General features: G+C 45.7%; 52 protein-coding genes (2 of these 52 cut by a window edge). 20 read left to right on the top strand and 32 right to left on the bottom strand.

What is annotated here, in order from left to right; genetic code table 11:
• The 8 genes from AC6R16_RS20475 to hrpB form a co-directional block, all read right to left on the bottom strand.
• Positions 1 to 964, bottom strand: the 5' portion of a protein-coding gene (locus AC6R16_RS20475) for a Fe(3+) ABC transporter substrate-binding protein (protein ID WP_500639248.1). 53 nt of this gene lie to the left of the window's left edge; the window shows 964 of its 1,017 coding nt (coding positions 1-964); its start codon is at positions 962 to 964; its stop codon lies off the left edge, out of view.
• A gap of 160 nt (positions 965 to 1,124) precedes the next feature.
• Positions 1,125 to 2,354 (bottom strand): ammonium transporter, encoded by a 1,230-nt coding sequence (locus tag AC6R16_RS20470; protein ID WP_004742634.1) that lies wholly within the window; start codon positions 2,352 to 2,354, stop codon positions 1,125 to 1,127.
• 26 nt (positions 2,355 to 2,380) lie between these two features.
• The gene (gene glnK, locus AC6R16_RS20465; RefSeq protein WP_004742633.1) at positions 2,381 to 2,719 is read right to left on the bottom strand and encodes a P-II family nitrogen regulator; all 339 of its coding nucleotides are present in this window, start codon (positions 2,717 to 2,719) and stop codon (positions 2,381 to 2,383) included.
• A gap of 188 nt (positions 2,720 to 2,907) precedes the next feature.
• Positions 2,908 to 3,279: a YacL family protein gene (locus tag AC6R16_RS20460; RefSeq protein WP_500639246.1), complete on the bottom strand. Its 372-nt coding sequence runs from the start codon at positions 3,277 to 3,279 to the stop codon at positions 2,908 to 2,910.
• A gap of 342 nt (positions 3,280 to 3,621) precedes the next feature.
• A complete protein-coding gene (gene acnB, locus AC6R16_RS20455) occupies positions 3,622 to 6,210 on the bottom strand; it encodes a bifunctional aconitate hydratase 2/2-methylisocitrate dehydratase (RefSeq protein WP_500675563.1) in 2,589 nt (862 codons plus the stop codon).
• A gap of 298 nt (positions 6,211 to 6,508) precedes the next feature.
• The gene (locus AC6R16_RS20450) at positions 6,509 to 8,797 is read right to left on the bottom strand and encodes a patatin-like phospholipase family protein (RefSeq protein WP_500675562.1); all 2,289 of its coding nucleotides are present in this window, start codon (positions 8,795 to 8,797) and stop codon (positions 6,509 to 6,511) included.
• Positions 8,798 to 8,884: 87 nt separating this feature from the next.
• Positions 8,885 to 11,248, bottom strand: a complete 2,364-nt coding sequence (gene mrcB / locus AC6R16_RS20445) for a penicillin-binding protein 1B (protein ID WP_500675561.1) — start codon at positions 11,246 to 11,248, stop codon at positions 8,885 to 8,887.
• The gene (gene hrpB / locus AC6R16_RS20440; RefSeq protein ID WP_500675560.1) at positions 11,245 to 13,698 is read right to left on the bottom strand and encodes an ATP-dependent helicase HrpB; all 2,454 of its coding nucleotides are present in this window, start codon (positions 13,696 to 13,698) and stop codon (positions 11,245 to 11,247) included. The genes mrcB and hrpB overlap by 4 nt, the downstream gene beginning before the upstream one ends.
• 55 nt (positions 13,699 to 13,753) lie before the next feature.
• Between hrpB and sfsA the strand changes: the two genes are divergently transcribed.
• From sfsA to panC, 7 genes are all read left to right on the top strand, one after another.
• A complete protein-coding gene (gene sfsA, locus AC6R16_RS20435; RefSeq protein WP_500675559.1) occupies positions 13,754 to 14,467 on the top strand; it encodes a DNA/RNA nuclease SfsA in 714 nt (237 codons plus the stop codon).
• Between the two features lie 139 nt (positions 14,468 to 14,606).
• A complete protein-coding gene (dksA, locus tag AC6R16_RS20430) occupies positions 14,607 to 15,053 on the top strand; it encodes an RNA polymerase-binding protein DksA (protein ID WP_171324669.1) in 447 nt (148 codons plus the stop codon).
• Positions 15,054 to 15,123: 70 nt separating this feature from the next.
• Complete coding sequence (gene gluQRS, locus AC6R16_RS20425) at positions 15,124 to 16,014, top strand: tRNA glutamyl-Q(34) synthetase GluQRS (protein WP_500675558.1); 891 nt, start codon at positions 15,124 to 15,126, stop codon at positions 16,012 to 16,014.
• Between the two features lie 81 nt (positions 16,015 to 16,095).
• Positions 16,096 to 17,463 carry a polynucleotide adenylyltransferase PcnB gene (gene pcnB / locus AC6R16_RS20420; protein ID WP_500675557.1) on the top strand — a complete coding sequence of 456 codons (1,368 nt, stop codon included), beginning with the start codon at positions 16,096 to 16,098 and terminating at the stop codon, positions 17,461 to 17,463.
• Positions 17,460 to 17,945 (top strand): 2-amino-4-hydroxy-6-hydroxymethyldihydropteridine diphosphokinase, encoded by a 486-nt coding sequence (gene folK, locus AC6R16_RS20415; RefSeq protein WP_500675556.1) that lies wholly within the window; start codon positions 17,460 to 17,462, stop codon positions 17,943 to 17,945. The genes pcnB and folK overlap by 4 nt, the downstream gene beginning before the upstream one ends.
• Before the next feature lie 22 nt (positions 17,946 to 17,967).
• On the top strand, positions 17,968 to 18,762 hold the full coding sequence (gene panB, locus AC6R16_RS20410; protein ID WP_500675555.1) for a 3-methyl-2-oxobutanoate hydroxymethyltransferase: 795 nt from the start codon (positions 17,968 to 17,970) through the stop codon (positions 18,760 to 18,762).
• An 11-nt stretch (positions 18,763 to 18,773) separates the two neighbouring features.
• The gene (panC, locus tag AC6R16_RS20405) at positions 18,774 to 19,676 is read left to right on the top strand and encodes a pantoate--beta-alanine ligase (protein WP_500675554.1); all 903 of its coding nucleotides are present in this window, start codon (positions 18,774 to 18,776) and stop codon (positions 19,674 to 19,676) included.
• Positions 19,677 to 19,989: 313 nt separating this feature from the next.
• Here panC and AC6R16_RS20400 read toward each other — a convergent pair whose 3' ends face one another.
• From AC6R16_RS20400 to AC6R16_RS20390, 3 genes are all read right to left on the bottom strand, one after another.
• Positions 19,990 to 20,760 (bottom strand): ABC transporter permease, encoded by a 771-nt coding sequence (locus AC6R16_RS20400; protein WP_004742619.1) that lies wholly within the window; start codon positions 20,758 to 20,760, stop codon positions 19,990 to 19,992.
• 1 nt (position 20,761) lies between these two features.
• Positions 20,762 to 21,679 carry an ABC transporter ATP-binding protein gene (locus tag AC6R16_RS20395; protein ID WP_500675606.1) on the bottom strand — a complete coding sequence of 306 codons (918 nt, stop codon included), beginning with the start codon at positions 21,677 to 21,679 and terminating at the stop codon, positions 20,762 to 20,764.
• A gap of 167 nt (positions 21,680 to 21,846) precedes the next feature.
• Positions 21,847 to 23,517, bottom strand: coding sequence for a SulP family inorganic anion transporter (locus AC6R16_RS20390; protein WP_500675553.1), 1,671 nt, complete (start codon positions 23,515 to 23,517; stop codon positions 21,847 to 21,849).
• 414 nt (positions 23,518 to 23,931) lie between these two features.
• Between AC6R16_RS20390 and can the strand changes: the two genes are divergently transcribed.
• Positions 23,932 to 24,600, top strand: coding sequence for a carbonate dehydratase (gene can, locus AC6R16_RS20385; protein ID WP_004742616.1), 669 nt, complete (start codon positions 23,932 to 23,934; stop codon positions 24,598 to 24,600).
• A gap of 79 nt (positions 24,601 to 24,679) precedes the next feature.
• On the opposite strand, the gene hpt is transcribed toward can, so the two are convergent.
• Positions 24,680 to 25,210 (bottom strand): hypoxanthine phosphoribosyltransferase, encoded by a 531-nt coding sequence (gene hpt / locus AC6R16_RS20380; protein ID WP_004742615.1) that lies wholly within the window; start codon positions 25,208 to 25,210, stop codon positions 24,680 to 24,682.
• 303 nt (positions 25,211 to 25,513) lie between these two features.
• Between hpt and AC6R16_RS20375 the strand changes: the two genes are divergently transcribed.
• Entirely contained in the window at positions 25,514 to 26,134 is a 621-nt protein-coding gene (locus AC6R16_RS20375) for a LuxR/HapR/OpaR family quorum-sensing transcriptional regulator (RefSeq protein WP_004742614.1), read from the top strand.
• Positions 26,135 to 26,254: 120 nt separating this feature from the next.
• Here AC6R16_RS20375 and lpdA read toward each other — a convergent pair whose 3' ends face one another.
• From lpdA to xerD, 7 genes are all read right to left on the bottom strand, one after another.
• Positions 26,255 to 27,682, bottom strand: a complete 1,428-nt coding sequence (lpdA, locus tag AC6R16_RS20370; RefSeq protein ID WP_004742613.1) for a dihydrolipoyl dehydrogenase — start codon at positions 27,680 to 27,682, stop codon at positions 26,255 to 26,257.
• 268 nt (positions 27,683 to 27,950) lie between these two features.
• The gene (gene aceF / locus AC6R16_RS20365; RefSeq protein WP_500675552.1) at positions 27,951 to 29,849 is read right to left on the bottom strand and encodes a pyruvate dehydrogenase complex dihydrolipoyllysine-residue acetyltransferase; all 1,899 of its coding nucleotides are present in this window, start codon (positions 29,847 to 29,849) and stop codon (positions 27,951 to 27,953) included.
• A gap of 19 nt (positions 29,850 to 29,868) precedes the next feature.
• Positions 29,869 to 32,532, bottom strand: a complete 2,664-nt coding sequence (gene aceE, locus AC6R16_RS20360; protein ID WP_171324685.1) for a pyruvate dehydrogenase (acetyl-transferring), homodimeric type — start codon at positions 32,530 to 32,532, stop codon at positions 29,869 to 29,871.
• A 56-nt stretch (positions 32,533 to 32,588) separates the two neighbouring features.
• Positions 32,589 to 33,356, bottom strand: a complete 768-nt coding sequence (gene pdhR, locus AC6R16_RS20355) for a pyruvate dehydrogenase complex transcriptional repressor PdhR (protein ID WP_004742610.1) — start codon at positions 33,354 to 33,356, stop codon at positions 32,589 to 32,591.
• Positions 33,357 to 34,071: 715 nt separating this feature from the next.
• Positions 34,072 to 35,808, bottom strand: coding sequence for a single-stranded-DNA-specific exonuclease RecJ (gene recJ, locus AC6R16_RS20350; protein ID WP_500675551.1), 1,737 nt, complete (start codon positions 35,806 to 35,808; stop codon positions 34,072 to 34,074).
• A 96-nt stretch (positions 35,809 to 35,904) separates the two neighbouring features.
• Entirely contained in the window at positions 35,905 to 36,657 is a 753-nt protein-coding gene (locus AC6R16_RS20345; protein ID WP_500675550.1) for a thioredoxin fold domain-containing protein, read from the bottom strand.
• Positions 36,658 to 36,697: 40 nt separating this feature from the next.
• Complete coding sequence (gene xerD / locus AC6R16_RS20340) at positions 36,698 to 37,594, bottom strand: site-specific tyrosine recombinase XerD (RefSeq protein WP_239850833.1); 897 nt, start codon at positions 37,592 to 37,594, stop codon at positions 36,698 to 36,700.
• Positions 37,595 to 37,757: 163 nt separating this feature from the next.
• Between xerD and fldB the strand changes: the two genes are divergently transcribed.
• Entirely contained in the window at positions 37,758 to 38,279 is a 522-nt protein-coding gene (fldB, locus tag AC6R16_RS20335) for a flavodoxin FldB (RefSeq protein ID WP_004742606.1), read from the top strand.
• A gap of 233 nt (positions 38,280 to 38,512) precedes the next feature.
• Here fldB and ampD read toward each other — a convergent pair whose 3' ends face one another.
• Positions 38,513 to 39,058 carry a 1,6-anhydro-N-acetylmuramyl-L-alanine amidase AmpD gene (gene ampD / locus AC6R16_RS20330; protein WP_500639233.1) on the bottom strand — a complete coding sequence of 182 codons (546 nt, stop codon included), beginning with the start codon at positions 39,056 to 39,058 and terminating at the stop codon, positions 38,513 to 38,515.
• Between the two features lie 131 nt (positions 39,059 to 39,189).
• Here ampD and nadC point away from each other — a divergent pair, with 131 nt between their 5' ends.
• The 8 genes from nadC (at position 39,190) to yacG (ending at position 46,253) form a co-directional block, all read left to right on the top strand.
• The gene (nadC, locus tag AC6R16_RS20325; protein ID WP_500639232.1) at positions 39,190 to 40,077 is read left to right on the top strand and encodes a carboxylating nicotinate-nucleotide diphosphorylase; all 888 of its coding nucleotides are present in this window, start codon (positions 39,190 to 39,192) and stop codon (positions 40,075 to 40,077) included.
• 232 nt (positions 40,078 to 40,309) lie between these two features.
• Positions 40,310 to 40,744 (top strand): type IV pilin protein, encoded by a 435-nt coding sequence (locus AC6R16_RS20320; protein ID WP_500675549.1) that lies wholly within the window; start codon positions 40,310 to 40,312, stop codon positions 40,742 to 40,744.
• A gap of 5 nt (positions 40,745 to 40,749) precedes the next feature.
• Positions 40,750 to 42,441: a type IV-A pilus assembly ATPase PilB gene (gene pilB, locus AC6R16_RS20315; protein WP_500675548.1), complete on the top strand. Its 1,692-nt coding sequence runs from the start codon at positions 40,750 to 40,752 to the stop codon at positions 42,439 to 42,441.
• A gap of 10 nt (positions 42,442 to 42,451) precedes the next feature.
• Positions 42,452 to 43,675 (top strand): type II secretion system F family protein, encoded by a 1,224-nt coding sequence (locus AC6R16_RS20310; RefSeq protein WP_500675547.1) that lies wholly within the window; start codon positions 42,452 to 42,454, stop codon positions 43,673 to 43,675.
• Between the two features lie 58 nt (positions 43,676 to 43,733).
• Complete coding sequence (locus AC6R16_RS20305; protein WP_500675546.1) at positions 43,734 to 44,603, top strand: prepilin peptidase; 870 nt, start codon at positions 43,734 to 43,736, stop codon at positions 44,601 to 44,603.
• Position 44,604: 1 nt separating this feature from the next.
• Positions 44,605 to 45,213: a dephospho-CoA kinase gene (coaE, locus tag AC6R16_RS20300; RefSeq protein WP_239850742.1), complete on the top strand. Its 609-nt coding sequence runs from the start codon at positions 44,605 to 44,607 to the stop codon at positions 45,211 to 45,213.
• A 34-nt stretch (positions 45,214 to 45,247) separates the two neighbouring features.
• Positions 45,248 to 45,988 (top strand): cell division protein ZapD, encoded by a 741-nt coding sequence (gene zapD, locus AC6R16_RS20295; protein WP_004742598.1) that lies wholly within the window; start codon positions 45,248 to 45,250, stop codon positions 45,986 to 45,988.
• A 70-nt stretch (positions 45,989 to 46,058) separates the two neighbouring features.
• Positions 46,059 to 46,253, top strand: coding sequence for a DNA gyrase inhibitor YacG (yacG, locus tag AC6R16_RS20290; protein WP_500675545.1), 195 nt, complete (start codon positions 46,059 to 46,061; stop codon positions 46,251 to 46,253).
• A gap of 364 nt (positions 46,254 to 46,617) precedes the next feature.
• Here yacG and rplS read toward each other — a convergent pair whose 3' ends face one another.
• The 5 genes from rplS to ffh all read right to left on the bottom strand — a co-directional run bounded on the left by rplS (position 46,618) and on the right by ffh (position 50,206).
• Positions 46,618 to 46,971 carry a 50S ribosomal protein L19 gene (gene rplS / locus AC6R16_RS20285; RefSeq protein WP_004742596.1) on the bottom strand — a complete coding sequence of 118 codons (354 nt, stop codon included), beginning with the start codon at positions 46,969 to 46,971 and terminating at the stop codon, positions 46,618 to 46,620.
• A gap of 41 nt (positions 46,972 to 47,012) precedes the next feature.
• Positions 47,013 to 47,756: a tRNA (guanosine(37)-N1)-methyltransferase TrmD gene (trmD, locus tag AC6R16_RS20280; RefSeq protein WP_500675544.1), complete on the bottom strand. Its 744-nt coding sequence runs from the start codon at positions 47,754 to 47,756 to the stop codon at positions 47,013 to 47,015.
• 27 nt (positions 47,757 to 47,783) lie between these two features.
• The gene (rimM, locus tag AC6R16_RS20275; protein WP_004742594.1) at positions 47,784 to 48,332 is read right to left on the bottom strand and encodes a ribosome maturation factor RimM; all 549 of its coding nucleotides are present in this window, start codon (positions 48,330 to 48,332) and stop codon (positions 47,784 to 47,786) included.
• Between the two features lie 29 nt (positions 48,333 to 48,361).
• Positions 48,362 to 48,610, bottom strand: a complete 249-nt coding sequence (gene rpsP, locus AC6R16_RS20270; protein ID WP_004742593.1) for a 30S ribosomal protein S16 — start codon at positions 48,608 to 48,610, stop codon at positions 48,362 to 48,364.
• A 207-nt stretch (positions 48,611 to 48,817) separates the two neighbouring features.
• Positions 48,818 to 50,206 (bottom strand): signal recognition particle protein, encoded by a 1,389-nt coding sequence (gene ffh, locus AC6R16_RS20265; RefSeq protein WP_004742592.1) that lies wholly within the window; start codon positions 50,204 to 50,206, stop codon positions 48,818 to 48,820.
• A gap of 208 nt (positions 50,207 to 50,414) precedes the next feature.
• On the opposite strand from ffh, the gene AC6R16_RS20260 reads away from it, so the two are divergent.
• Both AC6R16_RS20260 and AC6R16_RS20255 read left to right on the top strand, forming a co-directional pair.
• Entirely contained in the window at positions 50,415 to 51,209 is a 795-nt protein-coding gene (locus AC6R16_RS20260) for a cytochrome C assembly family protein (protein WP_004742591.1), read from the top strand.
• Between the two features lie 128 nt (positions 51,210 to 51,337).
• Complete coding sequence (locus AC6R16_RS20255; RefSeq protein WP_239850746.1) at positions 51,338 to 52,609, top strand: HlyC/CorC family transporter; 1,272 nt, start codon at positions 51,338 to 51,340, stop codon at positions 52,607 to 52,609.
• 67 nt (positions 52,610 to 52,676) lie between these two features.
• On the opposite strand, the gene rpoS is transcribed toward AC6R16_RS20255, so the two are convergent.
• The 7 genes from rpoS to ispD all read right to left on the bottom strand — a co-directional run.
• Positions 52,677 to 53,651 carry an RNA polymerase sigma factor RpoS gene (gene rpoS / locus AC6R16_RS20250; RefSeq protein ID WP_004742589.1) on the bottom strand — a complete coding sequence of 325 codons (975 nt, stop codon included), beginning with the start codon at positions 53,649 to 53,651 and terminating at the stop codon, positions 52,677 to 52,679.
• A 69-nt stretch (positions 53,652 to 53,720) separates the two neighbouring features.
• Positions 53,721 to 54,632: a murein hydrolase activator NlpD gene (gene nlpD, locus AC6R16_RS20245; protein ID WP_367938014.1), complete on the bottom strand. Its 912-nt coding sequence runs from the start codon at positions 54,630 to 54,632 to the stop codon at positions 53,721 to 53,723.
• 2 nt (positions 54,633 to 54,634) lie between these two features.
• Positions 54,635 to 55,261, bottom strand: coding sequence for a protein-L-isoaspartate(D-aspartate) O-methyltransferase (locus tag AC6R16_RS20240; protein WP_500675543.1), 627 nt, complete (start codon positions 55,259 to 55,261; stop codon positions 54,635 to 54,637).
• A 2-nt stretch (positions 55,262 to 55,263) separates the two neighbouring features.
• Positions 55,264 to 56,022 carry a 5'/3'-nucleotidase SurE gene (surE, locus tag AC6R16_RS20235; protein WP_500675542.1) on the bottom strand — a complete coding sequence of 253 codons (759 nt, stop codon included), beginning with the start codon at positions 56,020 to 56,022 and terminating at the stop codon, positions 55,264 to 55,266.
• Positions 56,019 to 57,065 carry a tRNA pseudouridine(13) synthase TruD gene (gene truD, locus AC6R16_RS20230; protein ID WP_500675541.1) on the bottom strand — a complete coding sequence of 349 codons (1,047 nt, stop codon included), beginning with the start codon at positions 57,063 to 57,065 and terminating at the stop codon, positions 56,019 to 56,021. The genes surE and truD overlap by 4 nt, the downstream gene beginning before the upstream one ends.
• Before the next feature lie 53 nt (positions 57,066 to 57,118).
• A complete protein-coding gene (ispF, locus tag AC6R16_RS20225; protein WP_004742584.1) occupies positions 57,119 to 57,595 on the bottom strand; it encodes a 2-C-methyl-D-erythritol 2,4-cyclodiphosphate synthase in 477 nt (158 codons plus the stop codon).
• Positions 57,596 to 57,598: 3 nt separating this feature from the next.
• Positions 57,599 to 57,671, bottom strand: the 3' end of a protein-coding gene (ispD, locus tag AC6R16_RS20220) for a 2-C-methyl-D-erythritol 4-phosphate cytidylyltransferase (protein WP_500675540.1). It continues 635 nt past the right edge of the window; only the last 73 of its 708 coding nucleotides appear in the window; its start codon lies beyond the right edge, outside the window; the stop codon is at positions 57,599 to 57,601.

Genomic DNA, 57,671 nt, shown 5'->3' with positions numbered 1-57,671 from the left:
TAGCAACATCATCTAGAGAAATAGTATCTGGCTTGAAATCACCCCAAGACGCAACCAGTTCTGAACGCTTAACGCCATCTTTAACTGGGTATTCGAAGTTAACTTCAGCGTACATGCTTTGTGCTTTATCACCGGCAAGGAATTCCATAAGCTTTACTGCATTCTCTTTGTTTGGAGAGTGCTTAGCCATTGCCATACCAGAGATGTTTACGTGAGTACCTGTCGTCTTCTGGTTAGGGAAGTTGATGTAAACGGCGTCAGCCCAAGCTTTTTGCTCAGCATCGTTAACCATCTTGCCTAGGTAGTAGCTGTTACCAAGAGAAACGTCACATAGACCTTCTTTGATTGCTTTAACTTGAGCACGGTCGTTACCTTGTGGCTTACGTGCTAGGTTAGCTTTAACGCCTTCTAACCACTCTTTAGTTGCTGCTTCGCCTTCGTGAGCGATCATTGCAGATACTAGAGATACGTTGTAAGGGTGCTTACCGCTACGAGTACAGATTTTGCCTTTAAACTCTGGCTTAGCTAGATCAGCGTAAGTGAAGTCTTCACCTAGGCGACCTACACGATCACGTGAAGAGTAAACGCTACGAGTACGCGTGGTTAGAGCAAACCACTCGTTGTTCGAGTCTTGGTACTGCGCAGGAATGTTTTTCTCTAAAACTTCGCTCTCAACAGCTTGAACAAGGTTTTTCTTAGTCAGCTCAGATAGACGGCTAATGTCTACAGTTAGAATCACGTCTGCTGGGCTGTATTCACCTTCTTGTGCTAGCTTCTCTGCTAGACCTTTCTTAGCAAACTTAACGTTTACTTTAATACCTGTCTCTTTAGTGAACTCGTTGAACATTGGCTCAACTAGGAAAGGTTGACGGTAAGAGTATACGTTCACTTCTTCTGCAGCGATTGCCGCTGTAGGTGCGATTGTCGCGCAAGCTAATGCAGAAAGAGTCAGCAGTTTTTTCATTGGTTCAGTCCTTTAACTTCGTAATGATAACGTTTATCAGTTGCGTTATTATATTCATCATAGTTTAGAAAACAATGACACGAAACAAAAAAACCTGCTCTAGAGAGCAGGTTTTTGATACTTTTATTTGTAACTATATGTAACGTCACATCTAGTGTAATTACTTCACTGTTACGAATTCTGGATAAGCGCCGACACCACAATCGTGCATGTCCATACCTTCCATCTCTTCGTCTTCTGAAACTCGGATACCAATTGTCGCTTTAAGCACAGCCCATACCACTAGACTTGCACCAAATACCCAAGCAAAGATTACCGCGGCGCCTAGAAGCTGTGCACCAAATGTTGCATCACCATTGCTTAGCGGCACAACCATCAGACCGAAGAAACCACATACACCGTGCACTGAGATAGCACCTACAGGATCATCAATCTTAAGCTTATCAAGGCCGATGATGCTAAACACCACTAGCGCACCAGATACTGCACCAATTGCTACTGCGTAAAGTGGTGAAGGTGATAGAGGGTCCGCTGTGATAGCAACAAGACCTGCTAATGCACCGTTAAGAATCATAGTAAGGTCAGCCTTACCCCAAGTTGTTTTACAAACAAGTAGCGCTGCAATAGCACCCGCAGCAGCTGCTGCATTAGTGTTAAGGAAGATTTGACCTACTGCGGTTGCATTCTCAAAGTCAGAAACCATTAGCTGAGAACCACCGTTGAAGCCGAACCAACCGAACCATAGAATAAAGGTACCAAGCGTTGCTAGAGGCATGTTTGAACCTGGAATTGGGTAGATTTCACCGTTCTTACCGTACTTGCCTTTACGCGCACCTAGAAGTAGAACACCAGCTAGAGCGGCGGCTGCACCTGCCATATGAACGATGCCTGAGCCTGCGAAGTCACTAAAGCCCGCCTCTGATAGGAAACCACCACCCCAAGTCCAGTAACCTTCCATTGGGTAGATAAACGCTGTTAACACTGCCGAGAAGATAAGGAAAGACCATAACTTCATACGTTCAGCAACGGCACCTGACACAACTGACATGGCTGTTGCGACAAACACTACCTGGAAGAAGAAGTCTGACTCTAGCGAGTGATCTGCACCTTCGCCTTGAGTACCGATGAGTGCACCAAATGAAGGTAACCAACCGCCTTCACCATTATCAACATACATAATGTTGTAACCAACGATGAGGTACATAGTACAAGCTATCGCGTATAAACAGATGTTTTTAGTTAGAATTTCAGTTGTGTTCTTTGAGCGAACCAAACCAGCTTCCAACATGGCAAAACCTGCTGCCATCCACATTACCAACGCACCCGAAATGAGGAAGAAAAAGGTGTCTAGTGCGTAACGTAACTCTGTTACTGTAGTTGTTAATTCCATCTTATTGTCTCCAGTCCTTTGAATTCTTAAAGCGCTTCAGCGTCCATTTCACCGGTACGAATACGCACCGCTTGGCTGAGGTCATAAACGAAAATTTTTCCGTCTCCGATTTTTCCCGTGTGCGCTGCTTTTGACACCGCCTCAATCACTCGGTCGACGTTTTCTGCCTGAGTCGCTATTTCAAGTTTCACCTTAGGTAGAAAATCGACTTGGTATTCTGCACCGCGGTATAGCTCAGTGTGACCTTTCTGACGGCCAAAACCCTTAACCTCTGATACTGTCATCCCTTCAATACCAACATCGGCTAGGGCCTCACGAACATCGTCTAATTTGAACGGTTTAATAATCGCATTTATAAGTTTCATCGCATCCTCTCTGAAGCTGTCATCCTTTTGTTTATTAGTAATCCAAGGTGCGTGCCAACTTGTTAAGTTATTGATTTAAATAAAAACAAGCATTAAACATTACTCCATAAACAAAAAGGGCGCACCAATTCGGTGCGCCCTATTCACAAATTTAAAGCAAGCCTAAGATGACTCACCACAAAAGTGCATTACTTGGTCGTAAGGAAGGTCTTCCATTGTTCAATAAGATCTTCAAAGTCTTCCAGTCCGCAGCTTGCTGTACTTTCACTGTCATAAAAATCAAACTCACTCTCTGCGTCCATCTCTTGACCATGAGCAAGCACATTCTCTTGAACCGTGACTTCATCACCTTGAATCATCAGGAAAATTTCAGTGCCTTCTAAGCTATGCTCTTGTTGAGGATTAGATCGTGCCTTGCGAATTAGATCATCAACGCGCTCAATTTTCTGCCAATCCTTGCCAATTTCTTCCTGCAGCCAGCGTGCAACAATTTCGTGCCCCATACTGGACTTCACATAGTATTCGCCCATTAAAGTGTTTCTAATAAACTCGAATTCCATAGGGCGCCTCTTGTGGTTCTATCTAATTTAATGGGCGGGAGTATACAGGGTCAGTAATCGAGGGTCGAGAATTGGGATGCTGGAGAGCTGGAGAGCTGGAGAGCTGGAGAGCTGGAGAGCTGGAGAGCTGGAGAGCTGGAGAGCTGGAGAGCTGGAGAGCTGGAGAGCTGATTTATTATCTCTATTTAGGAGCAACTCCTGTCAACACCCACCTCCAGTAGGACGAAGTTCGTTCCAGTTTTCCAGCAGCGAAGCGTTCTAGATATCCTAGGGGCACTCCCACAAAAAAAGCGCCCACCTTTCGGTGGGCGCTTAGTCAGCTATTCAGTGTTCCAAAGCTAATTATGCAGGCTCTTGGAAAATAACCTCATCCGCCTTCTTGGTGTAATCTTCCATCTTATGGAAGTTCAAGTAGCGGTAGGTATCTGCTGCTGTTGCATCGATCTGCTTAGCGTACTCTAAGTACTCTTCCTTAGTTGGAATCTTACCTAGAATTGCACCTACAGCCGCTAGCTCTGCAGAAGATAGGTATACGTTCGCACCTGTACCTAAACGGTTAGGGAAGTTACGTGTAGAAGTAGACATTACTGTCGCTTTATCTGCCACACGCGCTTGGTTACCCATACATAGCGAACAGCCCGGAGTTTCGATACGAACACCCGCACGGCCGTAAATGCCGTAGTAGCCTTCTTCAGTTAGCTGATCACGGTCCATCTTGGTTGGTGGCGCAACCCATAGTCGAGTATCTAACTGACCACCAAATTGCTCTAGCAGTTTACCTGCTGCACGGAAGTGACCAATGTTAGTCATACATGAACCGATAAACACTTCGTCGATGTTTGTGCCCTGAACTTCAGATAGAAGACGAGCATCATCTGGGTCATTTGGTGCACATAGAATCGGTTGATCGATGTCAGCCAAGTCAATTTCAATCACGTGTGCGTACTCTGCGTCCGCGTCCGCTTCCATCAGCTCAGGGTTCGCTAGCCACTCTTCCATCGCTGTGATACGACGCTCAATAGTACGGCGGTCGCCGTAACCTTCCGAGATCATCCACTTAAGCATGGTGATGTTCGAGTTTAGGTACTCTTCGATAGACTCTTGAGACAGTTTCACGGTACAGCCCGCTGCTGAACGCTCTGCTGATGCATCTGAAAGCTCAAACGCCTGCTCAACAGTTAGATGCTCAACACCTTCAATTTCAAGTACGCGACCCGAGAATTCATTGATCTTACCCGCTTTCTCAACCGTCAATAGACCTTGCTGAATTGCGTAGTAAGGAATCGCATGAACTAAATCACGTAGCGTGATACCCGGCTGCATTTCACCTTTAAAGCGAACTAGGATTGATTCCGGCATATCAAGTGGCATAACACCAGTTGCTGCTGCAAATGCAACGAGACCAGAACCTGCTGGGAATGAAATACCTAATGGGAAACGAGTATGCGAGTCACCACCTGTACCTACTGTATCAGGAAGAAGCATACGGTTTAGCCATGAGTGGATAACGCCATCACCAGGACGAAGAGAGACACCACCACGATTCATGATGAAATCAGGTAGCGTGTGGTGGGTGTTTACATCTACTGGTTTTGGATACGCAGATGTATGACAGAAAGACTGCATCACTAGATCAGCTGAGAAGCCAAGACACGCTAGGTCTTTTAGCTCATCACGCGTCATAGGGCCAGTTGTATCCTGAGAGCCTACAGTGGTCATCTTAGGTTCGCAGTATTGACCAGCGCGAACACCTTCAACGCCACATGCTTTACCAACCATCTTCTGAGCCAGTGTGTAACCCTTGTCTGATGCAGAAGGATCAATTGGCTTAGCAAACAGATCGGTTTCTTCTAGGCCAAGAGAAGTACGAGCACGACTTGTTAAGCCACGACCAATGATCAATGGAATACGGCCACCAGCGCGCACTTCATCAAGTAGTACCTTGCTCAATTCAAAGTTCGAGATCTCTGCGCCGCCTTTACGTACTACACCTTCATATGGGTAGATATCAATCACGTCACCCATGTTCATGTCTTGAACGTTTAGCTCGATTGGTAGTGCACCTGAGTCTTCCATCGTGTTGTAGAAGATTGGCGCAATCTTGCCACCTAAACAGATACCACCAGTACGTTTGTTTGGTACAAATGGGATATCTTCACCCATGAACCAAAGCACTGAGTTAGTCGCTGACTTACGTGAAGAACCGGTACCAACAACATCACCCACATAAGCTAGTGGGATACCATCTTTTTGTAGCTCTTCGATTTGTTTGATAGGACCAACGCTTCCTGGCTCGTCAGGGTTGATACCATCACGTTCCATTTTCAGCATCGCTTTGGCGTGAACTGGAATATCAGGGCGAGACCAAGCATCTGGTGCTGGAGATAAGTCATCGGTGTTCGTCTCACCAGTAACTTTAAATACTTTAACTGTGATTTTCTCAGCAACTTTCTCTTTCGAGGTAAACCACTCAGCATCAGCCCATGACTGAAGAACTTGCTGTGCGTATGTGTTACCTGCTTTTGCTTTCTCTTCTACATCGTAGAAAGCATCAAACATCAGTAGCGTGTGTGAAAGTGCTTTAACGGCAATTGACGCGAGTGCGTCATCGTCTAGCAAATCAACCAATGGAGCGATGTTGTAACCGCCCTGCATGGTACCAAGCAGTTCTGCTGCTTTTTCACGGCTGACTAGCGGCGAGTCCACTTCACCTTTCGTCACAGCCGTTAGGAAACCTGCTTTAACGTAAGCAGCTTCATCAACACCTGGTGGAATACGATTCTCTAGTAGGTCAAGAATAAATGCTTCTTCACCTTGAGGTGGGGTTTTAAGAAGTTCAACTAGGCCGGCAACTTGCTCAGCATCTAGTGGTTTAGGAACAACTCCTTCAGCAGCACGCTCTTCGACGTGTTTACGGTAGGCTTCAAGCACGACTTTTTCCTCTCATTGCGGTTCCTCCCTCTTATGCTATTTATTCAAAGAATAAGGGAGTGAACATCCTTGGAAACTTGGCTCTCCTTGCCATATTTATCATTCAATGCTGACTGAGAAACAGTGCCAGAGAGGCCAAACTGTGGGCGTTAGAATAGCAAATTTAACGTTAAATTAAAATCTCATCATTTTGACCAACATAGCAACTTAAGACTAAAGTTCTATGATTTTTCATGTCAATTCAGCCCATATCCTACTCTTTGAGAATAGGATATGGTGATATTGAATGAGAAAGTGGTTACTTAAATGTAGTGCCAATAATTAGGTAAACAGAATCAAAATTCTGTTCAGTGCGACCGTAACCAAACATTATTGGCCCAATCGGAGAGTCAACGCCAGCAAACACAGAGCCTGCAGCGTATAAAGGCGCATCATCAATATCTAGTTCGGGATCATTCCAGACACCGCCATACTCCATTGAAGCACCGATATAGAATGGTGAAGTGAACAAGCCAAAGTCATTATCAAACCAACGATAGCGATAGACAAGGCTGCCAAATAGTTTGTTCTGTCCAATCAAGCTGTTACGTGGAATTCCCGACAAATTTAGGAAACCACCAATTTCTTTAGGATCAATTGGGATAGATGAGTTTTTGTTGTTTACGAACCCTACATCAATATTTGCGACCAAAGTATGGCGAGAAAAAGTCTGCGCCGCGATCATCTTAGCGCCAAACTCGTAAGCCGTATCTTCATCTTCCGTTGCTTCAGTGAGTGGGCTTCCACCTGTACTTTCGTCATGGGAGATCAAATAATCTAGGTTTAGATAAAAGCCTTTACGCGGCAGGCTGTAATTATCGAGAGTGTCGATTCGGTAGTTAGTAAACACTCCTAAACGTTTGTAAGACAAGTCTAGATAAGAAGGGAGTGTAGACAGTTCACCTTCGCCATCTACATACCTCGCACCAATTTTAAAGCGTCGCCATAAGGTATCTTGATAGCCTAAAGCCCATTCAGCGACCCATTCACTGAAAGAGAGTGGGAAGTAGTTTTTCGTCGCAGATAAGGTGGTATCCTCAAATCCAGTGGCCGGCAGATTACGCTTCTCATCGCTATAAGTCACACCAAAGGTAGTAAAGGACTTTTGGCTCGAGAAAAAAGGCGTATAAAACAGAGCTTCAAAGCGTTTATCCGTACCTATCTCAAAATCTGTTCTTAGCTCTGCACCATAATCATTGAGATCGGTAAAGTTGCTCGATACACCTAGTGAGTACTGGCTGTCAGTCGAAAAATCATCTTCGAGGAAAAAGCGGAAATTAACGTAATTTGGCCCCCAGGACTTTTCATTCACATCGACAATCAGCGTGTCTTGTCCATCCACTTCATCATAGCGGTATTTGATCAATTCAAATCGATCTAACGCATATAAATCCTGAACACTCTTCTCAACTTGAGACAAACTATACTTGTTACCTTCTTCAAGATTCAGTCGCTTTGCAAGTAACTCATCTGCATAGTGCGAGTTGTTATTTATCACCACGTTTTGAATCGTGATTTCATCGCCGTAACGTAGGCCACGACGAACATCTTCTTTATGATCCACATAATCTTGATAGTCTGCTGATGAAAGGCTGAATTGCTTTAGCAAATCTTTGCTTTGCATTGTCACTTGGTAGCCTTTGTCAAAAGCATCTGGCATTTTGTGAAATTCAGTCGTTTCCATCCCCCCTACTTCTGGGCGTAAGTAGAGATCTTGCTCAGTGAGAAGTTCAGCCTGTTGGTTGGTCGTATTTCGCACAAGATAGTTAGATAACTGATCGGCGACGGTGAACAGGGTGGTGAAGTCCTCTTCACTTTTGTACTCAGTACTTATATCGACAGCTATCACGATATCAGCACCGAGGTCTCGGGCAATATCCACTGGCATGTTGTTGGTTACCCCACCATCAACCAGGAGACGACCGTTGAGATTGTATGGTGGCAAAGCCCCAGGTACCGACATGCTCGCCATCATTGCATCGACTAAGTAGCCATGGTCGATAACCACAGGTTCTAGCTCTAGAATATCCGTAGCGACAGAGCGGTAAGGAATGGCGAGATCATCGAAAGACTCAAAAGGGGGCAGGTTACCTGCGGTTTCACGCAAAAGCTTAAGCATTCCCTGACCTTGAACTAGGCCGCGTTTTCCGCGAATTTCTCCCCAGCGAAGTCCCAAGTCGGTGGTAAGTTGATATCTGTCTTCGTATTCTTTGTCTTGAACTTTACGCTGGCTGCGATCAACTCGATCGCGGTAACCGCTATTCCAATCAACGGTGTAGATAAAAGACTCTATTTCATCGGCACTCATACCCGTGGCGTATAAGCCCCCCACATAAGAGCCCATACTTGTACCAGTAATGATGTCGACCGGAACTCTTAGCTCTTCTAGTGCTTTTAACACGCCAATATGCGCGGCACCTTTTGCACCACCACCTGCGAGTACAAGTGCGACTTTAGGTCTTGTTTCTTGCTGCGCTTCAGGCTGAGCCACGGCACTAAAGGCCACACTTCCAATAACACATGCTAGGAAGCCAATGAGTGTTCTCACGATTCGAGTTCCTTTCTAGAGCTTTATGTTGTGTTTATACTGGCAGACTCGATCGTCGTAAAGTATTAATATTCCACACAATGATTGCTACCAACTAAATAGTTCTTTGATCCACTGTTTCGGTTGACTCTCGCACTGTTCTTTCAGGCTTCCGCCAACATCCCAAACAGGCAGTTTAAACTGATTGGAACAATCAAGATCTAAACTACCCTGCGCAGTTTTTGCAAAACCTAATGTACTGAGACCTTGTGGCCAAGGCAGGGTTAATTTCTCTGGGATTCGGTGTTTTAGGTACTCAGCATAGACCCTCAGTGCACCACTAGAGCCTGTCAGCTTAGTCGGTTTGTTGTCATCTCGACCTAACCATATGGTTGTCACCTCACGCCCATCAACACCGACAAACCAGCTATCACGAGTATCGTTACTGGTGCCCGTTTTACCTGCCAATGCCGCCCAGCCAAATTGGCTATTAAGGTAGCGACCAGTCCCTTCAAGTACCCCACGCTTCATCGCATAAGTGGTTAGCCATGCCGCCTGTTGGTCAACGGTCTGTGACACTCTTGGTAGTGACTGATACAAGACATTGCCGTCTAAGTCGATCACTGAGCGTAGCGCGGACAACCTTGCTTGCTTACCCGAATTGGTCAGAGTTTGGTACATCTGTGCCACTTGGAAGGGGGTCAATGTGAATGAGCCAAGGAACATCGACGGTACAGGGCGAATCTCATTTTTATCGACGCCAAGTTTTTCTAGGGTTTTCACCACACTTGGAATGCCTAGTCGCATGCCCAGTTCAACGGTCGGTACGTTCAGTGATTTCGCTAAAGCAATATACAAAGGCACATCACCTCGAAATTTACGATCATAGTTACGTGGCGACCAAACGTTGCCTTTGCTGCCCTTTAGACTTATTGGTTTATCGTGCAAGGTGGTGGCGAGGTTGTATTTATTCGGCTGCTCAAGCGCTGTTAAATAAACCGCTGGCTTAGCCAGTGAACCGATTTGGCGGCTCGCATTCAGCGCGCGGTTAAAACCGTCATAGCCAGTGCGTTTACCGCCAACCATAGCGCGAATTTCTCCGCTATGACGATCAACGGCAACAGCGGCACCCTCTAAAGACTTACCCGCGACGCTAGCAAGTTGCGGGATTTTCTTGGCAATCGCCTGCTCTAGTTCATGCTGAGAGACAGGGTCTAGTGAGGTAAATACTTTCAAACCGACGTCGGACTGGAAAGCTTCACCTACTTTATCCCTCAGCTCAATTTTCAACTGTTGGAAATACGCAGGCTGACGACTGGCTATCTGTGGATTATCTTGAATGTCCAACGGTCGACTGGCAGCCATATCATATTCACGCGCAGTGAGAATATCGTGTTGCATCATCAAACGAAGCACTAAATCGCGACGTTTTTTCGCCCGCTCAGGGAAGCGAACAGGGTTGTAATAGGAAGGTCCTTTCACCATGCCAACTAGCAAAGCCAACTGATCGATGCGTAGCTCTTGAATAGGTTGACCGAAATAAAGCCGAGCCGCTAAGCCAAAACCATGAATCGCTTGTCCGCGGCTTTGTCCTAGATACACTTCATTAAGATACGCCTCTAAGATTCGATCTTTGCTGTACCGATGGTCGAGAATTAACGCAATATACGCTTCGCGGATTTTTCGCCATAAGGTGCGATCACTCGATAGGAAGATATTCTTCGCCAATTGCTGTGTAAGGGTACTTCCCCCTTGAACTGTTCTCCCAGCCTTAACATTCGCGACCAGAGCCCGAGCTATCGCTAATGGTGACACGCCATCATGCTGATAGAAATCACGGTCCTCAGTAGTCAGCAAGGCATCGATCATCACCTCGGGAAATTGCTCACGCTTAACAAACAGCCTTTGCTCATCGTGGTTTTTCTCTAACATTCCTAACATCTTAGGCTCAATGCGCAAGTAACCTAGATCGCCTTTCTTCTCTAACGATTGAATTCGCTCAAGATTGTTTTTCGAAAAGTGGAGCATCACGTGGCGATCTGGCTCAGGGCCGTCGCTAAACTCAAATGGACGGCGTATAAGCTCAATCTTAGTTGACGACGAGGAATACTCACCGGGATAACGAGGTTGGCGCACCTTACGATAGTTAAGCACATCCAGCTCATTGCGTACTTCTTGGATGGTAATTGAGTCGCCTGGAGCTAAGTTAAGAATACGTGCGTAGACCACTGTCGGTAGGTCGAAAAGCTGTCCTTCAAAGCGCTGTTTCACCAAAGTATCAAGATAGATGCCGACCACTAGCAACACAGCGATACCGGCTAAAGCAAGCTTCCAACTCAAGCTCCAAATAGCCTTTAACCAAGAACGTTTCTGTTTCTTGTTTGGGCTCCGTTTAGGGGATTTGGTCGCGCGTTTGCGCACAGGCTTATTGGTTGTCTTTTTAGTGCCTGCCGACGTTGATTTCTTGGTCATGAGTTTAGCTGTCTTTTGGTTTTCGTTGTCGCCACATGGTTAGCTGGATCATCCGGCCAAACGTGCTTAGGGTAGCGCCCTTTCATCTCTTTCTGCACTTCTTTGTATGCGCCACTCCAAAAACTCGCCAGATCTCGAGTCACTTGGAGTGGTCTTTGCGCAGGAGAAAGTAGCTCTAACACCAAACGCTTCCTACCTTGAGCAATTTCAGGTGAAGCCTGTTCACCAAACACTTCCTGCATCCGGACCGACAAGACTGGCTCCTGGCCTTGCTGATAGCGAATTTTCTTCTTGCTTCCCGTTGGCACTTGGTAATGTGTTGGCAGCCACTTGTCTATCTCTTGATTTAACGGCCAGCCTAAATAAGCCAATAACGCCGCGCTCAAATCCACCTTTGCCAACGCTTTTACCGAACCGATACCGTTTAGGTATGGCTCTAACCAATCAGACAAATGGTGCAATAGCCCCGTCTCATCTAACTGGGGCCACTCTTGTTCCGGTAACCACTCCTGCCCACAGCGCATACGTTCTAGAAGCTCGATACTTTGCGGTGTCCAATTTAATACTGAAAGCCCTTTACGTTGAACGAAATTAAGTAAAGCTTGCGTCATTTTTTCACGTGGAGGTTCCGGAAGCACTTTTCTCTCAATGATTAAGCGGCCAAGTTTTGTCTGACATTCAGCAATCAGACGACCTTTTTGTTCATCCCAATCAACCAACTCTATCGATGTAAACAGCTCTGGAGAACGCTGCTGCAACGCCGCGAGATCAAGTTCCAAGGCAGAAAATATTTGTGAGGATTCCGATTGACCGCGCATCAAGTCAATCACGACAATATAATCGCAAGCAGCGAGTCTTTGGCTGTCTTCTATCTGCGCCCCATGTCCATTGGCGAGTAAGAAACGTCCTAACTGATTGCTACGAGCCTGAGCAATTCGATCAGGGAAAGCCAGCGCCAGCAAACAGGCAACTGATGACTCGTCGATGCTAGTTAGTAAGAAATCGCTACCGATGCGCTTGGCAATGGTTCGCGCGCGTTCAATCACCAGTTTTTGCTTGCTGTGTTTACCCAGCTTTAAACGGTGCACGCTGTGCATAAAGTCCAATGTGTTGCGTTCAGGCTCCTCCAAAAGGGCGATAATTGCCGCAGCGGTCTCGCTTGAGTCTTTCGCTTTGGCAAGCATAGCGCAAGCTCTTGGCTCTAAGCCCAGCTTCGCGGCCAGTTTACCGGCCTCTGTTAGCTGCCCTTTGCTGTCCAGTAGCCCAAGCTGCACAAGCAAGGCTCTGGCTTGGTGTATCGCACTTTCAGGCGGTATATCTAGCCAACTTAAATCAGCAGGCGTTTGTGCTCCCCACTGAGCAAGCTCCAATACCAGATTCGACAAATCTGAATGCAGTATTTCCGGTGAAGGCACATAAGGCTGTTGATTGAGCTGCCCTTCAGAATACAACCGTACACAAATACCAGGCTCTAAACGCCCTGCACGGCCCGATCTTTGCTCAGCAGATGATTGAGCAATCCGAGTTTGCTCTAAACGAGTGACACCACTTTTCAGATCAAACTTCGCAACGCGCTCATAACCAGAGTCAACAACTAGCCTAATACCTTCAATGGTTAGCGAGGTTTCCGCAATATTGGTGGCCAATACAACTTTTCTCTCGCCATTTTTAGCCGGTTGGATTGCGGCTTGCTGCTGAGCAAAGTCTAGCTGCCCATAGAGAGGACAAATCTGAACACCACTCGCTAGGTGCTGCAATCGCTCTTCAACACGTTTGATTGCCGCCACTCCCGGTAGAAAAGCCAATAAAGAACCGGATTCGTTTTCTATCAGCGAGGTAATCTGCTTCGCCATCTGCTCTTCTAAGCGTTCATTTGGCTTAGCTGGGACATATCTGTGCTCAACTGGAAAGCTTCTACCTTGAGATTCAACGTATTCAGCGTCAGGTAACAAACGAGATAGAGCGAGTTGATCTAATGTCGCTGACATCACCACTAATTTAAGATCATCGCGCAATGCTTCTTGGATCTCCAAACAAAACGCGAGCGCGGTATCAGCATGAATACTGCGTTCGTGAAACTCATCAAAGATCACCAGATCGATGCCTGCCAATTCCGGATCGGATTGAATCATTCGAGTCAGAATACCTTCGGTCACCACTTCCAACTGGGTATGTTGACTGGTTTTGTTTTCTCCACGAACGCGATAACCCACTCGCTGTCCAACCTTTTCTCCAAGCTGCTCGGCAAGGTAACGGGCAATGTTACGCGCGGCGAGTCGCCTCGGCTCCAGCATAATAATCTTGCCTTTAACCACATTGTGCTTAATCAATTGCAGTGGAAAATGGGTTGATTTACCCGCACCAGGGGCTGCTTTTAGAATGAGCTGTGAGCTGTTGCGCACACCAGAGATGAGCTCTGGCATCACGCCCTGAATAGGCAATTGTGACAAAGGAGAAACCTTGTGGTGTAATGTTGGCAACTATTGTACATAAAAACAGTGCTAAATGAAGTTTGAACCATCATTAGAATCGGCCACACTAATCAAACGCTATAAGCGCTTTCTCGCCGACATTACTTTACCGGATGGCAGTGAGCGCACCATCCACTGCGCCAATACAGGTGCAATGACCGGCTGCGCAACGCCAGGAAATAAAGTTTGGTACTCAACGTCGGGTAACCCTAAGCGTAAGTACCCGAATAGCTGGGAATTATCGGAGACCAGTCAAGGTCATCGCATCTGTATTAATACCGCGCGAGCGAACCAATTAGCTGTGGAAGCGATAGAAGCTGGCGTGATTAGTGAACTGCTAGGTTATGACCAACTTCAAACTGAAGTGAAATATGGCAATGAAAATAGCCGGATTGATATCTTGCTCAAATCAGAAAATCAACCAAAATGCTATATAGAGGTTAAAAGCGTCACCTTATTGGATGAGGATTTACAAGGCCAAGGGTATTTCCCAGATGCAGTCACTACTCGTGGACAAAAGCACCTGAGAGAGCTCACAGAAATGGTGCATTCTGGAAGCAGAGCAGTACTTTTATTCACTGTTTTACATTCAGGGATTGAAAAAGTCGCTCCAGCACTCCATATAGACGCCAAATATTCACAATTACTGAAATACGCTCAAGAACAAGGGGTGGAAGTACTGTGCTACAAGGCAGAGCTTTCAAGCGATGAGATTAAACTGGTCAAGTCACTCGAATTTAGCCATTAACGGCCAAAAATGATGTGACCTTCACATTGACAGTAAGTTTAACCTCAAGTATTTGCCTCCAAAGATTCTTTTTGCTATAGATACCCGCCTTAAAAATAACTGCGAGCGCAGTTGACTAGGTGTTAGTAGGAGATGCTGCATGCCAGACTCAAAGAAAAAAGCGCTAGGCATCCTAGCCATTGCAGGGGTTGAGCCATACCAAGAAAAAGCAGGTGAAGAATACATGTCACCTGAGCAGTTGGCTCATTTTACAAAAATTCTATCAGCTTGGCGCAACCAGCTCAGGGAAGAAGTTGACCGCACTGTACACCATATGCAGGACGAGGCAGCAAATTTCCCAGATCCAGTTGACCGTGCTTCTCAAGAAGAAGAGTTCAGCTTAGAGCTACGCAACCGTGACCGTGAACGCCGTCTGATTAAAAAGATCGAAAAGACGCTCAACAAGATCGAAGAAGACGACTTTGGCTTCTGTGAATCTTGTGGTATCGAGATCGGTATTCGTCGCCTAGAAGCTCGTCCAACCGCAGACCTTTGTATCGACTGTAAGACTCTTGCAGAAATCAAAGAGAAGCAAATGCAGGGTTAACCACTCTTGCAATGACTATTGAAGGGAGCTTTGGCTCCCTTTTTGGTTTGTATCACGGCATAAAAATAGTATGAGTTATATTGGTCGCTTCGCTCCATCCCCATCCGGTCCACTGCATTTTGGCTCCTTGATCGCCGCTTTAGGCAGTTATTTCCAAGCGAAAGCAAATCACGGTCAATGGTTGGTTAGAATTGAAGACTTAGATCCACCACGCGAAATGCCCGGTGCTGCTTCTTTGATCTTAGAAACCTTAGAAGCATACCGTCTGTTTTGGGATGGTGAAGTGGTATACCAGAGTCAACGACACGACTTATATCAAGCACAAATTGAACGTTGGTTAGCAACAGGACAAGCGTATTACTGCCAGTGCACACGTAAGCAAATCAAAGCGCTTGGTGGCTTCTACTCCGGCACATGCCGCGACCTTGGCTTAACCAATCAAGAGCAGTGTGCAATTCGATTACGTATGACCAAACCGGTTTACGAGTTTAATGATAAACGTCATGGTATTTTGCGCATCCCAAACGCACTGGCAGATGAAGATTTTATTATAAAGCGCCGCGACGGGTTATTTGCCTATAACCTTGCAGTAGTATTGGATGACATTGAACAGGGAATTACTGAAGTGGTCCGCGGGGCAGATTTGATTGAACCCACAGGCAGACAAATCAGTCTTTATCAAATGCTAAACAAAGCCCCGGTAGACTATTTACACCTTCCGTTAGCACTTGATAAAAATGGTCAGAAGTTATCCAAACAAAACCACGCGAAAGCGATTGATAACGAAAACCCAAAACCTGCATTGCTTGATGCCATGATGTTCTTAGGGTTTGATATTATGGAAGAAATTAGCCATTCGAGCATAGATGAAATCATTGAGTGGGGTGTACAGAATTGGCACCTAACTCAATTGCCTTCATCAACTGAGGTCACACCATTATTCTCAAACCGCTCGCTGTAAGCTATTATTAGCCGCAAATTCGCCCCTAGCGGGCCTAAGAAACTAAACTCAAGCAAGATTGGATTAACCAATTATTGCCAAATGCACATGAATAAAAACGACTATACACCAAGCGAATCTCGAGCAATTACTGAACTCGATTTAAATATTATTACTCGTCAAGAGCATAACATCTCGCGCAAAAAAATCAGTGATAATGCATTGAAGGTGCTATACCGTCTTCATGGTGCAGGCTTCGACGCATATCTTGTAGGTGGTGGGGTTCGAGACTTATTGCTCGGTCAAGCACCGAAAGACTTTGATATTGCAACCAACGCCACTCCAGAGCAGATCAGGCAGCTATTTAAGAACTGCCGTTTGATTGGTCGTCGATTCCGCCTAGCCCACATTATGTTTGGCCGCGACATCATTGAAGTGGCAACATTCCGTGGTCACCATCAAGAACCAAGCAAGAATGTCTCTCAGCAATCAAAAGAAGGCATGCTGTTACGTGATAATGTTTACGGCACCATTGATGAAGACGCTGAACGTCGTGATTTTACCGTCAACGCTATGTACTACAGCATCGGTGACTACTCCATTCACGACTACGCCGGTGGCATTGAAGATTTAGAAGACAAGCTAATTCGCTTACTCGGTGACCCTGAAACGCGCTATCGCGAAGACCCAGTGCGTATGCTGCGTGCAATTCGCTTTGCAGTAAAACTCGACTTCGATATTGAAGAAGACACCGCTGAGCCTATTGAAGAGCTTTCAACCTTACTTCAAGACATTCCACCAGCACGTCTTTATGAGGAATCATTAAAGATGCTGCAATCAGGTCATGGTCTAGAAACTTACCACCTGATGCGTGAGTACAACTTGTTCCAACAGTTGTTCCCAACAATTGCAGAGTTCTTTACTGAAGATTACTCATCACAAACCGAGCAGATGCTTGATCTGGTATTAGATTCTACCGATCAGCGCATCGAAGAAGGTAAACGCATTAACCCTGCATTTATGTTCGCTGCTATGCTGTGGTACCCACTGCAAGAGAAAGCTAACCAGTTAATGGAGAAGCGTAAGCTCTCTTTCTATGACGCGATCATGGAAGCGAGCAACTACGTACTTGATGATCAGGTACGCACCATCGCCATTCCACGCCGCCACACGGCGACGATTCGCGAAATCTGGCAATTACAGCTTCGTATGCCCCGTCGCAACGGTAAACGCGCTTTCCGCCTAATGGAACTCAACAAATTCCGCGCAGGCTTTGACTTCCTTGAGATGCGTGGTGAGATTGAACAAGGCGATACAGAGCTATTAGCCAAATGGTGGGAAACCTTCCAAAATGCAGGTCGCAATATGCGTCAGGCAATGGTTGCCGACTTAGATTCTTCAGCTGAAGGCCTACCAAAGCAGCGTCGCCGCAAGAACTACCGTAAGAAAAAGCCTAAGGCATCGTCATGATCACGGTCTTTATCGCAGTAGGCAGCAATCTTAGCGATCCTGTCTCTCAAGCCAATGCGGCTATTGATGCATTAAAACAACTTCCTAAGTCAGACTTCGTGCGTAGCTCATCATTGTACAGCAGTACACCGATGGGCCCTCAAGACCAACCTGACTACATCAATGCCGTGGTTGAAGTAAAAACAGAATTAACGCCACTTGAACTGCTTGATAGCACTCAAGCTATTGAACAAGAGCAAGGGCGTGTCCGTAAAGAAGAGCGTTGGGGTCCAAGAACCTTAGATCTCGATATTCTGCTTTATGGCAATGAGGTGATGGATTCCGAGCGCCTAGTCGTTCCTCACTACGGAATGAAAGAGCGAGAGTTCGTACTCTACCCGCTCGCAGAAATCGCACCAAATTTAACCCTCCCATGTGGGACCAGACTGGAAGACTTACTGAAAGTCGTTGAGCAAAACGGTCTGCGTATTTGGCAATCATAGCCAACTCCTGTAAGGAAAAATCATGAAAAAAATTTCTATCAACGACCTAATGAAATGGAAGCAAGAAGGTCGTAAATTTGCAACTTCTACCGCTTACGATGCGAGCTTCGCTCAGCTATTCGAAAGCCAAGAGATGCCAGTACTGCTAGTAGGCGACTCACTAGGTATGGTTCTTCAAGGCGAAACTTCAACGTTACCTGTGACGGTTGAAGAACTTGCTTACCATACTCGCTGTGTTCGTGCCGGCAGCCCTAACTGTTTATTGATGGCTGATATGCCATTTATGAGCTATGCCACACCAGAGCAAGCATGTGAAAATGCCGCGACTCTGATGCGTGCTGGTGCAAACATGGTAAAAATTGAAGGTGGCGACTGGCTAGTCGACACTGTGAAAATGCTTACGGAGCGCGCTGTACCTGTGTGTGCCCATCTAGGACTGACTCCACAATCAGTGAATATCTTTGGTGGTTTCAAAGTACAAGGCCGCGAGCAAGATAAAGCCGAACGCATGGTTCGTGATGCACTTGCTCTGCAAGAAGCAGGCGCACAAATCATTTTGCTTGAATGTGTTCCAAAAGAACTCGCCGCACGCATCACCGAAGTATGTGATGTGCCAGTGATTGGTATTGGTGCCGGAAATGTCACTGACGGCCAGATCCTAGTTATGCACGATATGTTCGGTATTGCAGCGAACTACATGCCAAAATTCTCGAAAAACTTCCTTGCTGAAACTGGCGACATGCGTAAAGCTGTAGCTAAATACAAGGAAGACGTCGAAAGCGGAGCTTTCCCTGGCGACGCACATACCATCGCGTAAGGATTATAGTCATGCAAACTTTTGCTGAAATTGCCGCTCTTAGAGAGCAGATTAAGCAGTACAAGCGAGATGGACGCAAGGTGGCTTTTGTTCCAACCATGGGCAACCTGCACGAAGGTCACTTAACCTTAGTTCGTAAAGCACGTGAGCACGCCGACATTGTTGTGGTGAGCATCTTTGTTAACCCAATGCAGTTTGACCGTGCGGACGATCTCAATAACTACCCTCGCACCTTGGAAGATGATCTTGCCAAACTAGGCGGTGAAGGTGTTGAAGTTGTCTTTACTCCGACGCCTGAAATCATCTATCCAAACGGGGTAGAGAATCAAACCTCTGTGGAGGTTCCGGGTCTATCTAACATCCTTGAAGGTGCCTCTCGCCCAGGTCACTTCCGTGGCGTTGCCACCGTAGTGAGCAAGCTTTTCAATATTGTTCAGCCTGATGTCGCTTGCTTTGGTGAGAAAGACTTCCAACAGCTAGCCGTAATTCGCAAAATGACCGAAGACTTGGCTATGGATATCGAAATCATCGGCGTGCCGACAGTGCGTGAAATGGATGGCTTAGCAATGAGCTCACGTAACGGCCTTCTGACCATTGATGAGCGTCAACGAGCTCCAGTCTTGGCTCGTACTATGCGTTGGATTAGCAGCGCTATGCGAGGCGGACGCGATGACTACGCATCTGTGATTGAAGATGCGAATGATCAGCTACGCGCAGCAGGCCTGCAGCCTGATGAGATCTTTATTCGCGATGCCCGCACCCTGCAAGCGATCACTGCCGATACCACTCAAGCGGTCATTTTAATGTCTGCTTTCTTAGGTAAAGCTCGCCTGATCGATAACCAAGTTGTCGAAATGGCGGTTGAATCAAAAGAAGAAGAAACTGCTGAAGCGCCATCAGAAAGCGCAGAATAGCGAGAAGCGAGAAGCGAGAAGCGAGAAGCGAGAAGCGAGAAGCGAGAAGCGAGAAGCGAGAAGCGAGAAGCGAGAAGCGAGAAGCGAGAAAAGTTTGAAGGGTTGATATGAAAGTATCAACCCTTTTTGTTTTTATGGTCATCCTCAAGAGTAAGGAACGAACGAGTTGGGGATCTCATCAAGCTACCGACTCGCTGTAAGAGATTCCCTACTCCTTCCTTCGTCAGTCTAGGGAATGACAATTAATCCCGAAGGGCGAAGCCCGTTCTCGATTCTCGCGGGCGCAGCCCGATCTCTAGGACGCAGTCCGCTACTAACTACGCAACCCTATTCCGCGAGTCACTAGGTAATGGGCTACCGCATACAAAGCAACGACAAACACACCCAGTACACTAAACGAAGTCACAATACCGACATCAGACACCCCTAAGAAACCGTAGCGGAAGGCGTTAACCATGTAGACGATCGGGTTGATCTTAGATACACCTTGCCAGAACTCAGGCAACAAGCTAATTGAGTAAAACACGCCACCCAAGTATGTCAGAGGTGTCAAAACAAAGGTCGGGATGATCGAAATATCATCGAAGGTCTTAGCATACACAGCATTGATCAAGCCACCGAGTGAGAACACAACCGAGGTCATAAATACCGTCGCAATAATAATGCCCCAGTGATCGACCTGAAGATCAACAAAGAAAAGTGAAACAAAGGTGACGATGGTACCAACAAGCAAACCGCGCACTACACCACCCATAACAAAGCCAAGAATGATCACATAGTTTGGTACAGGTGCAACAAGCAACTCTTCAATGTTCTTCTGGAACTTGGCACTGAAGAATGACGACGCGACGTTAGAATATGAGTTGGTGATCACCGACATCATAATCAAGCCCGGAACGATATACTCCATATAGCTAAAGCCGTTCATCTCACCGATACGTGAGCCGATCAGGCTACCGAAGATAATGAAGTAGAGTGTCATCGTAATCGCAGGTGGAACTAAGGTCTGAACCCAAATACGAGTAAAACGATTGACCTCTTTTGTCAGCAGGCTACAGAAGGCTGTCCAATATAGCTGATACATCTTACTGCCCTCCTTCTCTAACAATACTGACAAACAGTTCTTCTAAACGGTTTGCTTTGTTACGCATAGACAATACTTGAACACCTTGCTCAGTCAGTTGGGTAAAGATCGCATTCAAACCTTGTGTCTTTTCAATCTCAATCTCCAAAGACCCGTTGATAAATGTCTGGCTGTTGACCCCAGACAACTGTGGTTCTGAGCTACCTTCAGCTAAGTCGAGAATAAAGGTCTCAACATGGAGTTTGCCGAGTAGATCCTTCATCGTGGTATTTTCAATCAGCTCACCCTTGTTGATGATACCGATGTTACGACACAGCATTTCCGCTTCTTCTAGGTAATGGGTGGTTAAGATGATAGTGATACCTTGCTGTGAGTTGATCTCTTTCAAGAACTCCCACATTGAGCGACGTAATTCGATATCAACCCCAGCAGTCGGCTCATCGAGAATAAGCAGCTGTGGTTCATGCATGAGCGCGCGAGCAATCATCAAACGGCGCTTCATACCACCAGAAAGGTTTCTTGCACGTTCGCTACGTTTCTCCCAAAGATCAAGCTTAGTGAGATACTTTTGAGCTCTTTCTTTAGCGAGTTGTTTAGGAACGCCGTAGTAACCCGCTTGTTGCAGAACAATCTGTTCGACGGTTTCAAATTGGTTAAAGTTAAATTCTTGCGGCACTAAGCCAAGATTTTGCTTAGCTAGCTCTAAATCTTTGTCGATGTCATAGCCAAACACCTTAACCTGGCCTGAAGTCTTGTTCACTAGCGAAGAGATCACACCTATAGTGGTGGACTTACCGGCTCCGTTTGGCCCAAGCAAGGCGTAAAAATCCCCTTTGGCGACATTTAAACTAATGCCTTTAAGCGCTTCAAACCCACCAGCATAAGTTTTACGCAGCTGCTCAATTTCTAATGCATACATATTATTTACGGTTGCCATTGCTACATCTTATTTGTAAATCAGTTTATCGTTGAATAACGATGATTACAATTAAACCTTTCGAATATTTTAGAAATGAACTTTATCGAAATAAAAAACGCCACTAGAGTTTCCTCTAGTGGCGTCAAAGTTTTAATATAAATCGTTGCTTATACAGCTTCTAACTGATGCTCATCGGTATCAACGTGCTTGACTGCAGCTCTAAGCGCTTCGTAACGGAACTTGAAGGTATTGTCCTGAGGAACTAAGTCTATTACGTGGAATTTCTCTAACTGCTGGCGAGTTTTTTCATTCGGGCACAGCAGATAAACCTGGCAATTGGCATCCAGTGCATCTTTAATCGCATTCTCAAGTGCCAAGCCAACCGTCACGTCAATCATAGGCACATCAGTCAGGTCTAAGATCATCACTTCATAATCTGAAATGCTGGAATGTTGACGAGATATCGCTTTTGAAACACTGAAGATCATTGGCCCAGAAAGATAGAAGAACAACACCTTGCCATTCGCCATATCCAATAATCCACGTTCGCTATCAGTCAACGGCACATCATCTTCATCCGCGTCACTGATGGCTTTAACCTGACGAGCTTGTTCGCGACTTAAGCGTTCAATGATGATGATATTTGAGATAAATACACCAAGGCCAACCGCTACAATCAAATCAACGAATACCGTCAGCAGCATTACGCCGTACATCACCGCCATGCCCGCAAAGCTTACCTTGTGAGCACGTTGGATAAAACTCCAGTCTAGGATATTAAAGCCTACATACACCGCAATACCGGCTAGTACAGCCATTGGGATAGGTTCTGTTAGCCCACCGGCAACCAGTACCACCAAAGCGAGCATTAAGGCGCGAACCACGCCAGATAGAGGAGAGCGAGCACCGACTTGAATATTGGTGACTGTTCCCATGGTCGCACCTGCGCCCGGTAAAGCGCCAAATAGACCAGAGATGATATTTGCTAGCCCCTGCCCGCGCAGCTCTTTGTCGGAGTCGTGCTCTTTACGTGTCAAAGAGTCACCAATTACCGCAGTCAACAAGGTATCAATACAGCCTAGTGTGCCAAGCACCAAGGCATCAATGACCATCTCGGTAAACATCGCGGCATCGATATGCGGGATCACCAGTGATGGCAGACCTGCTGGAATTTCACCTATGCGACGAATAGACTCTGTATCGAAGATGATGACCGACAGTAAGGTAACCGCGACCAAAGCGACCAACTGTGCAGGTACATAGCGGCGATACTTTTTGGGGAAGAAAAATAGAATACCAAGCGTTAACAAGCCTAAAAACAGCTCGCTAAACTTCATGTTAGCGACAATCTCGGGGATCGCTGACAGGGTTCCCATAACGCCACCAGCAGGGGCCGCTTGCCCAAGTAGTGGTGATATTTGCAGTATAATTAAAATAACGCCAATTCCTGACATAAAGCCAGATATCACGCTATATGGCATCAAAGTTACGTACTTTCCTAACTTTAGTGTCCCTAATAAAACCTGAAATGCGCCGGCCATCATGACGACAGTAAAGGTCATCGCCATCCCTGTTTCAGGGTATTTAGCCATCATGCTAGTCAACACCGCGGTCATGATAACCGTCATTGGACCGGTAGGCTCAGAGATTAATGTGTTTGACCCACCAAACAGAGCAGCGAACAGACCGACCATGATCGCGCCCCACAAACCCGCTTCAGCTCCTGCACCGGAAGCCACGCCAAAGGCTAGCGCCAAAGGCAACGAGATAATAGCCGTGGTGACACCACCAAATAAATCTCCTTTGAGATTCATATCTTCAAAACGACTAACAAACAAAACGTTACTCCATGTCTAACACGTCATAGCCCAAAAGGTTTCGGCTGCTCGACAGAGAGCAACAGACATTTGATTTGGACCTAGTCACAACATACTGGTTTTAGGTTATTCTGGTTATTAAGAGAAGTTAAAAAAATAACCTTAGTTTTTGTAGCCAAATATCACGCGAAATGTAATAAACTTGCTGCGAAATGTAGCTAACTCCATCACCTTAACAAATGTTACTTGAAAGAGATAAGTGTTAATTACATCTCATCACTCATAGGTTATAACCATTAGTTAGGATAGTGACTAAGTTTATGATTTTTCGCGCTCAAACACGTCAGATGAGTACCGTTTTACCCAATTTTGACGGGAAGGAAATTGTAACATTGTGTATAGTGATGCAAGATTTTATTAAGGGTCGTGAGTAAGATGCCGGAAATTAAACAGTTATTTGAGAACAATTCGAAATGGTCCGAGTCAATCAAGGCGGAACGCCCTGAATACTTTGCCAAATTGGAAGAAGGACAAAGCCCTGGCTTTTTATGGATTGGTTGTTCAGACAGTCGAGTACCTGCAGAACGCTTGACTGGGCTCTACTCAGGCGAACTGTTTGTTCACCGTAACGTCGCAAACCAAGTTATCCATACCGACCTTAACTGCCTATCGGTCGTGCAGTACGCAGTAGACGTTCTTAAAGTAAAACATGTCATTGTCTGTGGCCACTATGGCTGCGGGGGCGTAAAAGCGGCAATTGATAACCCTCAGCTAGGCTTGATCAACAACTGGTTACTGCATATTCGCGATTTGTATTTCAAGCATCGTGATTACCTAGAAACCATGCCTGAACAAGATCGCGCGGACAAACTCGGCGAAATCAATGTCGTTGAGCAGGTTTATAATCTTGCTAACTCAACCATTATGCAAAACGCTTGGGAACGTGGACAAGATATTGAGATTCATGGCGTGGTCTATGGCATCGGTGATGGTAAGCTAGAGTACTTAGGCGCTCGTTCTAATTCTCGTGAAAGCGTTGAAAGCTCTTACCAAAAAGCGATGGAAAGCGTCCTCAATCCGCAACACAAGCTTCTGTGTCGTTAAGCGGCTACCTATTCTTTATTCAATAAAAACGCCCGCTAACTTAGCGGGCGTTTTTCTGTATCTAGCTTTAAGAGTTGAGTTACTCTTGAGGAACTACTTTACCAATGTAAGGCAAGTGACGGTATTTTTGTGCGTAGTCGATACCGACACCAACAACGAACTCATCTGGAATTTCAAAACCAATCCACTTCACATCTACTGCAACTTCACGACGAGAAGGCTTGTCTAGTAGCGTACAGATTTCTATCGACTTAGGCTCACGAAGGCTCAGAATCTCTTTTACTTTGTTTAAAGTGTTACCTGTATCGATAATGTCTTCGACGAGCAGGACATCTTTGCCTTTAATATCGTCATCGAGATCTTTCAAGATGCGAACATCTCGCGAACTTTCCATTGTATTGCCGTAGCTAGAAGCGGTCATGAAATCCACTTGGTGAGTCAGGTCGATGGCACGCGCTAAGTCAGCCATGAATACAAATGATCCACGCAGAAGCCCCACTAGAACCACATCTTCGCTGCCCTTGTAGTGCTCGCTAATTTGCTTGCCTAGCTCTTTAACTCGTTCACTGACTTCCTGCTCAGAAATCATTACTTCTACTGTATGTTTCATACCAATCTCGTTTTTCACGTTAGCTGTATAGAGCGTAATTATAGTCACTCAAGATTTAGGCGCGTAGTTTACCACCAGCATGCGCCAAGGAAAAACGTTTGCCTAAATAATTCATGAAACACAGGATTATTTCTTATTGATCTTTAGCACGATATTAACAAAAGTGATTATAAAATAGACTGAAACCGTTGACCTTAACTATATGCACCATTACACTCATAGGGCGTCAGCAAATTATAAATTAATAAATAGGGCAAAAAGCCCAAACAAATATAAACAACTCATTTGGCAAGGAAATTAATTATGGACTCAATTGCTAAAAGACCGCGTACGCGTCTTTCACCGCAAAAACGAAAACAGCAACTAATGGAAATCGCACTGGAAGTGTTCGCTCGTCGTGGCATCGGCCGCGGTGGTCATGCTGACATTGCAGAAATTGCGCAAGTTTCTGTTGCAACTGTCTTCAACTACTTCCCAACTCGTGAAGATTTGGTTGATGACGTACTAAACTACGTTGTTCGTCAATTCTCGAACTTCCTATCAGACAATATCGACTTAGATATTCATGCGAAAGAAAACCTAAATAACCTAACTTCAGCAATGGTTGAACTGGTACTTAACGATTGCCACTGGCTTAAAGTGTGGTTCGAATGGAGTGCCTCAACTCGTGATGAAGTATGGCCACTGTTTGTTTCAACAAACCGTACTAACCAACTCTTGGTTCAGAATATGTTTGTTAAGGCAATTGAACGTGGTGAGGTATGTGAAGAACATGAGCCTGCTGAACTAGCGACTCTGTTCCACGGTATCTTCTACTCACTGTTTGTGCAAGCAAACCGTACTCAAGATGAAGACGGCATGAAGAAGCTAACTGAAAGCTACTTAGACATGCTGTGCATCTACAAGCACGCGAAAAACGCGTAACCTAAAAGCCTGACGCACACTAAGACAAAGCCTGCTCAACGAGCAGGCTTTGTTGTATGCAGAGCATAAAAAAACCGCTGAGAAAGCTCAGCGGTTTTTAGATTCAGCTAGAAGAGTGGATTACTTCTTCTTTTTCGCTTTAGGGTTTGGAAGGTCAGTGATTGTACCTTCAAACACTTCCGCCGCTAGACCTACTGACTCGTGTAGAGTTGGGTGAGCATGGATTGTTAGTGCGATATCTTCAGCATCACAGCCCATCTCGATCGCTAGACCGATTTCACCAAGTAGTTCACCACCGTTAGTACCAACGATAGCACCACCAATTACACGATGAGTGTCTTTGTCGAAGATTAGCTTAGTCATACCGTCTGCACAGTCAGACGCGATTGCACGACCTGAAGCTGCCCATGGGAATGTAGCCGTTTCGTAGTTGATGCCTTCCGCTTTTGCTTCTTTCTCAGTCTTACCAACCCATGCCACTTCTGGCTCAGTGTAAGCAATTGAAGGAATAACTTTAGGGTCGAAGTAGTGCTTCTTACCAGCAATAACTTCAGCAGCAACGTGACCTTCATGCACACCTTTGTGAGCAAGCATTGGTTGACCAACGATATCACCGATAGCAAAGATGTGAGGAACGTTAGTACGCATTTGCTTGTCAACGTTGATGAAACCGCGCTCGTCTACTTCTAGACCCGCTTTTTCTGCATCAAGAAGTTGACCATTTGGCACACGACCGATAGCAACTAGAACAGCATCGTAGCGCTCAGCTTCTGCTGGTGCTTTCTTGCCTTCCATTGAAACGTAGATACCGTCTTCTTTCGCTTCAACTGCTGTTACTTTCGTTTCAAGCATTAGGTTGAACTTGTTCTTGATACGCTTAGTGTAAACCTTCACGATATCTTTATCCGCAGCAGGGATAACTTGGTCGAACATTTCAACAACATCGATTTGAGAACCTAGAGAGTGGTAAACCGTACCCATTTCTAGACCGATGATACCACCACCCATGATTAGAAGTTTTCCTGGAACTTCCTTCAGCTCTAGAGCGTCAGTTGAGTCCCAAATACGTGGGTCTTCATGTGGGATAAATGGTAGCTTGATTGGGCGAGAACCCGCTGCAACGATAGCGTTGTCAAAGTTAACAACAGTTTTGCCTTCTTCGCCTTCCACTTCGATAGTGTTAGGACCAGTGAATTTACCAAAGCCGTTAACCACGTTAACTTTACGCATCTTAGCCATACCGCCAAGACCGCCAGTTAGTTGGTTAATTACTTTCTCTTTCCACTTACGGATCTTGTCGATATCCGTTTGAGGTTCACCAAATACGATACCGTGGTCAGCAAGTGCTTTTGCTTCTTCGATAACTTTAGATACGTGAAGTAGTGCTTTAGATGGGATACAACCCACGTTTAGACACACACCACCAAGAGTGCTGTAACGCTCGATAAGAACCGTTTCTAGACCTAAGTCTGCACAACGGAAAGCGGCAGAGTAACCAGCAGGACCTGCACCAAGTACTACAACTTGGGCTTTAATTTCTTTGCTCATTTTGACCTCTTGTAGTCATTATCCCTAACAGGCTGAGTGGGTATTGATTCTATATGTTCAAGTCAGTTTATTTTAAACAGTTGTTTTCAGACCGCCATCAGTTTACAGAGATGTTAATGGTGTGAAAAGTAAATCAATTTAGCCTGTGAGCTAGACAACAATTCGTTTGAGAAAACCTTATTCACTCTAAGGTCTGCAATCAAATTGTCTGATAATTATTAGTAGTAGAGGCGGCTCTAATGCCGCCTCTAAATCATCTAATCTTTAATTAAAGAACTAGACGACGAATGTCTGATAGCGCTGCGTTCAAGAACGTGATGAAGCGAGCACCTTCAGCACCATCAATCACACGGTGGTCGTATGATAGAGATAGTGGAAGCTGTAGACGTGGTTCGAACTCTTTACCGTTCCACACTGGCTTCATTTCAGACTTAGACACACCTAGGATACCAACTTCTGGAGCATTTACGATTGGTGTAAACGCAGTACCGCCGATACCACCAAGACTAGAGATTGTGAAACAACCACCTTGCATATCACCAGCAGTTAGCTTACCAGCACGTGCTTTCTTAGAAATAGCCATTAGCTCTTCAGATAGCTCGTAGATGCCTTTCTTGTTCACATCTTTAAATACAGGAACAACTAGACCGTTAGGCGTATCGACTGCGATACCGATGTTCACGTATTTCTTCAGAATGATGCTTTCGCCATCTTCAGATAGAGAAGAGTTGAACGCTGGGAAAGCTTCTAGCGCTTTCGCTGCAGCTTTCATGATGAACACTAGTGGCGTGATCTTCATACCCGTGTCTTTCTTCGCTTCGATAGCGTTCTGCTCTTTACGGAATGCTTCTAGCTCAGTGATGTCAGCGTTATCCCACTGTGTAACGTGAGGGATCATTACCCAGTTACGGTGCAGGTTAGCACCAGAGATCTTCTTGATCTTAGAAAGCTTCTGAACTTCAGTTTCGCCAAACTTGCTGAAGTCCACTTTTGGCCAAGGTAGTAAGCCAAGAGCCGCGCCGTCGCCTTTACCAGATGCCGCAGCACCTGCGCCAGACTCAAGACGCTTAAGCGCATCTTTAACGTAAGACTGTACGTCTTCTTTTAGGATACGGCTCTTACGACCAGTACCTTTAACCTTAGAAAGGTTAACGCCAAACTCACGAGCTAGACGACGAACAACTGGAGACGCGTGTGCGTACTCATTGTTCTCTTGGAAATCACCTGTTGCTGCTGGTGCCGCTGGAGCTTCTGCTTTAGGAGCTGGAGCTGCTGCAGGTGCCGCCGCTTGAGCAGGGGCTGCTGCTGGAGCAGGTGCTGCACCCGCCACTTCGAAGACCATGATTAGCGAGCCAGTCGACACTTTGTCGCCTGCTGCAATTTTGATCTCTTTAACTGTACCAGCAAATGGAGCAGGAACTTCCATTGACGCTTTGTCACCTTCAACAGTGATTAGAGATTGCTCTTCTTCCACTGTATCGCCAACTGCAACCATGATCTCAGTTACTTCAACTTCGTCACCGCCGATATCAGGAACGTTAACTTCTTTCGCTGCTGATGCTGCTGATGCTGCTGGAGCCGCTGCAACTGGAGCTTCTACTGCTGCAGGTGCCGCTGGAGCGCCAGAGCCTGCTACTTCGAATACCATGATTAACGAACCAGTCGTAACTTTATCGCCTGCTGCTACTTTGATCTCTTTTAGCGTACCTGCGAATGGTGCAGGTACTTCCATAGAAGCTTTGTCGCCTTCAACCGTTAGAAGAGATTGCTCTTCTTCAATGCTGTCGCCAACTGCAACCATGATTTCAGTCACTTCAACTTCATCGCCACCGATATCTGGTACGTGAACTTCTTTAAGCTCTGCCGCTGCTGCTGGAGCTGGAGCCGCTGCTGGAGCTGCTTCTGCCGCAGGAGCAGGTGCAGCGTCAGCTGCACCCTCGGCTTCGAAAATCATGATTAGAGAACCAGTAGAAACAGAGTCACCTTCCGTAACTTTGATTTCTTTAACGATACCCGCTTGAGAAGCAGGAACTTCCATAGAAGCTTTATCGCCTTCAACTGTAATAAGAGACTGCTCTTCTTCAACCTTGTCGCCAACGCTTACAAGAATTTCAGTAACTTCAACCTCATCCGCACCGATGTCTGGTACATTAATTTCGATTGCCATTTCTTATTTACCTTCTTAATTAAGCGTATAGCGGGTTAGTTTTTTCAGTGTCGATGTCGAACTTAGCAATAGCTTCAGTTACTACTGACTTCTCAACATCACCACGCTTAGCTAGTTCAGTTAGCGCTGCAACTACCACGTAGCCTGCGTTAACTTCGAAGTGACGACGTAGGTTCTCACGGCTATCAGAACGGCCGTAACCATCTGTACCCAGCACTTTGTATGACTCAGAAGGCATGAACGCGCGAACTTGCTCAGAGTAGTTCTTCATGTAGTCAGTCGCTGCGATAGCTGGCTCAGTACCCATTACTTGTGCAATGTAAGGTACTTTTGCTTCGCCTTCTGGGTGAAGCATGTTGTAACGCTCTGCGTCTTGACCGTCACGAGTTAGCTCGTTGAACGACGTTACAGAGAACACGTCAGAAGCGATGCCGTACTCTTCGCTTAGGATAGTCGCTGCTTTACGTACTTCGTTCATGATAGTACCTGAGCCCATTAGCTGAACTTTAGACTTGTCACCTGCGTAAGACTCAAGCTTGTAGATACCCTTACGGATGCCTTCTTCAGCGCCTTCTGGCATTGCTGGCATTGCGTAGTTTTCGTTCATCACAGTTAGGTAGTAGAACACGTTCTCTTGGTTCTCACCGTACATGCGACGGATACCGTCTTGCATGATAACTGCAACTTCGTATGCGAATGTTGGATCGTAAGAGATACAGTTAGGTACTGTGTTCGCCATGATGTGCGAGTGACCATCTTCGTGCTGTAGACCTTCACCGTTTAGCGTTGTACGACCAGCAGTAGCACCTAGTAGGAAACCACGAGCTTGTTGGTCACCAGCCATCCACGCCATGTCGCCAACACGTTGGAAACCGAACATAGAGTAGTAGATGTAGAACGGGATCATTGGCAGATCGTTTGTGCTGTAAGAAGTAGCAGCAGCAACCCAAGATGCCATAGAGCCTAGCTCGTTGATACCTTCTTGTAGTACCTGACCAGATGTCGCTTCTTTGTAGTAAGAAACAATGCCTTTATCTTCTGGTGTGTATTCCTGACCGTGCGGGTTGTAGATACCGATCTGACGGAATAGACCTTCCATACCGAACGTACGTGCTTCGTCACAGATGATAGGAACGATGTTCTTACCAATGTTCTTGTTCTTAAGCAGGATGTTAAGAGTACGAACGTAAGCCATAGTTGTAGAGATATCACGCTTTTGCTCACTTAGTAGCGGTGCGAACTCTTCTAGCTCAGGTACTTTGAATTCTTGAGTGAACTTAGGTAGACGCTGTGGCGTGTAACCTTTTAGTTCTTTACGACGAGCGTGTAGGTATTCGTATTCCGCAGAACCTTCTTCAAGTTTCAGGTACGGAAGCTCTTTAACCGCTTCGTCAGTTAGGATGTCTTGAAGACCTAGACGATCACGTAGGTGTAGTACGTGAGTCATGTCCATCTTCTTAACTTGGTGCGCGATGTTCTTACCTTCAGCCGCTTCACCCATGCCGTAACCTTTAACAGTCTTAGCTAGGATTACTGTTGGACGACCTTTAGTTTCTGCCGCGTTTTTGTATGCTGCGTACAGCTTAGAAGACTCGTGACCACCACGCTTAAGTGCGAAGATTTCGTCATCAGTCATGTCTGCAACTAGTGCAGCTGTCTCTGGGTACTTACCAAAGAAGTGTTCACGTACGTAAGCACCGTCTTTAGATTTGAATGTTTGGTAGTCACCATCTACAGTTTCGTTCATTAGCTGTAGAAGCTTGCCAGACGTATCTTTAGCAAGTAGTGCATCCCAGTTGCTACCCCAGATAACTTTAACAACATTCCAGCCAGCACCTTTGAATAGGCCTTCTAGCTCTTGGATGATGCTACCGTTACCCATTACAGGGCCATCTAGACGCTGTAGGTTACAGTTAACTAGGAAACACAGGTTGTCTAGCTTCTCACGCGCCGCGAAAGATAGTGAACCACGTGATTCTGGCTCATCCATCTCACCGTCACCTAGGAATGCGTATACACGCTGAGCCGACGTATCTTTCATACCACGACCGTCTAGGTACTTAAGGAAACGCGCTTGGTAGATCGCAGAAATAGGACCTAGACCCATAGAAACTGTTGGGAACTGCCAGAACTCAGGCATCAGTTTAGGGTGTGGGTATGATGGAATACCTTTACCGTCTACTTCTTGACGGAAGTTATCTAGCTGCTCTTCAGTTAGACGACCTTCAACGAATGCACGAGAGTAGATACCTGGTGAGATGTGACCTTGGTAGTATACTAGATCGCCACCGTCCGTCTCGTTTGGAGCGCGGAAGAAGTGGTTGAAACATACTTCGTAGAATGCAGCAGAAGACTGGAAAGACGCCATGTGGCCGCCTAGCTCTAAGTCTTTCTTAGATGCACGTAGAACGATCATGATTGCGTTCCAACGGATGATGGAACGAATACGGCGCTCAAGAGTTGTGTCACCTGGGTAAGCTGGTTCTTGATCTGCAGGAATCGTGTTGATGTAGTTCGTTGTGATACCTGTTGGCATATCAACACCGTCTAGACGTGCTTTGTCTAGAACTTGCTCTAGTAGGAACTGAGCACGTTCTACACCTTCTTCACGTACAACTGACTCAAGTGCTTGTAGCCATTCTTGAGTTTCCAGTGCATCTACGTCATGCTTCATATCAGACATGGCGATCTATCCTTCTATTGGTTGGATCTACTTATTTAAAGTAACCGTTTCTTGTTTTAAGAATCGTTACCTTGCTGAATTCGACGCAAAGAACGCTCTCTGCGAGACTCTTCACGAGTCAAATCCAACAATGTTTCTTCAATATAAGCTAAGTGTGAGTGAGACATTTCACGCGCCTTTTCAGGCTGACCAGAAACAATCGCATCCACAATATTAGCTCGGTGTTTACTTACTTTTTCGACCACTTCATCGCGGCGATGTAAGAGCTTTAAATTCTGCAAGACATTCTGCTCTAGCAAAGGGGCAAGGCTGCGAACAATGTGCAGAAGTACCACGTTATGGGCAGCTTCAGTTAAAGCGATCAAAAACTGCATAACCGCAGCTGATTCTGCTTCGACATTCTTCTTAGTTTGCTCTTCACTGATGTTTTTCAGGCAAGCCTGAATACGAGCGAAGTCTTCCTCGGTACCACGAACTGCTGCAAAGTAAGCGGCTATACCTTCCATCGCATGACGCGTTTCCAGTAAATCCAGCTGAGTTTCGGAGTGGCTAGACAATAAATTTAGCAGAGGATCTGAAAAGCTGGTCCAGATGTTCTCGCTAACAAAAGTGCCACCACCCTGACGGCGAGTAAGAAGACGTTTAGCTTCTAAACGTTGTATCGCTTCTCGGATTGAAGGACGGGAAACATCAAACTGTTTTGCCAGTTCGCGCTCTGGAGGCAGCTGCTGCCCCGGAGACAATGTTCCTTCCACAATCAGCCTTTCTAACTCTTGTTCAATCACATCAGAAAGTTTTGGCTGACGAATCCTTTGATAAGCCATAGTTGTTTTTCTTCTACTCTTTGCAGTCAATTGGTAATACCAATTTTAAGTTGGCGAGAAAATTAACATAATTAAAACGCAAGTTCCAGACAAAAATTGACCCAAATCATAGAACGAGTCATGTACCAACACTTTGATAACAATAGCTGATTAAAACAGCAATCAAATTGGTCTGACCAATTACAAAATATAAACAGATGGGAATAAACCGTGCTAGGCATCACAGTTTAATTGGTAAGTTTTAAAGGAATATGAACAGAATATGTCGTGAAAAGATGGGAAGTTGCGAGAAACGAGAAACGAGAAACGAGAAACGAGAAACGAGAAACGAGATTGATTTTGAAGGTCGAGGTTTGTTCGTCAACCCTTTTACTTTGATTTAGAACATTCATCCTCAAGAACAAGAGACGTGTGAGTTGAGGATTATGATAGCCAGTCGAGAACATAAAGATTCCCTACTCGCTCTTTCGTCGTTCTATAGAATGACCGCTTGTACATCAGGCCATCCCAAACAACGTCATCCTCAAGAGTGAGGCACGAACGAATTGGGGATCTCTTAAAGCGAATAGACCCCTTACTCGATCTATGGAACAACCCAGCAGAAGAATCAGAAATAGTCGTAAGACTCTTTTCTCGAAGGGCGGAGCCCGTTCCCGATTCTCGCGGGCGTAGCCCGATCTCGGAGCAACGCGTTCTGTAGGGCTATGCCCGTATTCTACTTCGCCTCTAAATGATCAATCATCAGCTGCAACGATTGATTGCCGCGGAACTCATTAATGTCGAGCTTATACGCTAGACGCACCGTTTTTACTGAAGCATCAGGCCAGCGGCGCAGATCAACGTTGAATGCAATACCATCAATCATGATATTGGTTGGATGACCTTTGTGTAGAGGTTCTAGCATAAGTTTCAGGTGCTTTTCGCCAACTAGCTTCTGATGAAGCACTTTAAATTCACCGTCGAACAGAGGTTCTGGGAAAGCTTGCCCCCAAGGTCCACCAGCACGAAGCATCTCGGCGACATGCATAGAGAACTCTTCTGGCTTGAGTTCGCCATCAGACAAAATCACACCTTTCAGTGCCGCTTCATCTAAGTCCTGTTTTACTGCTTCATCAAACAGTTTAGAGAAGCGTTCAAAATCTTTCTCCAAAATGGTTAGACCCGCTGCCATCGCGTGCCCACCGAACTTGAGTATCAAACCTGGGTTCTGGGTATCGATGCGATCTAAGGTGTCACGCATATGCAGACCCGGTATCGAGCGGCATGAGCCTTTAATCGAACCTTCACCACCATCAGCAAAAGCAATCACAGGACGGTGAAACTTCTCTTTGATGCGTGAGGCTAAAATACCAATCACGCCCTGATGCCAATCACGCTGAAAAAGCACTAAGCCATGAGGCATATCTTGATCGCCGAACTGCAGACGTTCACAAAAAGCCATCGCTTCTTGCTTCATTCCCTCTTCAATTTCTTTACGAGTTTGGTTCAAGCCGTCTAACTCGCTCGCCATACGGCGTGCAGCATGAATGTTGTTTGCCATTAATAGCTCAACACCAAACGACATATCATCCAAACGACCTGCGGCGTTGATACGCGGCCCTAACGCGAAACCAAAATCAGAAGCCACCAAGCGACGGGAATCTCGCTTCGCCACTTCTATCAGAGCTTGAATGCCCGGGCGCGCTTTACCTGCCCTAATTCTCTGCAAACCTTGATGAACCAAAATACGATTGTTTTCATCTAGAGGTACAACATCAGCAACCGTACCGAGTGCTACTAAGTCAATCAACTCCATTAACTTAGGTTCTGCCATCCCTTGCTCGGCAAACCAGCCGGTTTTACGCATATGAACGCAAAGCGCCATCATCAAGTAAAAGGCAACGCCAACGCCAGCTAAAGCCTTGGAGGGAAACGCGCACTCTTGGAGGTTGGGATTGACCATGGCATCAACATTCGGCAGCTCATGACCAGGTAAGTGGTGGTCAGTCACCAATACCTTCAATCCCTGTTCTTTCGCATAGCGCACACCATCAATCGAAGAGACCCCATTGTCGACGGTCATAATCACTTCAGCGCCAATCTCAATCGCTTGATCAACAACCTCAGGACTTAGGCCATAGCCATCTTCAAAACGATTTGGGACTAGGTAGTCGACATTATTCGAACCTAACATCCTTAGCGCCAACACAGACAAAGCCGAACTTGTCGCCCCATCTGCATCAAAATCACCCACCACGATTATCCGCTTGTTGTGCTGAATAGACTCAAATAACAGCTCAACCGCCGCTTCAATGCCATGCAGTTTTTGATAGGAATGCAACGCACGCGCTGTAGTATCTAGTTGCTGCTGCGATGTGATACCTCGACTGGCGTAGATACGTTTAAGTAAAGGCGCAATAGTATCTGGCAGAGAGGATAAATCAGGTTCAGGACGACGTTGGATTTCAATCATGGCAATAGATCGGATGATGATAAGTTAAGTGGGACAATCATAGCAGCAACCAAACTAAACTGAGGATATTTAGTTTGGTTACTTGATTCGTTTAAGTTACGACTTTGGAGTTTGTTGCAGGCGTTGCAGCATCTGCTCTGGTGGCAAGTAACCACCCACCATCTCACCATTAGGTAAGAAGATCGCTGGCGTACCACTGATTCCCAGTTCACGGCCTAACGCATAGTGGTCCTGAATAATCTGCTGATACTTAGCAAAGTCTTTACTCTTTTCAGGGAACTCACGCTTTACCTTACCGTTATGCATCGCGGATTGTGGGTCTTCTGCGCCCCAAATCGATGCCATTTGATCAGCGACTGAGCCTGTCGCACCCTGACGAGGATAAGCAAGGTAACGAATAGTAATCCCTAGGTCATTGTAGTCTTTCATCTGACTATGAAGTCGAACACAGTAGCCACATGTAATATCAGTGAACACAGAGATCACGTACTTCTCATCTTTAGCTTTAAACTCAATCATGCTGTCTTTAAAGGCTTCAATTTTCGCCGCATTGATTGGCGCTTGGCGTTTAGCCAGCACATCTTCGTATTTGCCATTTGAGTCCAGCTTGTACAAGGTACCTGTGATAAAGTACTCGCCATTTGGTGAAGCAAACAGGATTCCGCCATTGGTTTGTATTTCAACTAAGCCATCAATATCAGCTGGAACAACGTCCTTCACTTCCAATCCAAGCTTGGCAAAATGTTCTTCTAGCTGTGCTTTATCAAATTTCACATCGCCTGCAGATACGGTTTGTGTAGCAAGTAGAAATGGCAATGTAAGTAGAGTCATTCGGCGTAATACGCTCATTCAATTCACCTTAAATCGATTTAGTTATAACCATGAGCGCTTAAGCCCTTGGGTGATGCTCACTGTGTAGCTGTTTCAATCGTTCAGTTGCTACATGAGTATAAATTTGTGTTGTAGACAAGTCACTATGCCCCAAAAGCATCTGTACTACACGTAAGTCTGCGCCGTAGTTCAACAAATGGGTCGCAAAAGCGTGTCTTAGCACGTGAGGAGAAAGTAGCTCAGTATCAATCCCAGCTATCACCGCGTAGTGCTTTATACGATGCCAAAACGTCTGGCGAGTCATTTGTCGCGCGCGTTTGCTTGGAAACACCACATCAGAGGTTGTCTCTCCAAGTAATTCAGACCTGCCTTGGTGGATAAAAGTTTCAATCCATTCAACGGCATTTTCTCCCATCGGCACCAAACGCTCTTTACCACCTTTACCCGTTACCCGAACAACGCCTTGACGCAAGCTGACGTTTTCCATTGTCAGGCTGACTAACTCAGTAACTCGCAATCCGGTCGCATATAGCAGTTCAAGCATGGCTTTATCGCGCAGCTCCATCGGATCATTCGGATCCGGTGCATTAAGCAACGCATCCACTTGTTCTTCGGTCAGATCTTTAGGTAGGCGTTTGGGTAGTTTTGGGCTTACCAGTAGCGCACTCGGATCATCACTGCGAACTTTCTCACGATGCAAGTACTGAAACAGGCGCCGAATCGCGGACAACATTCTTGCTCGTGAAGTTTGCTTATAACCTTCATCAACCAACCAAGTCTGATAGTCTTGCAGCCCAGACAAACTGATAAAGTCGAGACGATAATTATTGGCGGTCATCCACTGGATTAGCTTTGAGAGATCATTTCGGTATGAGGCAAGGGTGTTTTCAGATAAGCCCCGCTCCATCCACATCGCATCTAAAAACTGTTCCACTAGCCCTTGGTCAGGCGACATTTGTTGTGACACGGCAAACCTCAAAAATTTTTTCTGCGGTCAAATGTAAGTGCCACAAAACAATAAAGCTATAAAAATTGCTAGTGAAAGTGGATATTCGCTGCAAAGCTCGCCATTTTGTGGTTAGAATTCACCATCAATTCTCAAAATATAAAACAATGCTATGAAAATCGGTCTATTTTACGGCTCAACAACTTGTTACACCGAAATGGCGGCAGAAAAAATCCGCGCTATCATTGGTGAAGACCTCGTTGATATTCACAACGTTAAAGAGTCACCACTCTCTTTGATGGAAGATTATGATTTTCTGATTATCGGCATTTCGACTTGGGATTTTGGTGAGATCCAAGAAGACTGGAATGAGTTATGGGATCAAATCGATGGCGTATCGCTAAATGGCAAAACCGTCGCACTATTCGGCTTAGGCGATCAAGAAGGCTATGGCGAGTGGTATCTGGATGCAATGGGACTCTTGCACCACGAGCTGAAAAAGACCGGAGCTAACTTTGTTGGTTACTGGCCAAACGACGAGAACTACGAGTTTGAAGCCTCAAAAGCCCTAACCGAAGATGGCAGTCAATTTGTCGGCTTAGCACTTGATGAAGATTCCCAATATGAACTGAGCGATGAACGTATCGCCACTTGGGTTGAGCAGATTTTGGTTGAGTATCAAGAGACGCTGTAGAAGCGAGAAGCGAGAAGCGAGAAGCGAGAAGCGAGAAGCGAGAAGCGAGAAGCGAGAAGCGAGAAGCGAGAAGCGAGAAAAATTAAGGGGTTGGCACTATGTGTCAATCCTTTTTATTTAGGAACGCTTCGCTTATGGAATCGGGATGTGGGAACTAATAACTCTCGAAGGACGAAGTCCGGTCTCGATTCTCGGAACGCAGTGTTCTCAAAGAGCGAAGCTCGTTCCTATTTCTAAGGGCGCAGCCCGCCCCTAAATCTCCCCCAATCAAACACCAAACCTGGATCGGTTTTTCGCAGTGGCGCAATGTACTGGTGGCCAGTAATGCGCGGTAAGGTGATTTTCGGGTAGCTGACTTGAATCTGCTTGGTTAACTCCGTTAGAGCTTGGTATTGCGCATCAGTGTAGGCAACGTAGTCGCTACCCTCCAACTCAATGCCGATAGAGTAGTCATTGCACTTATCTCGCCCGGCAAAGCTCGAGACACCTGCGTGCCATGCTCTGGCAATAAACGGCACAAACTGAACCACTTCCCCATCACGTCTGATCAAGCAATGAGCCGAAACACCCATATTATGGATCACTTCAAAGAACGGATGTTCATTCGGGTCTAGTTGCCCAGTAAAAAACTGTTCAATATACGGACCACCAAACTGACCCGGCGGTAAGCTGATGTTATGCACAACCAAAAGAGAAATGTCTGTAGCGTCTGTTCTGTGGTCAAAAAAAGGTGATGGCACCTGTCTAGCTTTGTTGTACCAACCATTTTCATCGATCATAAGCGGCTCATTATCATGACTAACTCTCTGATTTTATCCCTTTGGCGATGAAATGCGAGATTAATGGCTGAATTTCACACTCAGTCAGCGTATCATGCCCACCTCTTGTCCAACTGCGTATTAGATTTGCGATGAAAAACACACACAATAGCCAAGAACGTCTCGAATATTTGAAACAGCAACTTCCTTTAGAGATCTCCCGCGCTGTCGCGGATACCATCAAGGAAGATCTGGGTGGTACTCTAGACCCTGCCGCAGATATTACCGCAAGTCTAATCCCAGCAGATGCACATAACGAAGCAACCATTATCACTCGTGAACATGGTGTTTTTTGCGGCAAAGCTTGGGCTAACGAAGTGTTTAAACAGCTAGGCGGCGAAGTACAGATTGAGTGGAATGTGGAAGATGGTGATAAAGTAGCGCCTAACCAAGTACTGTGTACGCTTTCAGGCCCTTCTCGTGCTCTTCTTACTGGTGAGCGCAATGCAATGAACTTTATCCAGACTCTTTCTGGCTGTGCTACGGCCGTAGCTGAATATGCTGAAAAAATTGAAGGCACTGGTTGTCGCCTACTTGATACCCGCAAAACCATTCCTGGTCTACGTAGTGCATTAAAGTACGCTGTTGCCTGTGGCGGTGGCTTTAACCATCGTATCGGTGTGTTTGACGCTTACCTAATCAAAGAGAACCACATTATTGCTAACGGTGGTATTTCTCAAACCATTAAAACGGCCAAAGAACTCAACCCAGGCAAGCCGGTTGAGGTCGAAACAGAGAGCCTTGAAGAACTGCAAGAAGCGATTGAAGCAGGTGCCGATATCATTATGCTCGATAACTTCACCACCGATATGATGCGTGAAGCAGTAAAAATTAACGCAGGCCGCGCTGCACTAGAAAACTCGGGCAATGTGACACTAGAGACTATTCGCGAATACGCTGAGACTGGCGTTGACTACATCTCGGTTGGCGCTCTGACTAAACACCTAAAAGCAATGGATTTATCCATGCGCTTTAAGTAGCTATCAGCTGAAGAACAGACGCATTATCAAAGAAAAATAGAGGCTCCAAGCCTCTATTTTTGTATTTAACCTACCTAAACTCATGCCCTAGCTCGGATCAAATTGTACTTGATATGAAACTAAGGACTATTTTTTCCTAACTTACTCGGAAACAACCTGTACCAACATTTCTGCTTAGCAGCCCATTCAATACTCTCTCCGGACAATTCGTCTTTTATCTATGGAGAGAAATATGCAAAGTTTACAAAGCCGCAAAACCAAAGGCTTTACCTTAATTGAGTTGATGATTGTGGTAGCAATTATTGGCGTGCTTGCGTCAATATCAATACCAGCTTATCAAGACTATGTTAGGAAATCTGAGGCGGCTTCAGCGCTAGCGACGTTAAAAAGCCTGATTACGCCAGCTGAAGTTTTCTATCAAGAAAACGGCACCGCATCGGCCGCAGCTTTATCTAATTTAGGCATCGATAGCGGCGCTAATAATTTAGGAACCATTGCCTCAGCAATAACTGGAACAGGTTCAGCAGCTGTTCCAACATTAAAGTTCACATTCGATTCCGACAGCTCAATGGGAAGCAGTGACACCATTACCTATTCTCGAGATCCGAGTACCGGTTGGTCTTGCGCAAACGCGGGAGCAGTTCCTTCTCTAGATGGATGCTCATAAGCAATATGCTAACCAACCTACCCTCTATTTTGCGCCAAGCTGAGCTCCTTGATCCTGTTCAAGAAGCTCAGTTGGTGGAAATGGTTAAGGACACAAATCTTACTGTAGCCGAAGCGATAATAGAGCGAGGTTGGCTCACCCATGCAGAGCTAGCCTCACAACTCTCGCGAATTTTTGCCTTACCCATCATCGACTTCGCCAATTACGACTATCAAACGGTATGCCACAACTTAGGCCTACGTGAACTGATCACCCGCTCCCGCGCGGTACCTATTCGGCAAAGTGAACACCAACTGCTTATCGCCGTTACCGACCCGACCAATATCGCAATCGAAGAAGAGTTTCGCTTTGCGACCGGAAAGCAGATTGAGTTAGTTTTAGCTGACGTAAAGCAGCTCAATGGCGCGGTACGTCGCTTGTATGGCAGTGCGATCTGTGGTGAAGAAGCGGGTCATACAAAAGAGCTGAGCGAACAAGAGCTCGTCAGCTTAGTCGAGCTCTCTAATGATGAGATTAACCCAGTCGAAGACCTGAGTAGTGATAACTCACCAGTCAGCCGTTATATCAATCAAATCTTATTGGATGCGGTCAGGAAAAAGGCGTCTGACATTCACTTTGAACCGTATGAAGCCTCTTATCGTGTGCGCTTTCGCTGCGATGGCATCTTGATTGAGACTCAACAACCTAGCCATACATTAAGTCGCCGTTTATCCGCAAGACTAAAGATCATCGCCAAACTCGATATCGCTGAGCGCCGCTTACCTCAAGATGGGCGCATCAAGCTTCAACTAAGTGCAAGTACCGCTGTTGATATTCGAATTTCAACCCTACCAACCCTGTGGGGCGAGAAGATAGTGCTACGTCTTCTTGATAGCAGCAGTGCCGAGTTAGACATTCAATCACTAGGGTACAACCAACACCAACAAGCTTTGTATCAAAAAGCACTGAGCAAACCCCAAGGCATGATTTTGATGACCGGGCCAACGGGCAGCGGTAAGACAGTCTCACTTTATGCGGGGTTAAACATGCTCAATACCCCACAAGTGAACATTGCAACCGCAGAAGACCCGGTGGAAATTAATTTAGCGGGCGTTAACCAAGTTCAAATCAACCCAAAAATTGGATTAGACTTCGCCCAAGCGTTGCGCGCCTTTCTACGCCAAGACCCGGATATTGTCATGGTCGGTGAGATACGCGACCTTGAAACGGCTGAAATCGCAGTCAAAGCGGCACAAACAGGTCACCTAGTGCTATCAACATTGCATACAAACTCGGCTGCCGAAAGCGTCGTTCGCTTGCAACATATGGGCATCTCCCCATTCAATGTCTCTTCATCACTGAGCTTAATCATTGCCCAACGTTTGGCACGAAAGCTGTGTAACCATTGTAAGCAGCAGCAAACCTTGCCCGATACACACTGCCAACAACTGGAACTAGCAAACAACAGCGTGGTTTTTTCTGCGAATGAGCAAGGGTGCAGTGAATGCAATCAAGGCTATTTTGGGCGAACCGGAATCTATGAAGTAATGCAGATAGACGACGAGTTAGTGCAAGCCATCAATCAAGAGGCGGATGCTAAAGCCATCGAAAAGGTCGCGATAAAGCAAGGAATGCAGACGCTTAAAGAGTCTGGAACGGAGAAACTACTCGCAGGAATCACCAGTTACCAAGAGTTGCAACGTGTTCTTTACTTGTAGGTGATCTGAAATGAAAGCAACATCTCATCAGCTCAAACAGTATCGCTGGAAAGGGGTTAACCAGCGAGGAAAGCTCGTCTCTGGCTCTACGCTCGCCTTAAATGACAACGAAGTAAAGATTAGACTGAGTGAGCAAGCGATCCGTGTTAAATCTCTAAGAAGAAAGTCACTGTCTCTAGTCACTCGCCTAACGCAAAGAGTCAAAAAGAAAGACATCACTTTGCTCACTAGACAATTGAGCACTATGCTTGCGACCGGAGTGCCACTTCTTCAAGCATTCAAGCTTATTACTCTTAACCACCCCAAAGCTGAGATGAAATCGGTCTTAAGCTACATAAGCAAGGAGGTAGAATCAGGAAACCCGCTATCTCAGAGCTTAGGCGCCGCTAGCCCACTATTCGATAGCCTTTACACCGACCTCGTTGCTACTGGAGAGCAGTCTGGCAACTTAGCGGAAGTACTCCAACGTATTGCTGACTATCGGGAAAAATCGCAACGACTAAACACCAAGGTAACCAAAGCGCTCATCTATCCCACTATGGTGATGACCACGGCTTTCGCTGTTACGTATCTAATGCTGACGATGGTGATACCTCAATTTGAAACCATGTTTGCAGGCTTTGGTGCTGAGTTACCTTGGCTTACCCAACAAGTGCTGGCCTTATCCACTTGGCTACAAACCTATTCGGGGCCTAGCTTACTTGGATTGATGCTGATGTTAGGGGTCATTAAGCTCGGTTTAACAAAATCATACCGACTTCAATTACTGTTTAGTCGTACCCTACTCAAGATCCCGCTCCTCGGCAACATCTTGACTAAAGCGGCAATTGCTAAATTTAGCCGGACACTTGCCACTAGCTTTAACGCCGGAATCCCAATTCTAGAAGGTATAAGAGCCTCCGCTAAAACGGTTGGTAACCAGCATTATCATCAAGCAATCAAAGCGGCTTTGCTCGATGTCACAGCGGGCATGCCGCTGTATCTTTCACTGCGCAACTCTGACTGTTTTCCCGAAATGGTTTTGCAGATGATAATGATAGGTGAAGAGTCAGGTCGGCTCGGAGAAATGCTACACAAAGTTGCCGATGTGTATGAGTTTGAGATCGATGACACGGTTGGTAATCTTGGTAAGATCATAGAGCCTGCGATTATCATCTTTCTAGGTATTGTTGTCGGTGGTCTGATTGTCGCAATGTATTTACCTATCTTTAATTTGATGAGTGTCTTAGGATAAGATACAAGGCTTATCTAATTGAACTGAATGCTTTTACTTAAAGAGCTGTACCTACTTTATGGACGTTTTTGACTATTACCCTTGGCTTTTTCCTACACTAGCAACATTGTTTGGTCTTATCGTAGGCAGCTTTTTAAACGTGGTTATCCATCGCCTACCGATCATCATGGAACGTGAATGGCGAGCAGAATGTGCGGAAAGCTTTCCTGAATACCAGATATCCCCCCCAGAAGGGACTTACAACCTCAGCGTTCCAAATTCAACTTGCCCCAAATGCGATACCCCCATTCGCATGATTGACAACATTCCTGTTGTTAGTTGGCTGATACTGAAAGGGAAATGTCGTCAATGCGATAATAAAATAAGCATACGCTACCCTTTAATTGAGGTCCTATCAGCAGGCTTATGCTTTGCTATCGCCAATCAGTTTGCGTTGAGCTACTTCTCGATTGCCTTACTGTTTTTCACCTTTACTCTTATCGCGGCGACCTTTATTGATCTCGATACCATGCTGCTGCCAGACCAACTCACTCTTCCTCTAACTTGGGCAGGAATTGCACTCGCACTGATTGGGATTAGCCCTGTATCTCTACAAGACGCGGTGATCGGTGCAATGGCTGGCTATCTTGCTTTATGGTCAGTTTACTGGCTGTTTAAGCTAGCCACAGGCAAAGAAGGAATGGGTTACGGAGACTTTAAATTGCTTGCCGCCTTGGGCGCTTGGCTTGGTTGGCAGTATTTGCCAATGATCATTTTGCTCTCTTCTTTAGTTGGCTTAATCTTTGGTCTCATTCAGCTCAAATTGAAAAGCCAAGGAATCGACAAAGCCTTCCCCTTCGGTCCTTATTTAGCTATTGCAGGTTGGTTGAGCATGATGTGGGGAAATGACATTCTCAATTGGTATTTAAGTAACTTTTTAGGAATCTAACATGGCACTAGTTATTGGTGTGACTGGTGGCATAGCCAGTGGTAAAACAACGGTTGCAGACTTATTCCATCAAGAGTTTGGTATTGAGATTGTGGATGCTGACATTGTTGCTAGGCAAGTGGTTGAGCCCAAAAGCCAAGGCTTAAAGGCCATTGAGCAACACTTTGGTCAAAGCGTTATTCAACAAGATGGAACATTAGATCGTGCAACACTAAGAGAAATCATCTTTAGCGATCCGAGCCAAAAGGAATGGTTGAACAATCTTCTTCATCCTATGATTAGAACTAGAATGCTTGCTGAACTTGCTCAAGTGCAATCGGACTATGCCTTGCTGGTCATCCCTTTAATGGTAGAGAACAACCTGCAGGCACTCGCAGATAAGGTGCTAGTGGTTGATGTTGAAGAACAAACGCAAATTCAGCGCACCGTTGAGCGAGACCAAGTTGATGCCGTTCAAGCGAAAGCTATTCTCTCTTCTCAAGCAACGCGAGAGCAGAGATTGGCCATAGCGGATTATGTGATTAAAAATAATACAGAAAACCAAAAACTTTTGCCTCAAATCACAGAATTACATAAAAAGTTCCTAGAAATCAGTAGGGAAAATCGGTGAGAATAAAGGTTGAAGAATACAGAGCCGCATATTGATGACCACGCATTATTTTGAACATCCACTGAACGAGAAAACTCGAATTTACCTCCGAGTTGAAGCCTTGCTGAATCAACTAGATGTAGCAGCTCAGTTTAGTGATGATATGCAGCATCTAATTTTCTATCGCTCCTTGTTTGATCTGCTTGAAATCTTCGAGCAAATTCAGCTCAAGAGCGAGCTAGCCAAAGATATCGAAAAGCAAAGATTAACGTACCGCTCTTGGCTCAATGTCGAGGGAGTTGATCAAGATATGCTGCAGAATATCTTAAATGAAGTCGACGCGGTACACAGTGATCTAATGGGTGCTGAACGTTTCGGACAAAGTCTTAAGGAAGACCGCTTCCTAAGCGCGATTAGGCAACGTTTCAATCTCCCAGGCGGTTCATGCTGCTTTGACCTACCAGCACTTCATCACTGGCTACACCTACCACTTGAAAATAAAAAAGCCGATGCATCTCAGTGGCTTTCAACCCTAAGACCACTCGCTGAAGCCCTCAAGCTTTGGCTTAAACTCACACGTGAAACGGGTCACTTCCGAGCAATTCAAGCCAATTCAGGTTTCTATCAAAGTGACGCCGATGAAGCTAACATTCTTCGCTTAGAAATCCCGATGCACTTTGGCGTCTACCCTATGATTTCAGGGCATAAGAACCGCTTCGCGATAAAATTCATTGAGTTTGAATCGGGTCAAGCATCGGTAGCTAACGTTGAGTTCAAACTCGCTGTGTGTAGCTAAGTAGCTAACAATAGATTCCGTATTCAAGCTATACTAAGCCCTCACCTTTGTTTAAGTTCAGAGAAACACCATGTCTAAGATTACCGTCGTTCCTTGCCCTCAATGCGGCCAAGATGTTACATGGGGCGAGCAGAGCCCTTTCCGCCCGTTTTGCAGTAAGCAGTGTCAGATGATTGATTTCGGCGAGTGGGCTGACGAAGAGAACACGATCCCCGGCGCACCGGATATGTCTGATGCTGACGGCTGGTCGGAAGATCAGTACTGAAAATAAGGAACGCTACGCTCCGAGATTCGAGAACGCTGCGCTGCGAGATTAAAGAGAAGCTGATGTGATTAGAGCATCGGCTTTTTTGCTTTTTGGGAGAGCTGGATAACTGGATAACTGGATAACTGGATAACTGGATAACTGGATAACTGGATAACTGGATAACTAAGGTTGTTCCGCTCTGGTTGAGTAGTCAACACTCTTTTCCAGAAGGGCGAAGCCCGATCCCGCTTTCCAAAAGCGAAGCGCTCCCGCTCTCCATAGGACGAAGTCCGTTCTCGAATCTCGCTTCTCTAAGCGAAGCGCATAAAAAAGCGGAGACCGATTGGTCTCCGCTAATACTATGAGAACGCTAGTTATAGCATTACTTCTTAGCAAGTTTCTCTTTAATACGAGCAGACTTACCAGAACGCTCACGTAGGTAGTACAACTTGGCACGACGTACTGCACCACGGCGTTTAACTTCGATGCTATCAACCATTGGAGAGTGAGTTTGGAACGTACGCTCTACGCCTTCACCGTTAGAAATCTTACGTACAGTGAATGCAGAGTGTAGACCACGGTTACGGATTGCGATTACAACGCCTTCGAAAGCCTGTAGACGCTCACGGTCACCTTCTTTTACCTTAACTTGAACAACAACTGTGTCACCAGGTGCGAAGTTAGGTAGGTCTTTTTTCATTTGCTCTTCTTCAAGAGCCTTGATGATGTTACTCATTTTCAATATTCCTAGAATAAACTGATACTAAATTTAATAGGTTACTTAGCTCGGGCCTCTTTAATAAACTCGGCCAGTAATTGTTCCTGTTCGTCAGTCAGAGCTAGGTTTTCCAGGAGCTCTGGTCTTCTTAGCCAAGTACGGCCTAACGACTGTTTTAGTCGCCAGCGACGAATGTCCTTATGGTTACCAGACTTGAGTACCGCAGGTACTTCTTTATCGTCTAACACCTCAGGGCGCGTATAGTGAGGGCAATCTAGCAAGCCATTAGCAAAAGAGTCTTCTTCTGCTGACGCGAAATCTCCTAGTACACCCGGAACAAACCGAGACACTGAATCAATCAACGTCATGGCTGGTATTTCACCACCCGTCATCACAAAATCCCCAATTGACCATTCTTCGTCAACTTCAGATTGAATGATACGCTCATCTACCCCTTCGTAACGGCCACAAATAAGAAGCAAGTTCTCGTTTGTTGCCAGTTCCTCTACTCCTTGTTGGTCAAGTTTTCGACCTTGAGGAGAAAGGTAGATGACTTTCGTCTTACCCGGTGACGCTTGTTTGGCTGCGTGGATAGCATCGCGTAAAGGCTGAACCATCATAAGCATGCCAGGGCCGCCACCGTAAGGTCTATCATCAACAGTGCGATGTTTGTCGTGCGTGAAATCACGAGGATTCCAAGTCTCAATCGACAAAAGACCTTTTTTAACCGCTTGACCTGTTACTCCAAAATCAGTAACAGAACGGAACATTTCAGGAAATAGGCTAATTACGCCAACCCACATGTTTATCTCGCTCTGGTAATTTGGAGTTTAGAATCCAGGATCCCAGTCAACTTCGATCCGTTGAGCTTCACGATCAATGTTTTTGATCACTTGCTCTTCAAGGAACGGAATTAATCGTTCCTTTTGTCCGAAAGCATCTTTTAGATTTGCTTTAATTACGAGAACATCGTTGGAGCCAGTTTCTAGCATGTCGGAAACGACACCTAGATCGTAACCTTTGTCGGTTACTACCTGCATACCAATCAAATCACGCCAATAGAACTCGTCTGATGGCAATTCTGGTAATACCGCAGGGTCAATTGAGATTTCAAAGTTAGTCATGAGCTGCGCTTCTTCGCGCACATCAAGACCCTCCAGCTTTACCACCAAACCTTTGTTATGGCGCTTCCAGCTTTCTACTTTGTACTCGACCCACTTTTCACCTTGCTTAATAAACCAAGGTGCGTAATCAAATATGCTTTCAGTATTGTCTGTGTAGGAAAAAACCTTGAGCCAACCGCGAATGCCATAAGTAGCACCAAACTTGCCTACAACAATCTTGTCATCGCTCATTGTTTCTTTACCTTTCATCGACATAAGCTAATTTCTACTTCTTAAAATAAGAATTAAGCCGCTTTTTGAGCGTCTTTAACTAGCTTAGCTACGCGGTCAGATACAGATGCGCCTTGACCAACCCAGTGGTTAACGCGATCTAGGTCTAGACGTAGACCTTCTTCTTGACCTTGAGCAGTTGGGTTAAAGAAACCAACTTTCTCGATGAAACGGCCAGTTGCTGCATTGCGGCTGTCCGCTACTACGATTTGATAAAATGGACGCTTCTTAGCGCCGTGACGTGCCAAACGAATGGTTACCATGTCGTCCTCTTTGCTTTCTCAAAAATAAAATTAACCCCAGAAACCATTTATCGCTAAACAGTTTGGGGCTCGTGCCAAAATAAAGCTCCGGAATTTTACTCTTATTCCGGAGCAATGCAAGGTATTTAGCTACTTTTTCACCACCATAAAATGAGATTTAAGTTTGTGACTTAGCTAACACCTTGAATTTTTTGTTGCTGGGTGAAATTAGCGTCCAAATGGATTGAAGCCACCGCCTCCCATTCCGCCCATACCACCCATCATGCCTTGCATGTTGCGCATCATGCCTTTCATGCCACCTTTCTGCATTTTCTTCATCATCTTCTGCATCTGAGTGAACTGTTTAAGCAGGCGATTAACGTCTTGTACTTGGGTACCAGAACCTGCGGCAATACGTTTCTTACGTGAGCCTTTAATGAGCTCAGGACGCTGACGCTCTTTCATCGTCATCGAGTTGATGATCGCTTCCATCTGCTTGAACATCTTATCGTCAACTTTGTCTTTCACGTTGTCCGGTAAATTGCTCATGCCTGGTAGCTTGTCCATCATCCCCATCATGCCGCCCATGTTTTGCATCTGACCAAGCTGTTCACGGAAGTCTTCAAGGTCAAAGCCTTTCTTCTCTTTAAACTTCTTAGCCAGCTTCTCTGCTTTATCTTGGTCAACATTACGTTGCAGATCTTCGATAAGCGACAGGACGTCACCCATACCAAGAATACGAGATGCGACACGATCCGGGTGGAACGGTTCTAGTGCGTCGGTTTTCTCACCAACACCGAGGAATTTGATTGGTTTACCAGTGATATGGCGAACCGACAGCGCTGCACCACCACGTGCATCACCATCTACTTTGGTCAGAACCACACCCGTTAGAGGCAGCGTATCACCGAAAGCTTTGGCCGTGTTCGCCGCATCTTGACCTGTCATCGCATCGACAACAAACAGAGTCTCAACAGGGTTAATCGCAGTATGCAGCTCTTGAATCTCAGCCATCATCTGCTCATCAACAGCTAAGCGACCCGCCGTATCGACAAGAAGTACGTCGTAGAATTTCTTCTTCGCATGGTCGATAGCGGCATTAGCGATATCAATCGGCTTTTGATCAGCTGAAGATGGGAAGAAATCAACACCCACATCTGAAGCCAGTGTTTCTAGCTGTTTGATCGCCGCAGGACGGTAAACGTCGGCAGATACAACCAGCACTTTCTTCTTATCGCGCTCTTTTAATAACTTTGAAAGCTTACCAACAGAAGTGGTTTTACCTGCACCCTGCAGACCAGCCATTAATACAACAGCAGGTGGCTGAGCAGCTAGGTTAAGCGCTTCGTTGGACTCACCCATCACCGCTTCAAGTTCAGCTTGAACGATCTTAATGAACTCTTGGCCTGGTGTTAGAGATTTCGAAACCTCTACCCCAACGGCGCTCTCTTTAATACGCTTAATAAATTCACGTACAACCGGAAGAGCAACGTCAGCTTCAAGAAGCGCCATACGCACTTCACGCAACGTCTCTTTAATATTGTCTTCGGTCAGACGACCTTTACCGCTGATGTTTTTCAGCGTTTTGGATAAGCGATCCGTTAAATTCTCAAACATCTTAGTCTCTTTACCCAGACGGTGTGCAAGGAGGCTCGCCCGTCAATATTGGCGAAAAATTACTATGAGTATACCTTAGCCAACCCATGCTTGACACTGCCTAGATAACTTTTGATATCTCAAGTCACGCAAATGAGCGAGATAAGTCATAGCTCAAGCCGTTGATGCAAGGTATAATTTGTTAAAAATTCACCAGCTCTAGAGAATAATGGATAACCTAATCGCCGTTGTTGCAGCCATACTTTATCTATTAGCGATTGCAACCATCGTTCCGGGACTTGTACATCAAACAGGGATCCGCGTAAAAACAGTCTTCGTTAGTGCCATTCTAGCGCTGGCTTTTCATGCGTGGTTACTAAGCGATCTTATTTTGGGCAGCTCCGGGCAAAACCTCAGTATTCTGAATGTCGCCTCATTAATCGGCTTTATTATCTCTTTAGTCATGAGTGGCGCGATGCTAAAAACTCGCCTCTGGTTCTTATTGCCTGTGGTTTATAGTTTCTCTGCAATGAATCTCGTTGCGGCTGCATTTTTGCCAAGCACTTTTATTACTCATCTAGAACAAGACCCTAAGCTGCTGATCCATATTTCCTTGGCACTGTTCTCATACTCGACTTTGACCATTGGCGCTCTGTACGCATTACAGTTGGCATGGCTTGACCATAAACTCAAAACCAAGAAAGCCTTGGCGATAAACCCCAACTTACCACCACTATTAATGGTTGAACGTCAGCTATTCAATATCATCTTAATTGGTAATCTACTACTGACAGGGACACTACTGACTGGCTTTATCTTTGTCCAAGATATGTTTGCTCAAGGGAAAGCGCATAAAGGCATCCTTTCGTTTATTGCGTGGGTTGTCTATTCAGTACTGCTTTGGGGACACTACCAGAAAGGCTGGCGCGGCAGGAAAGTGACTTGGTTTGCCGTGGCAGGTGCCACTTTACTGACCCTAGCTTATTTTGGCAGCCGATTTGTACGAGAAATCATTCTTCGCTAGCTAACTAGTATCAACAAAGGTGCATCGAATGCACCTTTTTTTTACAGTATTCAGTTCTCTTTTTGAAATTGACTTAACCCAGAAATTAGGTCATAAATTAACCAAACATAACAAGGAAAAGATAAGCTTTGGACGACATATCAACGGGTATCTTATTTGCGCTACTCGCGTGTCTTATTGTTATTTCAGGATATTTTTCAGGCTCAGAAACAGGGATGATGTCTCTGAACCGATACCGCCTAAAGCACCTAGCCAACACAGGTCACAAAGGTGCTAAACGTGTTGAAAAACTACTCGACCGCCCCGATCGTTTGATAGGTTTGATCCTCATCGGCAACAACCTCGTCAATATTCTTGCTTCTGCAATTGCCACCATTCTGGGTATGCGATTGTTTGGTAACTTAGGTGTCGCCATTGCAACTGGTACGCTCACCTTAGTCATTCTGGTCTTCGCCGAAGTCACGCCAAAAACCCTTGCAGCCCTCTATCCTGAGAGAGTGTCATACGCGAGCAGCGTTGTACTGACTATCTTGATGAAGGTTCTTTCTCCGCTGGTTATCTTGGTTAACTTTATCACCAACGGTTTCATCCGCCTTCTTGGAATCAAAGCCGATCATGGTGGTGACGATCACTTAAGCTCTGAAGAATTGCGTACTGTCGTCAATGAAGCGGGGAGCCTGATTCCACGTCGCCACCAAGATATGTTGATCTCCATTCTCGATTTAGAGCATGTGACGGTAAACGACATCATGGTGCCACGTAATGAGATTACCGGTATTGATATCAATGACGACTGGAAATCTATCGTACGTCAGTTAACTCACTCCCCGCATGGACGAGTGGTTTTATATCGCGACCAGATTGATGAAGTGGTTGGTATGCTGCGCTTACGAGAGTCATACCGATTAATGCTCGAGAAGAACGAGTTTACCAAGGAAACCTTGCTCCGTGCTGCTGATGAAGTTTATTTCATTCCGGAAAGTACCCCGCTCAACGTGCAACTACTTAAATTCCAACGCAACAAAGAGCGCATTGGTTTAATCGTTGATGAGTACGGCGATATTATCGGCTTGATTACTCTAGAAGATATTTTGGAAGAGATCGTGGGAGAGTTTACCACCTCTATTGCACCAAGCTTGTCTGATGAAATTACCCCACAAGGTGATGGCAGCTTCCTTATTGAGGGCAGTGCCAATATTCGAGACATCAACAAAGGGCTCAAGTGGACATTGCCTACTGACGGGCCAAGAACGCTGAACGGATTGATTCTCGAACACTTAGAAGATATCCCGGAAAGCCACCTCAGTGTGCAAGTCTCTGGTCATCCGATGGAAATCGTTGAGCTCGAAGAGAACCGCATCAAGCTAGTAAAAGTATTTCCTGTTCTCAAAACGCAGTAGCAAGTACAAAATATAGAAGATCAAAAAAGCCTTGGAATTCCAAGGCTTTTTTCTATCAGTTTGAAGATTAATCTTCAGTGACACTAAATAGGTTTTCCATATTTAGTCCCTGCTTGATCAATATCTCTCGTAGGCGACGTAAGCCCTCTACTTGTATTTGACGAACACGTTCACGAGTAAGGTTAATCTCGCGACCGACCTCTTCAAGAGTCGATGGCTCATAGCCAAGAAGGCCAAAGCGACGCGCTAAGACTTCTTTTTGCTTTGGATTAAGCTCATCCAACCAATGGATTAGAGAGTTTTTGATGTCGTCATCTTGCGTTGAAACTTCAGGGTCTGAGTTATTAATATCTGGAATGATATCAAGCAGAGCCTTTTCACCATCGCCACCAATGGGTGTATCAACAGAACTGATACGTTCATTAAGGCGGAGCATTTTACTCACATCATCGACTGGCTTGTCTAGTTGAGTTGCTATCTCTTCTGCAGTAGGCTCATGGTCAAGTTTCTGTGAAAGTTCACGAGCAGTACGCAGGTAAATATTAAGCTCTTTGACGACGTGAATAGGTAATCGAATCGTGCGAGTTTGATTCATTAATGCTCGTTCAATAGTTTGACGAATCCACCATGTTGCGTAGGTAGAGAATCTGAAACCACGCTCTGGGTCGAACTTCTCAACCGCACGGATCAATCCTAGGTTCCCTTCTTCAATAAGATCAAGAAGCGCTAGGCCACGGTTACTGTATCGACGTGAGATTTTCACTACTAAGCGAAGGTTGCTTTCGATCATTCGTTTACGCGCAGCTTCGTCACCTCGCAAGGCACGACGCGCATACAGAACTTCTTCTTCAGCGGTAAGTAGTGGAGAAAAACCAATTTCACCTAAGTAAAGCTGGGTAGCATCAAGACTTTTGGTCGATGCATCAAACTCTTCTTTGGTTTCTTGTGCGGGTTTTGCGGATTCTACGGCTTGAAACGTTTCCGTTGTTTCTTGACCGATTTCGAATTCTTCGACTTTCGTTGCTGTATTGCTGATACTCATAGCGCCTCCCCCTGGCGAGCTAGCAAGACATTACTACGTCTAATGTCGCTATTTTACCTAACAGTAAATTTACGGTAAGTAGCGTTTTGGATTTACTGACTTACCTTGATAGCGAATTTCAAAGTGCAAACGAACGCTGCTTGTTCCTGAGCTGCCCATTGTTGCAATCTTTTGGCCTGCTTTTACACTTTGTCCTTCGTGTACTAGCAACCGATCATTATGTGCATATGCACTGAGGTAATTGTCGTTATGTTTTATAATCACAAGATTACCGTAACCACGTAGCGCATTGCCTGAATAAACGACGGTGCCACCTGCTGTCGATACGATGGATTGACCTCGCTGTCCTGCGATATCAATACCTTTATTCCCTTGATCTCCAGCAGAAAAGTTTTTGATTACTCTCCCTTTTGTTGGCCATAACCACTTGGAAATTTTATTGTTGTTGGTAGTTGGTTTGCTAACAGTTTTGTTAACATTTTGTTTACCTGTAGAACCAACATACTCCTTTGATTTCGATTGATCAACCTTCTTCGGTGGATCTTTTTTCACCGTTTTGTGATCTTTCTTAGCCTGAGTTGAGCTAACCTTTTGATTCGAGTTTTTACTCGAACTTGACTTATTGCTTGAGGTAGATGGAGTACTTGTAGCAGCGACAACAGCGCCCGCCCCAGTGCCACCGTACGCCGGTGCGGTATAAGCAGGCTGCCATAACTTCAATTTTTGCCCTGGGTAGATGGTATAAGGTGCTTTTAACCCATTGTAACTAATGATTTCTTTTACATCCTTGTCTGTGACATAGGCTATAAAATACAGCGTATCGCCTTTTTCAACTTCATAGAAGCTACCTCTGTAGCTTCCCCTTGAAACTGAGCTGTAGTCTTTTTTCAGTCCGGTCACTGGCGCAGGAGTATGCGCCGCACATCCTATCAATGCACTGCACAAGGCCAACACCAGAAGAAAATAAGACTGCTGCTTCATCTTTACGCCAGATCACCTGCAACTAAAGGAACAAACCTTACCATCTCTACCACTTCGGAAAGATATTCATCACCATTGCGGGTAATCTTCAATAACTGCTGCTCTTCGTTACCTACAGGAATCACCATAACACCGCCCTCTGCTAATTGAGCAAGTAATGCCGCGGGTACTGATTCAGCTGCTGCGGTAACAATAATCGCATCAAATGGCGCTTTTGCAGCCCACCCTTGCCATCCGTCACCATGCTTAGTCGAAACATTGTAGATATCGAGCTGCTTTAGACGACGCTTTGCTTCCCATTGCAACGCTTTAATCCGCTCAATTGAAAACACATGCTCAACTAGTTGGGCCAACACAGCAGTCTGATAACCAGAACCTGTGCCAACTTCAAGGACTTTACTCTGCCTCGTCAGACCTAATATCTCGGTCATCTTAGCGACAATATATGGCTGAGAGATGGTTTGCCCCTGCCCAATTGGCAATGCATTGTTGTCATAAGCTTGATGCACCATCGCTTGAGAGACGAACTGCTCTCTAGGTAAACGATAGATAGCATCGAGTACTTTCTGATCTTGAATGCCACTCGCGACAAGAAAGTCGATTAATCTGTCAGCATGTGGGTTTACCATTCTTATTGTTCCTTTAACCAGTGATCCATACTTGTCAGAGATTCATGTGCAGTCAGGTCAACTTGCAGTGGTGTAACTGATACGTAGCCTTGTTCAATCGCGAAGAAATCCGTCCCCTCTCCGGCATCCTGTTCTTTCCCTGGGGGGCCTAACCAATAAATATCATGACCACGTGGATCTTTCTGCTTAATCATTGCTTCAGCGTGATGGCGCGCACCCAGTCGAGTTACCTGAGTTCCCTTTAACTGAGACAGCTCAACATCCGGAATATTAACATTGAGAAGCCTGTTGGTTGGAATAGGTTTAGCTGCATGCTGAGAGACTAACTCGCGCGCAATGGTCGCTGCGGTTGCAAAATGGTGTTTGCCCACCAGCGAGAAAGCTATCGCTTGCACACCGAGAAAGTGACCTTCCATTGCTGCGGCGACAGTCCCCGAGTAAAGTACATCATCACCCAAGTTTGCACCGTGGTTCACTCCTGCTAGCACGAGATCTGGCAAATCATCTTTCATCAACTCATTGAGTGCAAAGTGGACACAATCTGTTGGTGTCCCTTGGACTGAAAAAATCTTCGGTGAAATTTCGGTCACGCGCAAGGGCTGCTCTAACGTCAATGAGTTAGAAGCACCAGAGCGGTTACGGTCAGGCGCAACGATCGTCACCTCTGCCATATCTCTTAACGAATCGGCTAAGGCATGAATCCCTTCAGCATGAACACCATCATCGTTACTAATTAGGATTTTTAGTGGCTTATCATTCATTGATAGTGACGCTCCACTTCGACCTCTTCAATTAGCTCTCGAACAATGGCAGTCGCAAAACAGCCTGCATCTAAGGAGAACTTCAAAGTCACTTGGTCACCATTAACTTCCCAAGTGAGGTCTTGAGGCATTAGTGAAATCTCACGTCGCTCATGACGCATGCGATTACCGCGAATCAAAGCCATTAAGTCAGGCTCTGCATCCAAATGCGGTTGCTCAAGCTCAAGTGCTTGCTCTAGAGTCGGTAAAGCATTGTCGCCCGCCATTGCGGCAGTAATTTGCGCTTGGCCAAAACTCAATTGCTCCGTCACACTGGCTAGATTGTCCTGAGTGATAGTCACTCGCTCATCACCTTGCAAAACGATGTCACCCATCACTGGCTGAGCGAAAAGGTCTTTCTCAATGCGCTCTGATAGAATCGTGTTGAAGATCCAAGATCGTGCAGCAGACAAATAGAGGCTACGTTTGTTCTGGTTGCGAGTGCGGACGTTTTCTCGCCCCCAACGACGAGCTTCGTTAAGGTTATTACCTTGATTACCAAAGCGTTGGCTACCAAAATAGTTTGGCACCCCTGTTTTCGCCACAGACTCTAAACGTGACACTACATCTTCAACATTGCTCACTTCTGTGATGGTCAGCGTAAATTCATTGCCAACCAAGTCACCCGGGCGCAACTTTTTGTTATGTCTGTTTGTTGCCAGTATTTCAATACTCGGATATTGGGCGAGAAAAGCACTAAAGTCTGGTGTCTCTCCTTTTGGCAAATGGACACTCAGCCACTGCTCTGTAACTGCGTGGCGATCCTTAAGACCAGCCCAGCTAACATCTTTAGATTTGACACCGCATGCTTTGGCCAATTCATTAGCGACAAAGCTAGTATTTTCACCCGTTTTACGGATACGCACCATAAGGTGTTCGCCGCTACCAGTGAAGTCAAAACCTAAATTTTCGTTGACTTGAAAATGCTCAGGCTCAACTTTTAGTTTGCCCTTTGCTACTGGCTTACCATTTAAGTAAGCCAATGGAGATAAAATATCAGACATAGTTTTTTCCGTTACTTGGCAGCCAAAACAATTCAAGCCAACCAGTAATCTATTTATTCTTTAATCAGCACCACAACCGCTGCAGTTGCAATACCTTCTTTGCGCCCAGTGAAACCCAAACGCTCAGTCGTCGTTGCTTTCACGTTCACATTACCGATATCTGTTTCCAGATCTTGGGCAATCACCTGACACATAGACTCAATATGCGGCGCCATTTTAGGTGCCTGCGCCATGATCGTAACGTCAGCATTACCAAGAATATAGCCTTGTTCTCGTACTCGACGGTAAACATCGCGTAATAAATCTCGGCTATTGGCTCCTTTCCACTTGTCATCAGTATCAGGGAAATGACGACCAATATCACCGGCAGCGATTGCACCTAGCAATGCGTCACACAATGCGTGCAGAGCGACGTCACCGTCCGAGTGGGCAATCAGCCCTTGCTCATAAGGAACGTCAACACCACCAATTATAACAGGGCCTTCGCCACCAAATTTATGCACATCAAAGCCGTGGCCAATTCGAATCATGAGTTATCCTTTGTTTCTATTTAGATAAAACTCAGCTAACGCTAAATCTTCTGGTTGGGTTATTTTTATATTGTCA

This window comes from Vibrio sp. R10-SG3-ISO10 (genome assembly GCF_059834185.1).
This window is presented reverse-complemented; position numbering and strand designations above follow the sequence as displayed.

Coding starts and splice junctions, on each gene's coding strand:
- AC6R16_RS20470 (WP_004742634.1), bottom strand. CDS start 2,354: ATGGAATTAACAACTACAGTAACAGAGTTACGTTACGCACTAGACACC.
- AC6R16_RS20460 (WP_500639246.1), bottom strand. CDS start 3,279: ATGGAATTCGAGTTTATTAGAAACACTTTAATGGGCGAATACTATGTG.
- lpdA (WP_004742613.1), bottom strand. CDS start 27,682: ATGAGCAAAGAAATTAAAGCCCAAGTTGTAGTACTTGGTGCAGGTCCT.
- folK (WP_500675556.1), top strand. CDS start 17,460: ATGATCACGGTCTTTATCGCAGTAGGCAGCAATCTTAGCGATCCTGTC.
- nlpD (WP_367938014.1), bottom strand. CDS start 54,632: ATGAAGCAGCAGTCTTATTTTCTTCTGGTGTTGGCCTTGTGCAGTGCA.
- panB (WP_500675555.1), top strand. CDS start 17,968: ATGAAAAAAATTTCTATCAACGACCTAATGAAATGGAAGCAAGAAGGT.
- rpsP (WP_004742593.1), bottom strand. CDS start 48,610: ATGGTAACCATTCGTTTGGCACGTCACGGCGCTAAGAAGCGTCCATTT.
- mrcB (WP_500675561.1), bottom strand. CDS start 11,248: ATGACCAAGAAATCAACGTCGGCAGGCACTAAAAAGACAACCAATAAG.
- ampD (WP_500639233.1), bottom strand. CDS start 39,058: ATGATCGATGAAAATGGTTGGTACAACAAAGCTAGACAGGTGCCATCA.
- ispF (WP_004742584.1), bottom strand. CDS start 57,595: ATGATTCGAATTGGCCACGGCTTTGATGTGCATAAATTTGGTGGCGAA.
- AC6R16_RS20395 (WP_500675606.1), bottom strand. CDS start 21,679: ATGTATGCATTAGAAATTGAGCAGCTGCGTAAAACTTATGCTGGTGGG.
- pilB (WP_500675548.1), top strand. CDS start 40,750: ATGCTAACCAACCTACCCTCTATTTTGCGCCAAGCTGAGCTCCTTGAT.
- zapD (WP_004742598.1), top strand. CDS start 45,248: ATGACCACGCATTATTTTGAACATCCACTGAACGAGAAAACTCGAATT.
- panC (WP_500675554.1), top strand. CDS start 18,774: ATGCAAACTTTTGCTGAAATTGCCGCTCTTAGAGAGCAGATTAAGCAG.
- AC6R16_RS20305 (WP_500675546.1), top strand. CDS start 43,734: ATGGACGTTTTTGACTATTACCCTTGGCTTTTTCCTACACTAGCAACA.
- aceF (WP_500675552.1), bottom strand. CDS start 29,849: ATGGCAATCGAAATTAATGTACCAGACATCGGTGCGGATGAGGTTGAA.
- yacG (WP_500675545.1), top strand. CDS start 46,059: ATGTCTAAGATTACCGTCGTTCCTTGCCCTCAATGCGGCCAAGATGTT.
- surE (WP_500675542.1), bottom strand. CDS start 56,022: ATGAATGATAAGCCACTAAAAATCCTAATTAGTAACGATGATGGTGTT.
- glnK (WP_004742633.1), bottom strand. CDS start 2,719: ATGAAACTTATAAATGCGATTATTAAACCGTTCAAATTAGACGATGTT.
- AC6R16_RS20260 (WP_004742591.1), top strand. CDS start 50,415: ATGGATAACCTAATCGCCGTTGTTGCAGCCATACTTTATCTATTAGCG.
- fldB (WP_004742606.1), top strand. CDS start 37,758: ATGAAAATCGGTCTATTTTACGGCTCAACAACTTGTTACACCGAAATG.
- xerD (WP_239850833.1), bottom strand. CDS start 37,594: ATGTCGCCTGACCAAGGGCTAGTGGAACAGTTTTTAGATGCGATGTGG.
- rimM (WP_004742594.1), bottom strand. CDS start 48,332: ATGTCGATGAAAGGTAAAGAAACAATGAGCGATGACAAGATTGTTGTA.
- ffh (WP_004742592.1), bottom strand. CDS start 50,206: ATGTTTGAGAATTTAACGGATCGCTTATCCAAAACGCTGAAAAACATC.
- hpt (WP_004742615.1), bottom strand. CDS start 25,210: ATGAAACATACAGTAGAAGTAATGATTTCTGAGCAGGAAGTCAGTGAA.
- rplS (WP_004742596.1), bottom strand. CDS start 46,971: ATGAGTAACATCATCAAGGCTCTTGAAGAAGAGCAAATGAAAAAAGAC.
- recJ (WP_500675551.1), bottom strand. CDS start 35,808: ATGATTGAAATCCAACGTCGTCCTGAACCTGATTTATCCTCTCTGCCA.
- dksA (WP_171324669.1), top strand. CDS start 14,607: ATGCCAGACTCAAAGAAAAAAGCGCTAGGCATCCTAGCCATTGCAGGG.
- nadC (WP_500639232.1), top strand. CDS start 39,190: ATGAAAAACACACACAATAGCCAAGAACGTCTCGAATATTTGAAACAG.
- sfsA (WP_500675559.1), top strand. CDS start 13,754: ATGAAGTTTGAACCATCATTAGAATCGGCCACACTAATCAAACGCTAT.
- truD (WP_500675541.1), bottom strand. CDS start 57,065: ATGTCTGATATTTTATCTCCATTGGCTTACTTAAATGGTAAGCCAGTA.
- trmD (WP_500675544.1), bottom strand. CDS start 47,756: ATGTGGGTTGGCGTAATTAGCCTATTTCCTGAAATGTTCCGTTCTGTT.
- AC6R16_RS20375 (WP_004742614.1), top strand. CDS start 25,514: ATGGACTCAATTGCTAAAAGACCGCGTACGCGTCTTTCACCGCAAAAA.
- AC6R16_RS20240 (WP_500675543.1), bottom strand. CDS start 55,261: ATGGTAAACCCACATGCTGACAGATTAATCGACTTTCTTGTCGCGAGT.
- AC6R16_RS20310 (WP_500675547.1), top strand. CDS start 42,452: ATGAAAGCAACATCTCATCAGCTCAAACAGTATCGCTGGAAAGGGGTT.
- rpoS (WP_004742589.1), bottom strand. CDS start 53,651: ATGAGTATCAGCAATACAGCAACGAAAGTCGAAGAATTCGAAATCGGT.
- AC6R16_RS20345 (WP_500675550.1), bottom strand. CDS start 36,657: ATGAGCGTATTACGCCGAATGACTCTACTTACATTGCCATTTCTACTT.
- pdhR (WP_004742610.1), bottom strand. CDS start 33,356: ATGGCTTATCAAAGGATTCGTCAGCCAAAACTTTCTGATGTGATTGAA.
- pcnB (WP_500675557.1), top strand. CDS start 16,096: ATGCACATGAATAAAAACGACTATACACCAAGCGAATCTCGAGCAATT.
- can (WP_004742616.1), top strand. CDS start 23,932: ATGCCGGAAATTAAACAGTTATTTGAGAACAATTCGAAATGGTCCGAG.
- gluQRS (WP_500675558.1), top strand. CDS start 15,124: ATGAGTTATATTGGTCGCTTCGCTCCATCCCCATCCGGTCCACTGCAT.
- AC6R16_RS20400 (WP_004742619.1), bottom strand. CDS start 20,760: ATGTATCAGCTATATTGGACAGCCTTCTGTAGCCTGCTGACAAAAGAG.
- coaE (WP_239850742.1), top strand. CDS start 44,605: ATGGCACTAGTTATTGGTGTGACTGGTGGCATAGCCAGTGGTAAAACA.
- AC6R16_RS20320 (WP_500675549.1), top strand. CDS start 40,310: ATGCAAAGTTTACAAAGCCGCAAAACCAAAGGCTTTACCTTAATTGAG.
- aceE (WP_171324685.1), bottom strand. CDS start 32,532: ATGTCTGATATGAAGCATGACGTAGATGCACTGGAAACTCAAGAATGG.